44 protein-coding genes are annotated in these 54509 nt (G+C 70.2%); 18 read left to right on the top strand and 26 right to left on the bottom strand.

Features of this window, described 5'->3' with window-relative positions:
* Positions 1–487: 487 nt before the first annotated feature.
* The 3 genes from AMK26_RS13155 to thyX all read right to left on the bottom strand — a co-directional run bounded on the left by AMK26_RS13155 (position 488) and on the right by thyX (position 4124).
* Entirely contained in the window at positions 488–2173 is a 1686-nt protein-coding gene (locus AMK26_RS13155; protein ID WP_073754685.1) for a ribonuclease J, read from the bottom strand.
* A gap of 111 nt (positions 2174–2284) precedes the next feature.
* A complete protein-coding gene (dapA, locus tag AMK26_RS13150; protein WP_073754684.1) occupies positions 2285–3184 on the bottom strand; it encodes a 4-hydroxy-tetrahydrodipicolinate synthase in 900 nt (299 codons plus the stop codon).
* Between the two features lie 199 nt (positions 3185–3383).
* Positions 3384–4124 carry an FAD-dependent thymidylate synthase gene (gene thyX, locus AMK26_RS13145; protein ID WP_073754683.1) on the bottom strand — a complete coding sequence of 247 codons (741 nt, stop codon included), beginning with the start codon at positions 4122–4124 and terminating at the stop codon, positions 3384–3386.
* A 170-nt stretch (positions 4125–4294) separates the two neighbouring features.
* On the opposite strand from thyX, the gene AMK26_RS13140 reads away from it, so the two are divergent.
* Both AMK26_RS13140 and AMK26_RS13135 read left to right on the top strand, forming a co-directional pair.
* Positions 4295–4537, top strand: a complete 243-nt coding sequence (locus AMK26_RS13140; protein WP_073754682.1) for a hypothetical protein — start codon at positions 4295–4297, stop codon at positions 4535–4537.
* Positions 4538–4644: 107 nt separating this feature from the next.
* On the top strand, positions 4645–5190 hold the full coding sequence (locus AMK26_RS13135; protein ID WP_073754681.1) for a hypothetical protein: 546 nt from the start codon (positions 4645–4647) through the stop codon (positions 5188–5190).
* 66 nt (positions 5191–5256) lie between these two features.
* Here AMK26_RS13135 and AMK26_RS13130 read toward each other — a convergent pair whose 3' ends face one another.
* The 7 genes from AMK26_RS13130 to eccD form a co-directional block, all read right to left on the bottom strand.
* On the bottom strand, positions 5257–5661 hold the full coding sequence (locus tag AMK26_RS13130; RefSeq protein ID WP_079277557.1) for a hypothetical protein: 405 nt from the start codon (positions 5659–5661) through the stop codon (positions 5257–5259).
* 109 nt (positions 5662–5770) lie between these two features.
* Positions 5771–6223: a hypothetical protein gene (locus AMK26_RS13125; protein ID WP_073754680.1), complete on the bottom strand. Its 453-nt coding sequence runs from the start codon at positions 6221–6223 to the stop codon at positions 5771–5773.
* Positions 6224–6231: 8 nt separating this feature from the next.
* Positions 6232–6987 carry a 4-hydroxy-tetrahydrodipicolinate reductase gene (gene dapB, locus AMK26_RS13120; protein WP_073754679.1) on the bottom strand — a complete coding sequence of 252 codons (756 nt, stop codon included), beginning with the start codon at positions 6985–6987 and terminating at the stop codon, positions 6232–6234.
* A 37-nt stretch (positions 6988–7024) separates the two neighbouring features.
* Positions 7025–8404 (bottom strand): M16 family metallopeptidase, encoded by a 1380-nt coding sequence (locus AMK26_RS13115; RefSeq protein ID WP_073754678.1) that lies wholly within the window; start codon positions 8402–8404, stop codon positions 7025–7027.
* Entirely contained in the window at positions 8401–10623 is a 2223-nt protein-coding gene (locus AMK26_RS13110) for a polyribonucleotide nucleotidyltransferase (RefSeq protein WP_073754677.1), read from the bottom strand. Before AMK26_RS13110 ends, AMK26_RS13115 begins: the two co-directional genes overlap by 4 nt.
* Before the next feature lie 291 nt (positions 10624–10914).
* Positions 10915–11205, bottom strand: coding sequence for a 30S ribosomal protein S15 (gene rpsO, locus AMK26_RS13105; RefSeq protein ID WP_003958228.1), 291 nt, complete (start codon positions 11203–11205; stop codon positions 10915–10917).
* A gap of 193 nt (positions 11206–11398) precedes the next feature.
* The gene (gene eccD, locus AMK26_RS13100; RefSeq protein WP_073754676.1) at positions 11399–12877 is read right to left on the bottom strand and encodes a type VII secretion integral membrane protein EccD; all 1479 of its coding nucleotides are present in this window, start codon (positions 12875–12877) and stop codon (positions 11399–11401) included.
* 173 nt (positions 12878–13050) lie between these two features.
* On the opposite strand from eccD, the gene eccCa reads away from it, so the two are divergent.
* The 8 genes from eccCa (at position 13051) to AMK26_RS13060 (ending at position 24174) form a co-directional block, all read left to right on the top strand.
* On the top strand, positions 13051–17001 hold the full coding sequence (gene eccCa / locus AMK26_RS13095; RefSeq protein WP_073754675.1) for a type VII secretion protein EccCa: 3951 nt from the start codon (positions 13051–13053) through the stop codon (positions 16999–17001).
* A 94-nt stretch (positions 17002–17095) separates the two neighbouring features.
* Positions 17096–17542 carry a hypothetical protein gene (locus AMK26_RS13090; RefSeq protein ID WP_073754806.1) on the top strand — a complete coding sequence of 149 codons (447 nt, stop codon included), beginning with the start codon at positions 17096–17098 and terminating at the stop codon, positions 17540–17542.
* A 135-nt stretch (positions 17543–17677) separates the two neighbouring features.
* Entirely contained in the window at positions 17678–19966 is a 2289-nt protein-coding gene (locus tag AMK26_RS13085) for a hypothetical protein (protein ID WP_073754674.1), read from the top strand.
* 8 nt (positions 19967–19974) lie between these two features.
* A complete protein-coding gene (locus tag AMK26_RS13080) occupies positions 19975–21039 on the top strand; it encodes a hypothetical protein (RefSeq protein WP_073754673.1) in 1065 nt (354 codons plus the stop codon).
* Positions 21040–21185: 146 nt separating this feature from the next.
* A complete protein-coding gene (locus AMK26_RS13075; protein WP_143608511.1) occupies positions 21186–22109 on the top strand; it encodes a hypothetical protein in 924 nt (307 codons plus the stop codon).
* A gap of 687 nt (positions 22110–22796) precedes the next feature.
* Positions 22797–23219, top strand: coding sequence for a hypothetical protein (locus tag AMK26_RS13070; RefSeq protein ID WP_073754671.1), 423 nt, complete (start codon positions 22797–22799; stop codon positions 23217–23219).
* Between the two features lie 63 nt (positions 23220–23282).
* The gene (locus AMK26_RS13065; protein ID WP_143608509.1) at positions 23283–23735 is read left to right on the top strand and encodes a hypothetical protein; all 453 of its coding nucleotides are present in this window, start codon (positions 23283–23285) and stop codon (positions 23733–23735) included.
* 205 nt (positions 23736–23940) lie between these two features.
* Positions 23941–24174, top strand: coding sequence for a DUF397 domain-containing protein (locus tag AMK26_RS13060; RefSeq protein ID WP_073754669.1), 234 nt, complete (start codon positions 23941–23943; stop codon positions 24172–24174).
* A gap of 81 nt (positions 24175–24255) precedes the next feature.
* Here the strand turns inward: AMK26_RS13060 and AMK26_RS13055 are convergent, their stop codons facing one another.
* From AMK26_RS13055 to eccB, 7 genes are all read right to left on the bottom strand, one after another.
* Positions 24256–24561: a WXG100 family type VII secretion target gene (locus AMK26_RS13055; RefSeq protein ID WP_073754668.1), complete on the bottom strand. Its 306-nt coding sequence runs from the start codon at positions 24559–24561 to the stop codon at positions 24256–24258.
* 49 nt (positions 24562–24610) lie between these two features.
* The gene (locus tag AMK26_RS13050; RefSeq protein WP_073754667.1) at positions 24611–24937 is read right to left on the bottom strand and encodes a hypothetical protein; all 327 of its coding nucleotides are present in this window, start codon (positions 24935–24937) and stop codon (positions 24611–24613) included.
* Between the two features lie 70 nt (positions 24938–25007).
* A complete protein-coding gene (locus tag AMK26_RS13045) occupies positions 25008–26180 on the bottom strand; it encodes a S8 family serine peptidase (RefSeq protein ID WP_107420941.1) in 1173 nt (390 codons plus the stop codon).
* Between the two features lie 64 nt (positions 26181–26244).
* Positions 26245–27582 (bottom strand): hypothetical protein, encoded by a 1338-nt coding sequence (locus AMK26_RS13040; protein WP_143608507.1) that lies wholly within the window; start codon positions 27580–27582, stop codon positions 26245–26247.
* A 62-nt stretch (positions 27583–27644) separates the two neighbouring features.
* Positions 27645–28085 carry a hypothetical protein gene (locus AMK26_RS13035; protein WP_073754665.1) on the bottom strand — a complete coding sequence of 147 codons (441 nt, stop codon included), beginning with the start codon at positions 28083–28085 and terminating at the stop codon, positions 27645–27647.
* A gap of 107 nt (positions 28086–28192) precedes the next feature.
* A complete protein-coding gene (mycP, locus tag AMK26_RS13030) occupies positions 28193–29407 on the bottom strand; it encodes a type VII secretion-associated serine protease mycosin (protein ID WP_073754804.1) in 1215 nt (404 codons plus the stop codon).
* Positions 29408–29418: 11 nt separating this feature from the next.
* Positions 29419–30966, bottom strand: coding sequence for a type VII secretion protein EccB (gene eccB / locus AMK26_RS13025; RefSeq protein WP_073754664.1), 1548 nt, complete (start codon positions 30964–30966; stop codon positions 29419–29421).
* Positions 30967–31156: 190 nt separating this feature from the next.
* Between eccB and eccE the strand changes: the two genes are divergently transcribed.
* From eccE to AMK26_RS12985, 8 genes are all read left to right on the top strand, one after another.
* Complete coding sequence (gene eccE, locus AMK26_RS13020; protein WP_073754663.1) at positions 31157–32440, top strand: type VII secretion protein EccE; 1284 nt, start codon at positions 31157–31159, stop codon at positions 32438–32440.
* Complete coding sequence (locus tag AMK26_RS13015) at positions 32440–33180, top strand: hypothetical protein (protein ID WP_073754662.1); 741 nt, start codon at positions 32440–32442, stop codon at positions 33178–33180. The genes eccE and AMK26_RS13015 overlap by 1 nt, the downstream gene beginning before the upstream one ends.
* Before the next feature lie 302 nt (positions 33181–33482).
* Positions 33483–36017 carry an SCO5717 family growth-regulating ATPase gene (locus AMK26_RS13010; RefSeq protein WP_079277555.1) on the top strand — a complete coding sequence of 845 codons (2535 nt, stop codon included), beginning with the start codon at positions 33483–33485 and terminating at the stop codon, positions 36015–36017.
* 169 nt (positions 36018–36186) lie between these two features.
* Complete coding sequence (locus AMK26_RS13005; protein WP_073754660.1) at positions 36187–38013, top strand: ABC transporter substrate-binding protein; 1827 nt, start codon at positions 36187–36189, stop codon at positions 38011–38013.
* Between the two features lie 3 nt (positions 38014–38016).
* A complete protein-coding gene (locus AMK26_RS13000) occupies positions 38017–39045 on the top strand; it encodes an ABC transporter permease (RefSeq protein WP_073754659.1) in 1029 nt (342 codons plus the stop codon).
* Entirely contained in the window at positions 39042–39926 is an 885-nt protein-coding gene (locus tag AMK26_RS12995; RefSeq protein WP_073754658.1) for an ABC transporter permease, read from the top strand. The genes AMK26_RS13000 and AMK26_RS12995 overlap by 4 nt, the downstream gene beginning before the upstream one ends.
* A complete protein-coding gene (locus AMK26_RS12990; protein WP_079277554.1) occupies positions 39923–40879 on the top strand; it encodes an ABC transporter ATP-binding protein in 957 nt (318 codons plus the stop codon). Before AMK26_RS12995 ends, AMK26_RS12990 begins: the two co-directional genes overlap by 4 nt.
* A complete protein-coding gene (locus tag AMK26_RS12985; protein WP_073754656.1) occupies positions 40876–41847 on the top strand; it encodes an ABC transporter ATP-binding protein in 972 nt (323 codons plus the stop codon). Before AMK26_RS12990 ends, AMK26_RS12985 begins: the two co-directional genes overlap by 4 nt.
* Before the next feature lie 787 nt (positions 41848–42634).
* Here the strand turns inward: AMK26_RS12985 and AMK26_RS12980 are convergent.
* The 9 genes from AMK26_RS12980 to rimP form a co-directional block, all read right to left on the bottom strand.
* Positions 42635–43579 carry a bifunctional riboflavin kinase/FAD synthetase gene (locus AMK26_RS12980; protein WP_073754655.1) on the bottom strand — a complete coding sequence of 315 codons (945 nt, stop codon included), beginning with the start codon at positions 43577–43579 and terminating at the stop codon, positions 42635–42637.
* Positions 43580–43621: 42 nt separating this feature from the next.
* Entirely contained in the window at positions 43622–47266 is a 3645-nt protein-coding gene (locus AMK26_RS12975) for a S1 family peptidase (RefSeq protein ID WP_073754654.1), read from the bottom strand.
* A gap of 196 nt (positions 47267–47462) precedes the next feature.
* Positions 47463–48362, bottom strand: coding sequence for a tRNA pseudouridine(55) synthase TruB (gene truB / locus AMK26_RS12970; RefSeq protein ID WP_073754653.1), 900 nt, complete (start codon positions 48360–48362; stop codon positions 47463–47465).
* Positions 48359–48811, bottom strand: coding sequence for a 30S ribosome-binding factor RbfA (gene rbfA, locus AMK26_RS12965; RefSeq protein WP_073754652.1), 453 nt, complete (start codon positions 48809–48811; stop codon positions 48359–48361). Before rbfA ends, truB begins: the two co-directional genes overlap by 4 nt.
* Before the next feature lie 51 nt (positions 48812–48862).
* Complete coding sequence (locus AMK26_RS12960; protein WP_073754651.1) at positions 48863–49156, bottom strand: DUF503 domain-containing protein; 294 nt, start codon at positions 49154–49156, stop codon at positions 48863–48865.
* A 139-nt stretch (positions 49157–49295) separates the two neighbouring features.
* The gene (gene infB, locus AMK26_RS12955; protein WP_073754650.1) at positions 49296–52388 is read right to left on the bottom strand and encodes a translation initiation factor IF-2; all 3093 of its coding nucleotides are present in this window, start codon (positions 52386–52388) and stop codon (positions 49296–49298) included.
* 162 nt (positions 52389–52550) lie between these two features.
* Positions 52551–52844: a YlxR family protein gene (locus AMK26_RS12950; protein WP_073754649.1), complete on the bottom strand. Its 294-nt coding sequence runs from the start codon at positions 52842–52844 to the stop codon at positions 52551–52553.
* Between the two features lie 118 nt (positions 52845–52962).
* Complete coding sequence (gene nusA, locus AMK26_RS12945) at positions 52963–53970, bottom strand: transcription termination factor NusA (protein ID WP_073754648.1); 1008 nt, start codon at positions 53968–53970, stop codon at positions 52963–52965.
* A 2-nt stretch (positions 53971–53972) separates the two neighbouring features.
* The gene (rimP, locus tag AMK26_RS12940) at positions 53973–54470 is read right to left on the bottom strand and encodes a ribosome maturation factor RimP (protein WP_073754647.1); all 498 of its coding nucleotides are present in this window, start codon (positions 54468–54470) and stop codon (positions 53973–53975) included.
* Positions 54471–54509: the final 39 nt, after the last annotated feature.

Genomic DNA, 54509 nt, shown 5'->3' with positions numbered 1-54509 from the left:
GTAATCGGGATGAACACCACGAGAGCGGTGCGACCAGGAGGAATAATCCCGGTCGCACACAGCGTCCTCGCTGTGTTTTCTTCAAAGGAACCTCGACCATCCGAAGATGGACGGGGTATCAACTAATCTGGCGTTGATTTTTGGCACGCTGTTGAGTTCTCAAGGAACGGACGCTTCCTTCGTACTCACCCTCTCGGGCTTTCCTCCGGGCGCTTCCCTTCGGTATTTCGTGTTTCCAACCTTACCAGATCGTTTTTCCGTTCCGTTTCCGGTTCGGATTCAGTTTCCGGCGGCCGTTGGAGGGCCTTTGCCTTTCGGCTGGACCGACTTTATCAGAGATTCTGAGTCGGAATTCCGGCCCCTCCTGGGCACCCTGTCAGGCACACAGGTGTGCCGGGTTCCCGATCAGGCGGAGCCGTAAACGTACTGGAGCGGGGCGCCCCGATGCAAATCGGGGGCCCCGCTCCGCAAGCGAGCTGGTGGGGCGTCAGACCTCGACGACCACCGGGAGGATCATCGGGCGCCGGCGGTAGGTGTCGGAGACCCACTTGCCGATCGTGCGGCGGATCAGCTGCTGGAGCTGGTGCGGCTCCGCTACTCCGTCGGCGGCCGACCTGGCGATGGCGTCCTGGACCTTCGGGATGACCGCGTCGAACGCGTTGTCCTCGATGCCGGAGCCGCGGGCGTGGATGTGCGGCCCGCCGGTGATCTTGCCGGTCGTGGAGTCGACCACCACGAAGACCGAGATGATGCCCTCCTCGCCGAGGATGCGGCGGTCCTTCAGGTGCACCTCGGTGACGTCGCCGACCGAGAGGCCGTCGACGTACACGTACCCCGCCTGGACCTTGCCGACGATCTTGGCCTTGCCGTCGACGAGGTCGACCACGACGCCGTCCTCGGCGATGACGATGCGGTCCTTGGGGACGCCCGTCAGGGCGCCGAGCTCGGCGTTGGCACGGAGGTGGCGCCATTCGCCGTGGACCGGCATCAGGTTCTTCGGCCTGCAGATGTTGTAGAAGTACAGCAGCTCGCCGGCCGAGGCGTGGCCCGAGACGTGGACCTTGGCGTTGCCCTTGTGGACGACGTTGGCGCCCCAGCGGGTCAGGCCGTTGATCACGCGGTAGACCGCGTTCTCGTTGCCCGGGATCAGGGAGGACGCCAGGATCACGGTGTCGCCCTGGACGATGCGGATCTGGTGGTCCCGGTTGGCCATGCGGGACAGGGCCGCCATCGGTTCGCCCTGCGAGCCCGTGCAGACGAGCACGATCTCGTGGTCCGGGAGGTCGTCGAGGGTCTTGACGTCGACGACCAGGCCGGCCGGGACGCGGAGGTAGCCCAGGTCACGGGCGATACCCATGTTCCGGACCATCGAACGCCCGACGAAGGCGACTCGTCTGCCGTACTCGTGGGCCGCGTCGAGGATCTGCTGGATGCGGTGCACGTGGCTGGCGAAGCTGGCCACGATGATGCGCTTCTGGGCGCCCGCGAAGACCGAGCGCATGACATTGGAGATGTCGCGCTCGGGCGGGACGAAGCCCGGGACCTCGGCGTTCGTGGAGTCCGAGAGGAGGAGGTCGATGCCCTCCTCGCTGAGGCGCGCGAAGGCGTGCAGGTCGGTGAGACGGCCGTCCAGCGGGAGCTGATCCATCTTGAAGTCACCGGTGTGGACGACCATGCCCGCGGGGGTGCGGATGGCAACGGCCAGCGCATCCGGGATGGAGTGGTTGACCGCCACGAACTCGCAGTCGAAGGGGCCCAGACGCTCGCGGTCGCCCTCCGAGACCTCCAGGGTGTACGGACGGATCCGGTGTTCCTGGAGCTTGGCCTCGATGAGCGCGAGCGTCAGCTTGGAGCCGATGAGCGGGATGTCCGGCTTGAGCCGGAGCAGGAAGGGGACGCCACCGATGTGGTCCTCGTGACCGTGCGTGAGCACGATGCCCTCGATGTCGTCGAGGCGGTCCTTGATGCTGGTGAAGTCCGGAAGGATCAGGTCGATGCCGGGCTGCTCCTCCTCGGGGAAGAGCACGCCGCAGTCGACGATCAGCAGGCGGCCGTCGAACTCGAAGACGGTCATGTTCCGGCCGATCTCGCCGAGACCGCCGAGCGGGGTGACGCGCAGGCCGCCCTTGGGCAGCTTCGGGGGCGCGCCCAGTTCAGGATGCGGATGACTCAAAAGACTCTCCTCACCACACGCGCCACGTACCAGTGAGGCACGTGGCGCGTGTGACATTCGTGCACTTGCTGTTGTCAGGTGATTGTTCGTATTCAGTTATGAAGTCTGTGGCTACAGCTGTACCCCGCCGGCGGCGAGGTCGATCTTGAGCTGAGCGGTTTCCTCCGGGGAGAGCTCCACCAGCGGCAGGCGCAGCGGCCCGGCGGGGAGGCCCTGGAGGGTGAGGGCGGCCTTGGTGGTGATCACGCCCTGCGTACGGAACATGCCGGTGAAGACCGGGAGCAGCTGCTGGTGGATCTCGGTGGCCTTCTGGACGTCACCGGTGAGGTGGGCGTCGAGGAGGGCGCGGAGCTCCGGGGTGACGACGTGGCTGACGACGGAGACGAAGCCGCAGGCGCCGACGGAGAGCAGCGGGAGGTTGAGCATGTCGTCGCCGGAGTACCAGGCGAGGCCGCTGCGGGCGATGGCCCAGCTGGCGCGGCCCAGGTCGCCCTTGGCGTCCTTGTTGGCGACGATGCGGGGGTGGTCGGCGAGGCGGACGATCGTCTCGGTGTCGATCGGGACGCCGCTGCGGCCGGGGATGTCGTACAGCATCACGGGGAGGCCGGTGGCGTCCGCGATGGCGGTGAAGTGGCGGAAGAGGCCCTCTTGCGGGGGCTTGTTGTAGTACGGGGTGACGGCGAGCAGGCCGTGTACGCCGGCGCGTTCGGCGGCGCGGGCGAGCTCGATGGAGTGGTGGGTGTCGTTGGTGCCGATGCCGGCGACGACGTGGGCACGGTCGCCGACCGCCTCGAGGACCGCTCGTACGAGCTGGTCTTTCTCCGCGTCGCTGGTGGTCGGGGACTCGCCGGTGGTGCCGCTGATGACCAGGCCGTCGTTGCCTGCGTCCACCAGGTGGGTGGCGAGCCGCTGAGCGCCTTCGAGGTCGAGTGCGCCGTCCGCCGTGAAGGGCGTGACCATAGCGGTGAGGACCCGCCCGAAGGGGGTCTGCGGAGTCGAGATCGGAGCCATGGGTAACACGCTACTCGCTGCTCTGCCCGCCGGGTCCCCTCGGGGGACGTGAGGGAGGTGGAGCCCGGCACTGCCTGCTCGGGGGTTCAAGCAGTGCCGGGTCCGTTTGATCAGCCTAGATGAACTTCTCGAAACGCCGCAATACGGACACTTCAGGCGGATGATCCGTACATCTGTGCCGTGCCGTGACCTGGGACGACTACGGAGCGACGCGGCCGTTGGCGTTGAAGGCGGCGTACGTGAGCGGCATCAGCCGCGCCCACTCCTGCTCCATCTTCTCCCCCACCATCTCGATCTCCCGCTGCGGGAAGGACGGGACCTTGGCCAGCTCGTGCTGCGTACGCAGGCCGAGGAAGTGCATCAGCGAGCGGGCGTTGCACGTGGCGTACATCGAGGAGAACAGGCCGACCGGGAGGACCGAGCGGGCGACCTCGCGGGCGACGCCGGCGGCGAGCATCTCCTGGTACGCCTCGTACGCCTGGACGTAGGAGGTCTCCATCGTGCGCTCCACGAGGGCCTGCTGCTCCTCGGTGCCCTCGACGAAGACGTACTTGCCGGGGCGGCCCTGCTGGACGAGCTTGCGGGAGGCGTCCGGGACGTAGAAGACCGGCTGGAGCTCCCGGTAGCGGCCGGATTCCTCGTTGTAGGACCAGCCCACGCGGTGCCGCATGAACTCGCGGAAGACGAAGATCGGGGCGCTGATGAAGAACGTCATCGAATTGTGCTCGAAGGGGCTGCCGTGCCGGTCCCGCATCAGGTAGTTGATCAGACCCTTGGAGCGCTCGGGGTCCTTCGTGAGCTCCTCGAGGGACTGCTCGCCTGCCGTGGAGACGCGGGCCGCCCACAGGACGTCGGAGTCGGCGGCGCTGTGCTTGACCAGCTCGACGGTCACATCGCTGCGGAAGCTGGGCTTGAGGTCTTCGGCGGGGGTGTCGGTCACCGGCGGGGTCCTTCCAATTGCATCGCTCGGGCGGCGCCCACTCTACGGCCCGGCACTGACAGCACATGAATCCCTTGAATTCGGGCACCGAGAGGGGCACCAAACCGCTGCTTCGCGCGTCTGTTCCTGTAGCAGCGTCCATCACGAGTTTTCAAGGAGGGTTCTCACACATGTTCCGCCGGCGTGAGGCAGTCCCGTTCGCGTTCGTCGCCGAGGCCGACCGCTTCCGCAGTAACGTCACTCCCCCGGCTCGGCAGCGTCCCAGCCTTTCGGAGGTCGCCGGCCGTACGCTGATCGGGCTGACCGTCGTGGCCGGTCTGGTCGGGTCGCTGCTCTTCGGCCTTCCGGCGATGGAGTCCGGCCCCGCCAGCACCGGTCACAGTCAGCAGTCCGAGGCATCCCACGGACGTTGACGCGGGGACTGCCCCGTACGGCCACCCTGGGGTGGCCGGGCGTCGGACCGCTGGGTAGCCTCACCCGGCACAGCCCCATCGAGCGTGCGTATGAGTGAGGATCAGCCGTGCCCCTGCCCTTCCTGACGGCCGACCGTGGTTTCGACACCGACGAGGACGTCGCGCTGCCGTTCGACGACCACGATCAGTGGCGCCGTCCGTACCGCCCGGGGCCCTGGCGGGTCGCCGCGGCGGCGGTGGCACTGCTGCTCGCCTCGTTCATGCTGCTGGCCACCATGATCATCGCCTTCGCGGGGGCGCCGTCGGCCGCGATCGTGTGCTTCGGGCTGGCGGCCCTGGTGGTCGTCTGCGCACTGCGCATGCTGCGCGTGGGGACCTGGGTGAGCCGGCACGGTCTGCGGCGCGTCGCGTTCTTCCGGACCACGACACTGGCCTGGGCGCAGACCACCGACGTACGCACCGTCCAGCAGCCCGTGCGGTGGCTCGGGCTGCCGCGCACGGTGCAGGGGCAGGCTCTCGTCGCCGTACGCAAGGGTGGTGAGCAGCTGGCGCTGCTCACCGACCACAACGCGGACTTCCTGGCGCGGGTCGAGGCGTTCGACCGGGCGGCCGACACGGTCGAGGCCTGGAGCGCGGAGTACGGGCGGTCCTAGACACCGTACGGCTTGTCGCTCTCGACCGGGCTCCGGTCCTCCTCGGAGGGCCGGAGCCCGGTCGTCTCAGCGGGTGAACCAGGCCTTGCCCTCGGCCGAGGCGAACGACGCGATGACGACGGCGGCCAGCACGAGACCGGCGATCACCGGTCCCCCTCCGCCGGAGAACAGGGTGAACACCGCGCCGGCCATCAGGATCGCCTCGATGACGATAACGGCGATCCGGACCCAGTTCAGGCGGCGCAACGCCAGGACCGCCGCGGCGATGAGCGCCGCGGCGGCCAGCAGCGACACATACGCCATGGCACGCAGGACACCGGCGTCCTCGTCCTGTCCGTGGTCCACTCTGTCGCTCACCAGGGAGAAGATGAGGACGGCGGACACGACGTTCATCAGGCCCTGGAACCACACGAACGCCAGGGCGAACTTGAGCTTGGTGGGCATCCGTTCGGGCGCCGCTTGCTGGGACATGACAGGCTCCCCCCTCATCGGTAGGGAGAGCATGGACGGCGGCGTACCGGCTGTCCATACGCCGCGGAAGCGTAGATGTGCCGACTGTGGCCGTCTGTCGCCGCCTCGGTCAGGCCCGGGTCGGGCGGCCCTCGTGGAGGGCGATCGCGTGCTGCATCGCCTTGCGGGCGCGCGGGGTGTCGCGGGCGTCGTGGTAGGCGACCGCGAGCCGGAACCAGCAGCGCCAGTCGTCCGGTGAGTCCTCGGTCTCCTCGCGCCGCTTGGCGAAGACGGCGTCGGCGGAGTCCCGGTCGATGCGGCCGCCGGGCGTGCGCTTCAACTCGTCGACGGGCAGGCCGCCTTCGGCTTCCAGTTCGGCGGCCAGGCGGTTGGCCTTGGTGACGAACTGGGTGTTCTTCCATAGGAACCAGACGCCGATGACCGGCAGGATCAGCACCGCGCAGCCGAAGGTGACGGTGAGCGCGGTGCCCTGCTGGATCAGCATCACGCCCCGGCTGCCGACCAGGACGAAGTAGACGACCAGGACGGCAGCCGTGACGAGATACGTGAGCTTCGCGCGCATGACGGCGATCAGCCCAGGTCCAAGAAGTGTTCCAGGCCGAAGGTGAGGCCCGGGGTCGTCACCACACGGCGCGCGCCGAGCAGGATGCCCGGCATGAAGCTGCTGTGGTGCAGCGAGTCGTGGCGGACCGTCAGGGTCTCGCCCTCGCCGCCCAGCAGCACCTCCTGGTGGGCCAGCAGGCCCCTGAGGCGTACGGCGTGGACCGGGACGCCCTCCACGTTCGCGCCCCGGGCGCCGTCCAGGGCCGTCGTCGTGGCGTCCGGCTGCGGGGCGCAGCCGGCCTCCGCGCGGGCGGCGGCGATCAGCTGAGCGGTGCGGGTGGCGGTGCCGGAGGGGGCGTCCACCTTGTTGGGGTGGTGCAGCTCGACGACCTCGACCGACTCGAAGTAGGGCGCCGCGATCTGCGCGAACTTCATGGTGAGGACCGCGCCGATGGAGAAGTTCGGCGCGATCAGGACACCCGTGTCGGGCGAGGCCTCCAGCCAGCCGTTCAGCTGGGTGAGACGCTCCTCGGTCCAGCCGGTCGTGCCCACCACGGCGTGGATGCCATGGCGTACGCAGAAGTCGAGGTTGCCCATGACGGAGGCGGGGGTGGTCAGCTCCACCACGACCTGGGTGCCGGTCTCGGCGAGCGTCTCGAGCTTGTCGCCCCGGCCGAGGGCCGCGACCAGTTCCATGTCGTCGGCGGCCTCGACGGCGCGTACGGCTTCGGAGCCGATGCGTCCCTTGGCGCCGATGACCGCGACCCGCAGCTTGCTGCTCATGCTCGTGCTTCTTCCTTCGGTTCCGTCAGGGGGTTCGTTACGCCACCGCTTCGTGGAGGCGGTCCGCCTGCTTGTCCTTCAGGGGGCCGATCACCGACAGCGACGGGCGCTGTCCGAGGAGCTCGGCGGCCACCTCTCGTACATCATCGGGGGTGACGGCCGCCATGTGGGCGAGCATGTCGTCGACCGACATCTGGTCGCCCCAGCACAGCTCGCTCTTGCCGATCCGGTTCATCAGCGCGCCGGTGTCCTCCAGGCCGAGGACGGTGGAGCCCTTGAGCTGGCCGATGGCCCGCTCGATCTCGTCGTCGGTCAGGCCGTCCGCCGCGACCCGGTCCAGCTCGTCCCGGCAGATCTTCAGGACGTCGTGGACCTGGCTGGGGCGGCAGCCCGCGTACACACCGAACAGGCCGCAGTCGGCGAAGCCCGACGTGTACGAGTAGACGCTGTAGGCCAGGCCGCGCTTCTCGCGGACCTCCTGGAACAGGCGCGAGGACATGCCACCGCCCAGGGCCGTGTTCAGTACGCCCAGGGCCCAGCGGCGGTCGTCGGTGCGGGCGAAGCCCGGCACGCCGAGGACGACGTGGGCCTGCTCGGTGCGGCGGCTGAGCACCTCCACGCGGCCCGCCGTGCGGATGGTGCGCCGGCCGTCGCGCGGGGCGACCGGGACCGCGTCCGTACGGGTGAGGGCGCCGGCCTTCTCGAAGGCGCGGCGGACCTGGCGTACGACCGTGGCGTGGTCGATGTTGCCGGCGGCGGCGACGACCAGGTGCGTGGGGTCGTAGTGCTTCTTGTAGAAGCGGCGGATGCGGTCGGCGGTGAGCGCCTCGACGGTGTCGACGGTGCCGAGGACCGGGCGGCCCAGCGGCGTGTCGCCGAACATCGTCTTGGCGAACAGGTCGTGGACGACGTCGCCCGGGTCGTCCTCGGTCATCGCGATCTCTTCGAGGATCACGCCGCGCTCGGCGTCGACGTCCTCCTGGAGGATCAGCGAGCCGGTGAGCATGTCGCAGACGATGTCGATGGCGAGCGGCAGGTCGGTGTCCAGCACGCGCGCGTAGTAGCAGGTGTACTCCTTCGCCGTGAAGGCGTTCATCTCGCCGCCGACCGCGTCGATGGCGGAGGAGATGTCGAGGGCGCTGCGCCTGTGCGTGCCCTTGAAGAGGAGGTGCTCCAGGTAGTGCGTGGCGCCGCCCAGGGTGGGCGTCTCGTCGCGGGAGCCGACGTGCGCCCAGATGCCGAAGGTGGCGGAGCGGACCGAGGGCAGGGTCTCGGTGACGATACGGAGGCCGCCGGGCAGGGTGGTGCGGCGGACCGTGCCGATGCCGTCCCTGCCCTTGAGAAGCGTTTGGGTACGGGCGACGGCCCGCGCCTCCGGGGAGGTGCGGGCCGTCGCCTTCGAACTACGGGACGTCACTGGTCGGTGTCGTCCTTCGTCTCGCCCTCGGCAGCGTCCTCGTCCGCCATCACGGGGACCAGGGAGAGCTTGCCGCGCTGGTCGATCTCGGCGATCTCGACCTGGACCTTGGCGCCGACCGCGAGCACGTCCTCGACGTTCTCCACGCGCTTGCCACCGGCGAGCTTGCGGATCTGCGAGATGTGCAGCAGGCCGTCCTTGCCCGGCATCAGGGACACGAACGCACCGAAGGTGGTGGTCTTGACGACCGTACCCAGGTAGCGCTCGCCGACCTCCGGCATGGTCGGGTTGGCGATGCCGTTGATCGTGGCGCGGGCGGCCTCGGCCTGCGAGCCGACCTGGGCACCGATGTAGATGGTGCCGTCGTCCTCGATCGTGATCTCGGCGCCGGTGTCCTCCTGGATCTGGTTGATCATCTTGCCCTTGGGGCCGATGACCTCACCGATCTTGTCCACGGGGATCTTGACGGTGATGATCCGCGGGGCGTTGGGGGACATCTCGTCCGGCGTGTCGATCGCTTCCATCATCACGTCGAGGATGTGGAGGCGGGCGTCCCGGGCCTGCTTGAGGGCCGCGGCCAGGACGGAGGCCGGGATGCCGTCCAGCTTGGTGTCGAGCTGGAGGGCGGTGACGAACTCCTTCGTACCGGCGACCTTGAAGTCCATGTCGCCGAAGGCGTCCTCCGCGCCGAGGATGTCGGTCAGCGCGACGTAGTGCGTCTTGCCGTCGACCTCCTCGGAGATCAGGCCCATGGCGATACCGGCGACGGGGGCCTTGAGCGGCACACCGGCGTTCAGCAGCGACATGGTGGAGGCGCAGACCGAGCCCATGGACGTCGAGCCGTTGGAGCCGAGGGCCTCGGACACCTGGCGGATCGCGTACGGGAACTCCTCGCGCGTCGGCAGGACCGGCACGATCGCGCGCTCGGCGAGCGCGCCGTGGCCGATCTCGCGGCGCTTGGGCGAACCGACGCGGCCGGTCTCACCGACGGAGTACGGCGGGAAGTTGTAGTTGTGCATGTAGCGCTTGCGGGTCACCGGGGAGAGGGTGTCCAGCTGCTGCTCCATACGGAGCATGTTGAGGGTGGTGACGCCCAGGATCTGGGTCTCGCCACGCTCGAACAGCGCCGAGCCGTGCACGCGCGGGATGGCCTCGACCTCGGCCGCGAGCGTACGGATGTCGGTCAGGCCACGGCCGTCGATGCGGACCTTGTCCTTGATGACGCGCTCGCGGACCAGCTTCTTGGTCAGCGCGCGGTACGCGGCGGAGATCTCCTTCTCGCGGCCCTCGAACTGCGGGAGCAGCTTCTCGGCGGCGATCTCCTTGACGCGGTCCAGCTCGGTCTCGCGCTCCTGCTTGCCGGCGATGGTGAGCGCCTGGGAGAGCTCGGTCTTGACCGCGGCGGTCAGCGCCTCCAGGACGTCGTCCTGGTAGTCGAGGAAGACCGGGAACTCGCCGACCGGCTTGGCGGCCTTGGCGGCGAGGTCCGACTGGGCCTTGCACAGCACCTTGATGAAGGGCTTGGCAGCCTCCAGACCGGCGGCGACGACCTCCTCGGTGGGGGCCTCGGCGCCGTCCTTGACGAGCTGGATGGTCTTCTCGGTGGCCTCGGCCTCGACCATCATGATCGCGACGTCGCCGTCCTCCAGGACGCGGCCGGCGACGACCATGTCGAAGACGGCGTCCTCGAGCTCGGTGTGCGTCGGGAACGCGACCCACTGGCCCTTGATCAGGGCGACACGGGTGCCGCCGATCGGGCCGGAGAAGGGCAGGCCGGCCAGCTGCGTGGAGCAGGAGGCGGCGTTGATCGCGACCACGTCGTACAGGTGGTCGGGGTTGAGCGCCATGATCGTCTCGACGATCTGGATCTCGTTGCGCAGGCCCTTCTTGAAGGAGGGGCGCAGCGGCCGGTCGATCAGGCGGCAGGTGAGGACGGCGTCCTCGGAGGGACGGCCCTCACGGCGGAAGAAGGAGCCGGGGATCTTGCCGGCCGCGTACATCCGCTCCTCGACGTCCACCGTCAGGGGGAAGAAGTCGAGCTGGTCCTTGGGCTTCTTGGAGGCGGTGGTGGCCGACAGCACCATGGTGTCGTCGTCCAGGTACGCCACGGCGGAGCCGGCGGCCTGCTTGGCCAGGCGGCCCGTCTCGAAGCGGATGGTGCGGGTGCCGAAGGAGCCGTTGTCGATGACGGCCTCGGCGTAGTGGGTCTCGTTCTCCACTAGCGGTTTCTCCATTACTTGTCGTCTTTGGTCCCGTGCGCCCGTGTGGCGGAGGGACGGGGCGGAGAAGCGCGCCTTGTGTGCGGGCCGGTCTTCGATCGAAGCACCCGGGGTGTGTCTCCCGGGGGCCACTACCGAGGACCGGCGGCGGCGAGGGCGCCTCTCCTGTGCGTACTTATGGAATTTTCGTTATGGCGTTGTGCGACCAGCCTACAAAGGGGTGGTGACACTCCGCACGTACAGCAAAGGGAGCGGCCCCCTGATCGTGGGAACCGCTCCCTTCACGGCGTCTTACTTGGCGCCGCCGGCCGCACCGCGGCGGATGCCGAGGCGGTCGACCAGCGCGCGGAAGCGCTGGATGTCCTTCTTGGCCAGGTACTGCAGCAGACGGCGACGCTGGCCGACCAGGATCAGCAGACCACGACGGGAGTGGTGGTCGTGCTTGTGGGTCTTGAGGTGCTCGGTGAGGTCCGAGATGCGGCGGGAGAGCATGGCGACCTGGACCTCGGGGGAGCCGGTGTCGCCCTCCTTGGTGCCGAACTCGGCCATGATCTGCTTCTTCGTAGCGGCGTCGAGAGACACTCGGTACTCCTCTTGGTGTTCGATGCGCCCGCGAGTGCCCCTGGTCTTGGTCTCAGGGGAGCTTCCGTGACTCGGAGGCGAAGGTCCGATGAGCGCAGCTTCCAGATGATCCGGGAGCGCGTACACGAACGGCCGCTACACAGCGTACCAGCCTGCTGGTGCGGGCCTTGCGCTGGGTCGCGGGGCGGGCGTGCTAGCTCGTCAGCGAGCGGGCCGCCATGAAGACGTCCAGGACGGCGAGGCACAGCGGGACCAGGGAGAGCAGGACCGCGCCCTCGGCGAGGTCGAGCAGGCGCCCCCAGAAGGGGGACAGGCCCTTCTTCGGGATGACCAGGCCGATCGCGGTGATCAGGGCGGCTCCGGCCGCGACCGAGGCGGTGAGCCAGATGGTACGGATGTCCAGGGCGCCCCGGTCCCCGTACCGGACCAGCTCGTACACCAGGTCGGCCGGCGGGTTCAGGGACAGGCCCAGCACCAGCAGGGCGATGGCGGCGATCCCGGCCACCAGGACGCAGGCGACCTGCGAGGTGTAGCGGAAGAGACGGGCGCGCAGCAGCATCGCGAGGCCGGACGCGAGCGCCAGGAGCTCGCCCCAGACGTTGCCGGCGAAGCCCAGGACGGCGGCGGAGCCGACGACGACGGCCGCGCAGCCGCCGACCAGGCCCAGCAGCATCTCGTGACCGCGGCGGGCCTGGAGCGCGATCCGCTCGGCGTCGACGGGCTGGGCGTCGGGGGCCTCGTTCGGGTCGGCGAACGTGTCGTCGTCGTAGCCGCCGGTGGCGCCGCGCGGCGCGGCGTACCCGATGGGGAGGCGGGCGAAGCGGGCGGACAGGCCCGGCAGGAAGGCGACCAGGCCGATGGCGACCGGTGCGCAGACGGCGGCGGTCCCGGTGGCGGAGGCCTCGGTGAGGATGGCCGCGAAGGTGGCGAGGGTGCCGACGGTCGACAGGAAGGTGGCCGCCACGAAGGGGGCGTCTCCGCTCGGGGTGAGCGCGACCAGGGCGACGGAGGCGACCAGCACGGCGACGCAGCCGAGCAGGAACTGCAGCCGTCCCGGCCCGTGGCCGGCGGCCGGGCCGATGACGCCGGAGCCGGCGATCAGCAGCAGCGGCAGCGCGCCGAGGCCGAGGGCGACGGCGGTGGCGCGGTCGCCGTAGACCCTGGCGTGTACGCCGGCGAAGGCGGTCAGCAGCAGTCCGACGGCGCCCGCGATGATGCCCGGCAGGCCGTGCATGTCGTGGCGGACGGGGTCGGCGAACCAGAGCACGAAGCCCATGAGGACCAGCAGCAGGACGCCACCGACGAGACCCGCCGCGCGCAGCAGGTCGTCGCTCCACAGATGACGGTCGCGGGTGACGGCGGAGGCGACGGCGTCGGAGACGTCGTCGAAGACGGCCGGCGGGAGCGATTCGGCGAACGGGCGCAGCGAGAGGACCTCGCCGTCGAGCACCTGCTGGGCGGCGAGAGTGCGGGCGCCGTCCAGGACGGTGCCGTCACGGCGGACGAGGTGGTAGCCGGTGGGGGTGCCGGGCGCCTGGGTCTGGCCGGTGAGCCGGAGGATCTCCGGGTAGACGTCGGCGACGGCGATGTCCTCGGGGAGAGCGACATCGATCCGGCTGTCCGGCGCCACGACGGTGACGCGGCAGAAGCCGGTCGCTGCGGTCGTACTCACGTGTGTGGACCCCCTGATTCGCGGTTGCGCACGGTGCGCGCGCCACCCTACCGGGCAGCCGTGTCAGTGGCTGCAAGTAGGATCGCCTGTCGCGGGAGGAGGCCGTCGCCACGGGGGCGCCGGTGCGGAACCGCCTTCCGACTTCCGTCCGTACCCGAGGGATTGATGCTCCGGTGAGCCAGATCGTCGTCAAACGCCCGCCGCGGTCTCTTCCGCCGGAAGTGCCCACGGAAGAGCTGACTCTGGAGGCTCCGCCGGAACTGCCGCGGGGGCAGCAGGAGGGCATGCTGATGCAGATCCTGCCGGTCCTCGGCATGGGCTCGTCGGTGGTCTTCTTCTTCATGACGCCGTCTCCGATGATGCGCATCATGGGCGTTCTGATGCTGGCGTCGACGGTCGCGATGGTCGTCGCGCAGATCGTCAGATACCGGCGTGGTACGCAGGGGCAAATTGCCGATGGGCGGCGCGACTACCTCAAATACCTCGCACAGACGCGGCGTACGGTCCGCAAGACCGCCCGTGCCCAGCGCGACGCCCAGTTGTATCTGCACCCCTCCCCCGAGCAGCTGTGGTCGGTGGTGGCCGAGGGCTCGCGGGTGTGGGAACGGCGCGTGGGCGACAAGGACTTCGGGCAGGTACGGGTCGGGCTCGGCGCGCAGCAGCTGTCGACGCCGCTGGTGGCGCCCGAGACGGCGCCGGTCGACGAGCTGGAGCCGCTGTGCGCGGGGGCGATGCAGCAGTTCCTGGCCGTGCACGGCTCGTTGGACGGGCTGCCGATGGCCGTGTCGATGCGGGCGTTCTACCACGTGACGGTGTCCGGCGAGCCGGAGGCGGCGCAGGGGGCGGCGCGGGCCCTGGTTTCGCAGTTGGTGACGCTGCACTCCCCCGAGGACCTGATGGTCGCGGTGGTCGCCGCGCCCGGTGCCGTACCGCGCTGGGACTGGACGAAGTGGCTGCCGCACACCCAGGTGCCGGGTCAGCTCGACGGGGCCGGTACGAGGCGGCTGTTCGGGGACGACCTGGGTGAGCTGGAGCAGTTGCTGCACAGCCGGCTCGACGGGCGGCCCCGGTTCAGCCGGGACAATCAGCCGGTGCTGGACCAGCCGCACATCGTGGTGGTGCTCGACGGCGGGATGGTGCCGCCGGACTCGCTGTTCGCGGCGGCCGAGGGCCTGCAGGGCGTGACCATCGTCGAGGTGGTCTCGGGTGACCTGGACGAGCCGCGCGGTGGGCTCTCCGTGGTGGTGCGGCCGGGACGGCTGCGGCTGGAGTCGGGGGCGGGCTTCGCGTACGAAGGGGTGCCGGACACCATCTCCCTGGAAGCGGCCGAGGCGCTGGCGCGGCAGCTGGCGCCGCTGCGGACGGGCGGGGGCGACGACGACGAACCGCTGCTGGCCAACCTGGACTTCACCGACCTGCTGAACCTGGGTGACGCGGCCGCGGTGGACGTGGCGCGGACGTGGCGGCCCCGGTCGACGGCCGAGCGGCTGCGCGTACCGATCGGTGTCGGCGAGGACGGCCAGCCGGTGATGCTGGACCTGAAGGAGGCCGCGCAGGAGGGCATGGGCCCGCACGGGCTGTGCGTGGGCGCGACCGGTTCCGGCAAGTCGGAGCTGCTGCGCACCCTGGTGCTCGGTCTGGCGGTGACGCACTCCTCCGAGACGCTGAACTTCGTGCTCGCGGACTTCAAGGGTGGCGCGACGTTCGCGGGCATGTCGCAGATGCCGCACGTGGCCGCCGTCATCACCAACCTGGCCGACGACCTGACGCTCGTCGACCGCATGGGTGACGCGATCCGCGGTGAACTGCAGCGCCGGCAGGAGCTGCTGCGGTCGGCCGGCAACTACGCCAACATCCACGACTACGAGAAGGCGCGGGCGGCGGGTGCCGCGCTGGAGCCGCTGGCGTCACTCGTCCTGGTGATCGACGAGTTCTCCGAACTCCTCACCGCCAAGCCCGACTTCATCGACATGTTCATCCAGATCGGCCGTATCGGCCGGTCCCTGGGCGTACACCTGCTGCTCGCCTCGCAGCGCCTGGAGGAAGGCAAGCTGCGCGGCCTGGACACCTACCTCTCGTACCGGATCGGTCTGCGGACCTTCTCGGCGGCCGAGTCGCGTACGGCGATCGGTGTGCCGGACGCGTACCACCTGCCGTCGGTGCCCGGTTCGGGCTACCTCAAGTTCGGTACGGACGAGATGACGCGCTTCAAGGCGGCGTACGTCTCGGGTACGTACCGCACGGGCGGGCCGCAGTTGTCGGCCGGCCAGCTGCCGATCGAGCGGCGCCCGGCCGTCTTCACCGCGCCCCCGGTGCCGGTGGTGTACGCGGCGCCGGATCCGGCGCACCTCGGCCCCTCGCGGAGCGAGGAGGACGACGCGCTCGCCGACACCGTCCTCGACGTCATCGTGCGCCGGCTGGAGGGCCAGGGCGTCCCCGCCCACCAGGTGTGGCTGCCGCCGCTGGACCAGGCGCCGTCGCTCGACCAGCTGCTGCCCGGTCTCGCGCCGACGGCGGAGCGGGGCCTCACGGCGACGGAGTACACCCGTCCGGGCGGTCTGACCGTGCCGCTGGGCCTGATCGACAAGCCGTTCGAGCAGCGCCGTGAGGTGCTGTACCGGGACTTCTCGGGCGCGGCGGGCCACATGATGGTCGTGGGCGGGCCGCAGTCGGGCAAGTCGACCCTGATGCGGACGCTGATCTCGTCGTTCGCGCTCACGCACACGCCGTACGAGGTGCAGTTCTACGCCCTGGACTTCGGCGGCGGCGGTATGTCCTCGCTGGCGGACCTGCCGCATGTGGGCGGCGTCGCGTCCCGCCTGGACCCGGAGCGGGTGCGGCGTACAGTCGCGGAGGTCGTGGGCGTGCTGAACCGGCGGGAGGAGTTCTTCCGCTCCCAGGGCATCGACTCCATCGCCACCTACCGGCGCAAGCGCGCGGCGGGTGAACTGCCGGGCGAGGCGTGGGGCGACGTGTTCCTGGTGATCGACGGCTGGGGCGGCTTCAAGGCCGAGTACGAGATGCTGGAGCCGGTCGTCGCCGACCTCGCGGCACGCGGTCTCGGCTACGGCATCCACGTCATCATCACCGCCGCCCGGTACATGGAGGTGCGGGCGGCGCTCAAGGACCAGATGCTCGGGCGTCTGGAGCTGCGGCTCGGTGACGTCATGGACTCGGAGTTCGACCGGAAGGTCGCGGCGAACGTCCCGGCGGGTGTGCCGGGGCGCGGCCAGGTACCGGAGAAGCTGCACTTCATGGGTGGGCTGCCGCGCATCGACGGCTCCAGCAGCGCGGCTGACCTGGCGGACGGCACGGCCGCGTTCGTGCAGGCTGTCAAGGGCAGCTGGGGCGGGCCTCCGGCGCCGGGCGTGCGGCTTCTGCCGCGCAAGATCCTGGCCGACCACCTGCCGAAGGGCTTCGAGTTCCCGCAGCGCGGTGTGGCGATCGGCATCGACGAGGCCAATCTGGAGCCGGTGTTCGTCAACTTCGAGACCGATCCGTTCTTCCTGATCTTCGGCGAGAGCGAGACCGGCAAGACGAACCTGCTGCGGCTGATCGCCAAGCAGATCGCCGAGCGGTACTCCGCGGACGAGGCGAAGCTCGTCGTCGGTGACTACCGGCGGGCGCTGCTCGGTGCCCTGCCCGAGGAGCACCTGCTCGAGTACGCGCCGATGGCCAGCTCGATGCAGATGCACATGGAGGCCCTGGCGGGCCTGTTCGCGCGGCGGCAGCCGCCGGCCGATGTCACACCCCAGCAGCTGCGTGACCGCAGCTGGTGGTCGGGCCCGCAGATCTTCATCATCGTGGACGACTACGACCTGGTCGCCGCCGGCTCCGGAAACCCTCTGGCACCGCTCACGGACTTCCTGCCCTTCGCCCGCGACACGGGCGTCCGCTTCATCATCGCCCGCAACTCCGCCGGGGCGTCGCGGTCGATGTACGAGAGCTTCATGCAGCGCATCAAGGAGCTGGGCGCACAGGGCGTGGTCCTGTCCGGCGACCCCTCCGAGGGCGACCTGATCGGCAACGTCCGCCCGCGACCGCTGCCTCCGGGACGCGGCTTCTTCGCGGCGCGGAAGGGCGGGGCGTCGCTGGTGCAGCTGGGGAAGATGCCGGAGCTGTGATCCGCTGCGGCGCATCGTGACCAGGCGTGAACCGCACGACAGCTTCATGGAAATCGACGGAGTCCAGATCCGGACCAATCCACGGGAGGAAGACATGGGATTCGATCAGGAATGGAGCCGGCTGCGCTCCGCGGCTGCCGAGTCCGCCGGCCAGGAGTCCGCGAGTACGCGGCTGAACGGCACGGGTGGTGGCGGCGGTACGGGGCCGGGGGGCACCGGCACCCTGGCGTCCTCACCGGCGCAGAAGCGGGCCGCCGCGGACGCCATCGCGGGCGAGATCACCACGCAGACGAACTTCGCGGCCACCCGTCCGAACGAGGCGATGGGCGCCGCCATCGCGGCCTTCGGCGGCTGGGACACCTGCGCCGGTCTGAAGAAGGTGAAGGAGACCTGGGAGAGCCAGGTCAAAACGCTCAAGGGACGGCTGTCAACGGAGGAAGCCAGGCTCCGGCAGACCCGGACGTCCTTCATGAGCACCGACGTCGGAACGTACAACGAGTTCGGCCTGATCCCGCCCAAGACCGGTGGCCAAGGGCAGTAGACCTCCAGCCCTTGGGCGGAACGAACGGTCACGCGGGCGGTACGCCGGGTCGCCACCACAAACCGCCCGGCCGCACATTGCACGCAATGTGGTCTGCCACCAGATCACCGATACAACACCAACGGGGAGTAGGACGTGCTCACGTACAAGGAAGTCACGACGACCAACTTCGGTCACCTGACGACGACCGCCGACAAGTGGGACGAATCAGCCCGCGAGTTCAAGAAGGCGGAAACTGCGTACGGCGAGCGCGTACAGAAGATCACGCTCGGTCCGGACATGAGCGGTCTCTACGTGATCGCCGCGCACACGAACTTCACCGCCACCCGCTACGAGTACGCGGCGGCCCAGACACAGGCGCAGGCGATAGCCAAGCTCCTGCGGGACGCCCATGAGCAGTTCACGGAACTCAAGGGGCGGTTGAACAACGTCGTGCAGGCCGCCCGCGAGGACGACATGCTGATCGACGAGAACGGCAAGGCCACCCGTGATCCCAAGACCATCACCCGTGGGGAACAGAACGAGTTGTCCCACCTCCCCGAGGCACAGGCAGCGAAGCGGCAGCGGGAAGAGAACTGGACCAAACGCATCCAGGACGTCGTGAAGGCGTTCGACGACGCCGACCAGGGCGTCAAGCTGGCCCTGGAAGCGGTCGTCGTCGACAGCAACAAGGACGCCTTCGGCAAGGGCAACGACGAGACGCTGAACGGCTTCAACGCGGGCGCCAAGGGCGACATCGAAGCGTACGAGGCCATCAACGCCACGGACATCGCCACCCGGATCAACAACGGCGAGAAGGTCTCGGCCGCGGAGTACGCGGAGTTCAACCGCGCGTTCCGCGACAACAACAAGGACAAGACCTTCACCCACACCTTCCTCAGCGGCATGGGGGCGGAGGGGACGCTGAAGCTCGCCAATCGAATCGACTCACTCGCCTACGTCAAGGACAAGGAGAACAAAGGCACATACGAGTCGATCAAGGGCGGCATCGCCAACTCCATTGCCACTGCCGCCACAGACCCCAAGTTCCAGGCGAAGTGGCGCGCTGACATGCGGAGCATCGGTGTCAAGGACTTCGAAGGTCCGACCGGCCCCGGCACTCCGGCCAAGGGGTCGGACGGGAAGGTTCTGGGCTACCAGGTCCTCATGGGCCTCATGGAGCGCGGCGACACAGGGAAGTACGCCCCGGACTTCGTCAAGGGCCTGGCCCAGGACATTTATGCCGCGGAGAAGGGCAGCAAGGGCAACATCTGGGACATCAATCAGGCATACAACGAGAAGAATTCCCCTTGGTTTGTCAACGATCCGCTGGACAGCGCACTCGGCCTGCTGAGCAAGCATCCTGACGCTTCAACCGACTTCCTGACCCCAGGCACCGACCCAAAGAATTCGGCCCTCAACTATCTGCTCCGGGAACGCGACTGGAATGGAATCGTGCCGGAGCATTCCGAATGGGGCGCCAACACCGAAACATCACGAATCACTTATGGCGCTCCCACGGAGGACGGCGACGCTCGAGTCGGCTTCGCGGCAGCCCTGGAAGCGGCCACCACCGGCCACCAGCCGGGAGCACCCGTAGGTGCTCCCGGCCCGCACAGCGAAATGCAAGCCAGCATCATGCACGAGACCATCAAGCTCTTGGACCAGGACAGCAAGGGCGACTCCATTCCAGAAGGTCTGAAGGTACCCCTCGGACGCGCCATGACCGATTACTCCGAAGATCTTTTCTCTATTCTGAGTGGGCAACCGTCCCACAGCCCGGGAGGCCTGCCCACAATCGAGCGCGATGGTGATCAGTCTCGGATTGCCAACGGCGAGCAAAGCCTGATCCGCGTTATGCGCGGGGTTTCGGACGGCGTGCTTGGAAAGACCTCTGACGGGGATCCCATCCTCGTGTTCGATGCTCTTTACGAGGCCGAGAAGCGGATCGCAGCCGAGCACCTGGCATCCGCCAGGAATGCCCCGGAGCATCAGGTCAACAACGTCGTCGGCGACTGGAACACCAAGTCCCGCGAGGTCGCTTCGGTGATGGGCACCTTGACCGGGATCGGCTCGGACATGACGCTGGATGTTCGCGACGCACAGGTCGGCAAGATCAACGACGACGCCCGTTACAGCTACCACGTGGTCGGCGGTGTCTTCAATACGATTCCGGTGGTCGGTGACGCGGCGCAGCGGATGGTGGACGCCGTGACGTACGAGTGGTCCAAGGACGTCATCGCCGAGAAGAACGACATCGCCAGGGCGAAGGACAGTTCGGATTCCGCCAGCGGCCTGACCGGTACGAACATGCTCCTCCAAGGCTGGGCGGAGCAGCGCGGAGTGGAAAATTCCGAAGCCTTCAAGAATGCCAGGGGAGAAGCAGACCAGAGTTACAAGAGCGGCCGTGAGGATGCTTACACGGCTCTGCGTACCAGGAGCTGAAACGAGCCATGCCAAAGAAGATCATACGTGGCTGGAAGACCATCGCACTGCTTTCCGCGCTTGCTGTGAGCCTGGCCGGCCTGCACATCGCCCTGAACACCAACCTGCTGGGACGGGATCAGCTCTGCGATAGACGAGTCTCTGCGAAGTTCGTTGAAGCGGCTTTCGCAAAGACGGGCAGTCTTTCCGACGAGGAAGGCCCGACGAGCTCAGACGGAGACCCTCTGCTGTTCGACTGCACCATTGTGAGCAAGTCGGTGGTTCCGGGCTCTGATGACCAGGAGCTGTTCATCTCCGTAACCAGGGAGCGGGCAGACTTCCCGTTCACGGACAATGGCGGGCCCGACCCTGCCAACATCGCGTTCTTCTCGGGCAACGCGACAGGCGCGGTCGTGGATGACGACCGTGCCTGGGTGTGGCTGCCTGCCTCGTGTGCGACGGAACAGGCAGCCGTGGTGAGGGGAGACGTACGGAGAGGGCAGGTCACCCAGGAAAGCCGAATGGCACTCGTCCGACTCCTGGTGGATACGGCCAACAGGCTGGTCGAACGCACGGGGTGCAGCGACACGAACTTGAAGGCGCCGACCAAGCTCGCACCCACACCCAGGCCGCGGACTGCCGACCCACAAAAGCTCTGCGGCATCACGGGGCTGTCGCTGCCCACCTCTGTGGCCGGCCCGAATGCAAAGGTCCAGGAGACCCTACCTGAGGCTCTGAGCCGGATCTGGTCGTGTTCCGTGACGCTGGAGGACAGTGAGGCTTCTGTGCGCGAGTCCGGCTATCTCACCTTCTCCGTAGTGCAGGACCCCGTCGTCTTGGCAAGCCTCAAGAAGTATCCCGAGTATTCCGAAGCGTCTCCCATTCCGGGATGGAAGGTTTCCGGAGTGGATGACACGCACGTAGTCGCCGATTGTGCGGGCAAGGCAACGTACTTCTCCATGCGCCTCGGTCAGCAATACTTCCGGTCCACGGAGCAATCTGATTCTCCCAAGTCAGCGTCACTCTTCAAGGCCTTCACCTCCAAAATTGGTACGGCGCTCGGCTGCCCAGCTATCACTGGCCCATCAGAATGAGGCGGAACGGCGCGTATGCCGGGAGCGACCGTGCCAGGGCGACGCGCACTCAGCTGCCCTGCTCGATCCAGAGTCGGCTCGTTGCCGTCAGCAGCAAGGCCACCAAGACGAAGTTCTGGCCCCCGGCGACAAAGAACGCACGCGCAATGGGCGTCCTGGCCGGCATCACCGCCGCCGTCACCCACCACAAGAGCAAGGGAGCCCCATACCTGGCACACCGCAGTCATCGAACGCCCGCTGCGCGAGCCAGCCCCGAGCACCGTTACAGACAACTCCTAGCGGCCACCGGCCGCTTGGAGAAAATCGTGCAGGCCGCCTGCCATGACAAGAGAGCGATCCTGCTGCCGCAGGTCGTCCAGATATCGAAGACAGGAGTGATGTTCGCCTTGCGTACCGCACTGCGTTCCCTGGCCGTCCTGGCCGTCGTGATCGGGGTGATGACTGGTTGCGCCGCCAAGGACGCCGACAAGAGCAGCGGTGGAGGTGACACGGAGACAGAGGTCATCCAGGACGCCAATACCACGATGAACACGACGTCGTTCCACGCCACCGGCACGACTACCGCGTTCAGTGGCGGGAAACAGGAGATCTGGTCGGACCCCGACAAGGGCTTTCACCTGCGGGCGACAGGCGAAGGCTCGACAGGGGACCTTTACTGCAAGGACGGCACGACGTATACCAGTGCCCCGCTCCTCGCCGACATGCTGAAGCAGCGGGGGCAGGCGATAACCGTGCCCGATCGCCTCAAGGACGTGTACGTGACCACGGAGACCGGTCAGGGCTGCGACACCTACTACAAGATCTCCGAGAGTGGCCAGCACACGCCTGCCAAGGACCGGAACATAGGCGGTCGGCCGACCATGGCCATTCAGGTCTTCAGCGGTAACGCGTCCGACACCTACTTCATCGAGAAGGGCACGTCCCGACTGCTCGTGCTGGAGTCGTTCCGGGACGGACGGACGAGCACCACAACGTACGACTCCTTCGGCGACAAGTTCACGATGGACCTGCCGGCGAAGGACAGGACCATGCCCCTGGACGAGTTCCGCACGCAGGTGACCGGTGGGTGATTTTCACCGGTTCCTGTGACACCCGGGAGGCGTCGACGGATAATCGAGCCGCAACGCCGATCCAACGCCTCACGATGGACAGCGCCTGATGGACACTCAGCGGCGAGCAAACGGCACATGGAGGAAATCGTCTCAACGCGAGAAAAAGTGCTACAAGGTGAGCGGGAGAGGGCTGCGGCGACGGGCACGCGATGCTTCCTAGACGCCCCCTGTGCATGTCCGGTCAAGCCCGAGTGCCGCCCCGACCGGCTCACCGCTCAGGCAGTCGACATACGCGGTAGATGGCGCCAGGCAAGGAACAGGAGCGAGTCGACCCGGCAGGAACTGCTGAGCGAGATGGATCAGTGACGGCTCAGCGCCCAGCAGGAGATCGACCTTTGACGCCTCCATCGCGGGCTTCGCCGGCTGGGACACCTGTGCCGGTCTGAAAAAGCTGAAGGAGACCTGGGAGAGCCAGGTCAAAACAGACGACTGTCGACGGAGGAAGCCAGGCTGCGGCAGACCCGAAGCGCGTTCATGAGCACCGACGTCGGGACGTACGCCGAGTTCGGTCTCGTCCCGCCCAGAACCGGCGGCCAAGGGCGGTAGACCTCCGCCCCTCGGGCGGAACAAAGGCTCACGCGGGCGTAAGCCGGGTCGCCAACCTGGCGGCTACGGCACAGAACGTGATCTCCCGCCAGGCCACCGATGACACAACGGGGAGTAGGACGTGCTCACGTACAAGGAAGTCACGACGACCAACTCCGGGAAGCCGCGTACGGGGAACACATACAGAAGATCACGCGCGGCCCGGACATTAGCGGTCTCTACGCGATCGCCGCCCACACGAACTTCACCGCCACCCGCTACGAGTACGCGGCGGCCCAGACACAGGCGCAGGCGATAGCCAAGCTCCTGCGGGACGCCCATGAGCAGTTCACGGAACTCAAGAGCCGTCTGGAGTCCGTCGTTCAGGACGCGCGCAACGCCGACATGCTGGTCGATGCGGACGGCAACGTGAAGTACAACGAATCGAAGCTCACCGCCCACGAGCGCATCTACCTGCGAGACCACCCAGAAGCGGTGACCGACCTCAACAACAAGGTCGTCGGACGGGCCCAGAAGAGGTGATTGGCGATGAGAATAGCGCTATCCCGGCAAGGGCTGTTGCGCGCGGCCCATCCACTGGGCGGCATGCTCCTGATCACGCTGCTGCTCGGCGCCGCTGGGTGCACCTCCTCCGAAGCGGATCCGGGGCGACTGCACCCGTCGCCAAGCGCGGCGCACGACGGCTGGGACCGCACGATTCCGCAAGCCGAAGTCGAGGCCTACGCACGGGTGACCGTACCCGCAGTTGCTCGTGACATCCGTTGGGGTTACAAGCACGGGTTCCAGGACGACGCGGCGGCGCTCACTTTCGTGATGCCTTCTGCCGAAGTGGGAATTTTCCTCCGGTCCATCGATGGAGAGCACGAGGAGTTCTTCGCGAAGATCGACGCTCCCGGCCCCGAAGAGTTCCAGAAGTCAGTCTCCCGCGGCGTGCGCTTCACTCAACCGACCGCCGGAACAGCTGAGGACCTCAACATCTGGACCGCGAAGGTTGCCGAGGCCGAGGCACGTGTATGGATTGAGGCATTCGACCTATGACCCAGGAGGAGATGTTCGCCCGCCCTGCCGCAGAGCCGAACGAGGCGCGCGCGGCGAGCCCGCTCGTCGAGAGCGGGCGGCCGGCGGGGCCAGCCGAGAGGTGGCGTCGGGTGATTCCGTACGTTCCCTGTGACACCCCGGGCCCGGTCGACAGATAATCGAGCCGCAACGCCGTTCCAGCACCTCGCGAAGGGAAGCACGCCTGATGGGCACTCAGCAGGAGAAGGACGAGCTGTACGCGCTCGACATCAGTGGTGTGAAGTGGCAGGGCGCGCCCGGTACCAGCCCTGACGAGGAGCGGGTGGAGATCGCGCATCTGCCGGGGGGCGCCGTCGCGATGCGGTCGTCCCTGGATCCCGACACCGTTCTGCGGTACACGGAGGCGGAGTGGACCGCGTTCGTGCTCGGGGCGAAGGATGGCGAGTTCGACCTTCAGTGAGCGTACGAAAACGTAAGGAGGGGCCTGCTCCGGCCGGAGCAGGCCCCTCCTTGGTACGCGCCGCCGCGGGGCGGCCGGCCGTCAGTAGGCCTCGGTGAACAGCTGCGACGCCTTGACGTCGGTCGACCGGTAGTTCTCCTTGCCTGCCTCGATCGCCTTGGCGACGAGCTCCAGGCGGTTCTTCATGTCGTCGGCCAGGTCGCGGTACTTCTTCTGAAGGGCGGTGTACTGGGCGAAGGCCTCACCGTCCCAGGTACCGGTCACCACCTTGACGGCCGCGTCCATCTCCGCGAGGTCGTTGATGATGCCCTGGGAAACGACGCGGATGCGGTTGGCCATCTCCTGGACGCTCGCATACTGGACCTTGGTGCCGAGGTCTTCAGCCATGCTGGACTCCTTGCTTGTCAGTCGGTCTGGGGAAGAGTGACGGTGCCGCTTACAAGAAGTTCAGCTGGGAGTTCGCGGCCTTGAAGGAGTTCTGAACCTCCACGTCGTTGGCGTTGCTCAGGTTCTTGGTTTCACCGACCGCGTTGAGCAGCACGCCCAGGAGCCGACGAATCCTGTCGTGGTCCTCGTTGAGCTGGATCTGGGCCTTCTTGAAGCCCGCCGCACCGACACCGGTCCAGCCGGCGCTGGCCGTCTCGATGATGTTGGCCAGCTCCCGAGCCTGCCTGCTCACCTCATTGCCGGTCTCCATGATCTTGTTTTTCGCCTGGATGACCGGATCGTCGGCAAGTCCGAACCCGCCTGTAGGGCTGGTCATGTGAGTCTCCTCAAATCGGTTCCGATGCCGAGCTGTTGGCGTTCGCCCGGCCTGATGGTGACGCGTACAGCTACGCTCTCCTGCTGCGTACACCCACCGCCACGACGGCGCCGATGGCGACGACCGCGACGGCACTCGCGACAATGCCCCAGAGCGGGAAGCCCCCCTCGTCGGGCCTGGCCGCTGCCACAGGCTCCTTGGATGCCTGGTCAGAGCCCTTGCCGCTTGCCCCCGTGCCCTCAGGAGAGGGGGAAGTCCCTGGTCCCGGCGACTTCTTCGCCTGCGCGGCGAGAAGCGGGTTCACATCGGGCGCGCCGGGGTCGCCCTTGCCCTCCAGCAGTACCTGCGCGGGGCGGACCGAGCCGTAACCGATGTACTTGCTCGGTACGGGGCCGACATGGCCGGCGGTCTGCATCATGACGCGCAGGACCTGGTTGGCGGTCCAGTCGGGGTGGGCGGACCAGATGAGTGCGGCGGAGGCGGAGGCGATTGCGGTGGCTTGGCTGGTGCCGCCGGTCTCGCAATAGCGGCTCCCGTCGTCCGTGCAGCGGCCGGGCACCGACACTCCAGGCGCGGCAAGCGTAAGGTGGTCACCATAGTTGGAGAACTTCGCCACTTTGCCCTTGCTGTCGAGTGCTCCGATCGCAATGACACCGGGGATGGCCGCTGGGTAGGAACGCTTTGCCTCGCCTTCGTTGCCGGAGCCGGCAAAAATCAGCGCCCCCTTCTTCAGGGCGTAGTCGACCGCACTACGCCACTGCGGGACTTCCTCCACCTCTTCCGGCCCGCCCATGGAGATGTTGATAACGCGCGCCCCATGGTCCACCGCGTATCGGATTCCCTTGGCGGACGACTGCAGGATGCTGAAGTTTCCCCTATAAAGCCCTACTTTTACGGGAAGGATCTTCACTCCTGGGGCCAGCCCTTTGATGCCACCGTCGGAGCCGTTGCCCGCGATAGCGATGGCCATGTTGGTACCGTGTCGCTCTGTGTCCCTGCCATCGACGCGCCCGGTGCCCCCCTCCGGATCGTAGAAGTTCCGGCCTGGCAACACCTTCCCGTGCAGCTCCGGCACTGTTGAGTCCACCCCCGAGTCGAGTACAGCGACCGTGACCCCCTTGCCCGTCGACACCTTCCACAGCTCGTCGGCTTTCATGGCGTCGAGGTACCACTGGCGCGAGCGCATATCGTCTGCTTGCGCCGCCGGAACCGCGATGGTCCAAGTGGCGAGGAGCGCGGACATAGCTCCGAGCAAACCGACCGCGCGGGTGCGGAACGATCCGGTGTGGGGGGACATCGTGGAGCTCCTAGTCAATGACGGGGGGGACGATCTTGCGTTGCCCCATGGACCACGTCTCCTCGTCCTCCGCCAGGTAGTCGGGGCGCGCAGCTGTCTGACGGCGCTCTTCCTGGCCCGACGCTGTCGTGACGGGGGGCCTTACAAGACCCGTGCCGCCCGGCGTGAACGTGCGTCCACTGGCACCGGACGCCGCCGGTGTGCCTACGCTTCCACCAGGCTGCGTCGCGAGCCGACGGCCGGCGCCCGTGCCCGTTGCCGCTCCCGGTGCGCCGGGCATGCCGCCATAGCCCGGCATGCCCGGAGTGCCACGACCGTAGGCCCCACGCTCCTCGCCGATGACGGTGCCCATGGGCATCCTGGGACCACCCGTGGTGGGGCCGGAACGGCCCGGCATGGGCTTGCCTCCGACAATGCCGTCCTGAGAGCCCGGTCGGGCGACCCCCAACGGTCCGGGAGTGCCCAGGGGGCCCCGCGCTGAGCCTGGTCCACCCACTGGACCAGGACCTGGGGCAGAAGGCATGCGGGCGGTACGACCCTGTTGGGGACCGACCACCGGAGCAATGGGAGGAAGCAGCGGAGCTGCCGTCCCAGGTCCCGTCGTGGGCGGAACGTTCGTCGTTTGCGGAGCCGGGCGGGTTACGGTCTCCGGAGGCAGCGTCGACACGGAATCCAGGTTCGTACCCACGGTCCCCTCCGGCGGCAGGACCGGCGGCGGCCCAGGGCGCACGGCGGCCTGGTCCGGCGCTGCGGCCCGGCCGGCCGGGGCAGTGGAGGAGGAAGCCTGCACGGTCGAATATTCGGCTCCCGCCCCTCCGGACGCCGTCCTGCTCGAAGTGGCCGACGACGCCACACCCGTTCCGCTCCCCATGTCGTAAGGCCGCTCCACTTCGCCGCCGCCGATACCGTCGACGAGCGGCTTGAACTCCGGCTGCCGCTGCGCCCTCATCCGCTCCTGCGTGTTGTCGTAGTACGACGACAGCCGCTCCAGCTGGTGGATGGCCTCCTGGAGCTTCGGGCCCTTCTCCTCCGCGATGCGGGCCTTCTCCTTCTCCGGGTCCGCGAAGCACTGGCCGGCCGGCTTCGGCACCGCCGCCTTCGCTTCGCGGAGCGCCTGGCCCGCTCGGAGCATCTCCTGGCTGACGACCTCGGTGAAGTCGCCGAGTACCAGCGTCTCCGAGACCATGTCGGCACCCCACTTGCGGAACGCCTCACCGCCCTCGCCCTCCCACTGGACGCGGCTGATGTAGTGCCGCAGGTCCCGGGCGATGGCGAGGATCTTCGGCGCCGCGGCGGCCAAAGCGTCGCCGGCGCCGGAGAGTTCTTCCGGCCTGGCGGACGCGATCATCGCGTACAGGGCGTCAAGGGACTTTCCCTCGAACTCACCTGCCATGTGTCTGCTCTCCCCCGTTAGCTGAATCCGCCGGAGTCACCGGTGTTCGTGTGCGTGGACGGCTGAGTCTTGGCCCCGTCCTTGCTGTAGGCGGCCCCGTGCTCCTCGACGCGCTTCTGGATCGCTTCGAAGCGTTCCTTCTCTTCGATGTCGACGTTCGCGTAACCCTTGTCGGCGAAGTGGACGGCGATGCCCATGCCCTCGATCGTCTCGCCGAACACCCTGGTCAGTTCCTCGAGGCGGCTGCGAACCTGCTCGTACGCCCCGTGGAGGGCGGTGGCCGCTCCGAAGCCCTGGCCGTAGGCGTCTGCCGTGATCTTCTGTTCGCCGATCTTGCGGTGCTGCGCGGGCGATGCGTCCAGCTCCGTCAGCAGCTCCTGCATACGTGTCCTGAAGTCCTGGAGGGTGACTCCTCCGACTTCGAGATCCTTCTTGCCGCCCCCGTCCGACCCGGCCACGTCAGCGTCCCCCTCGTCACACTCGTGAATCCTTCGTTCACTCTAGTCAATTCGAGTCTCTGTCCCAACACGAGTTCCTGCGTTGGGACTCATCAGTGACGTGTACCTCACCGCATCTGCCGCCTGCGTCCCCGTGCGTCCCGTACGACGGTCGCCGTGCCCGCGACCACGGCGACGAGGATGCCCGCGATGCCCAGGGCGTACGTCGCGTACCGCTCGTCGCGTTCCTGGGGGGTCTCCGACATGGCCAGGTGGGCCGGTTCGGGGGCGGGGGGTTTCGGGGGGCCCGGGTCGGGGGTGGGGGCTTCCGGGGGGCCCGCGTCGCCGTCGAGGGCGCGCAGGGGGTCGACGACGCCCCAACCGACGTGGTTGTCCCGGCCGTTGATGGAGCGTTCGGCGGTCTGCTCGATCTGGGCGACGATCTGGTGGTTCTTCCAGTCCGGGTACTTGGCGCGCAGCAGGGCGGCGACGCCGGCGACGTACGGGGCGGAGAAGCTGGTGCCGTTGTCGACGCACTGGCCGCCGCCCGGGACGGTCGAGACGACGTCCACGCCGGGGGCGGCGACGCCGACGAAGGTGCCGGACTGGGAGAAGACCGCGCGCTCGTTGTTGCGGTCGGAGGAGGCGACGGCGAGGACACCGGGGAAGGCCGCGGGGTAGGTGTTCTTGAGCTTGCCGTCGAGGCCGTCGTTGCCGGCCGAGGCGACCACCACGATGTCCTGGTCGAGGGCCCGCTGGACCGCCCGGCCGAGCGACGACTGGGGGCCCAGCGCCTGGGTGGTGTCCTGCGAGATGTTGATGACGTCGGCCTTCTTCGCGATCGCGTGGTCGATCGCCTCCGCCATCGTGTCGGACTTGCCGCTGTTCTTCTCGTCATTCTGCCGTATCGGGATGATCGTCGCCTCGGGGGCCAGCCCCACGAAACCCGTGCCCTTGCGGGGGCGTGCCGCGATGATGCCGGCGACCTTCGTGCCGTGGCCGACCTCGTCGACGGTGCCGTCGGTCTTACCGCGCTTGCTGTCCTTGTCGCCCTTCTCGGGCTTGAGGAAGTCGGCGCCCGCGGAGGCGTCGACGGCGTCCTTCAACTGCGGGTTGACGTCGTCGACACCGGTGTCGATGACGGCGACGCGTACGTCCTTGCCCTTGGTGTCCTGCCACAGCTCGTCCAGCAGCACGCGCTGGAGCGGCCACGGCGTACCGGCGATCTGCTTCTTCATCGGGAAGGTGCACTCGCCGCTGCCGGCGTACGCGGGCGTCGACAGCGTTGTGAGGGCGGTGAGGGTGGCGGCTGCGGTCAGCAGGCTTGTTCTGCGGTACGGCATCGGCATCCCCGTCAGGAACCCTGCGGCTGGCGCGCGCTGTTGGTGTCGAGCCGGGGACCCTTGGACAGGAACTCCGACCAGGTGATGGGTACGAGGGCGGGGGTGACCTTCTCGTAGCCGAGCCGGATCTGCGCCTGGCTGGGCTCGGGGCGGCCGTCCTGCTGGTTCTGCCGGCCGCCGGTGCCGATGTCGGAGCGCTCGCTGTCACTGTCGCCGTTCGCCTGGACGGCGTACCGGAGCCCGGTGTCGGTGACGAGGAACAGCGAGCCGTCGGGCTTGGTCTGCTTGCCCTGGACCTGGGTGTACAGCAGACCGCTGCCGGGGGTGACGTAGGTGCTGCTGCCGCCCGCGGTGATGTCGGCGGGGTACCGGGGGCCCGCCCAGGTGGACAGGGTGGTGCGGCCCTTGTCGTCGACCTTGCGCAGCACGCTGCACACGGTGTCGCGGGCGCCCTCGCCGCCGGTGGAGTTGGCCTGCTGGGCCTTGCGCGCCGGCCAGCGGTACTGGGACCCGAAGGTCGTCGAGTCGTACGTGAACGACTGGACGCCGACGGCGGCCGCCTCGCCGTTCATGTTGAGGTCCTTGGTCTTCGGGTGGTTGATCAGCAGCCAGGCGGTGAAGTCGGAGACCGGCTGCACCTTGCCGGGCAGGACGACGAAGTGCTGCGGACCGGAACCGGTCTTGGCCAGCAGGACCATGCCGACTCGGTTCTCGTTCGTCCCGAGTCCCTCTATACCGGCGGGCTCGCCGACCGTGCCGGGGATCTCGGGGAAGTCGATGGGGCTGCCGTCGTGGAGGGTGGCCAGCCAGTCGTCCGTGACGGCCTGCGGCTCCTTGTTCAGGCCGACCAGCGCCGTGGTCAGGACGGCGGCATCCGTGGGGGTGCCGCGCACCAGGTACTTGGTGCCGGACGCGTCGACGAGATAGCGGGCGCCCTTCTGGCCCTTGACGTACAGCACCTGGCCGTCCTTGAGCCGCTCCTTCCCGTCGGTGCGGGAGAAGTCACGTTCGGCGAGGACGAAGGTGGCCTTCTGCACACTGGCGCCCTTGCCGCCGCCGGGCTGTTCGCACACGGCCCAGCGCTTGGCCTTGGCGGCCTCGGTGTCGCTGGGCAGCCGGTCCGGTGCGTACGGGATGCCGAGGATGGGGCCCCGCGGCGGCTTGCCCGCGTCGAGGATGTCGTCACTGACCTGGACGACCCCGAACTTCTGCGGGTCCAGCAGCAGTCGCGCGGAGGCGAGGTTCAGCACCGGGTGCAGCAGGGTCTTGCCGTCCTTGCCCTTGCCGGTGGTGAGGACGACGTAGCGGGTGGTCGACTGCTTGCCGACGATCACCTTGGCACCGGCTTCGTCCCAGCCCTTGGGGGCCTTCGGACGGAACATGCCCCAGGCGCCGAAACCGGCCAGCACGAGCGCCGCCACGATCAGGCCGGGCACGATGGCGCGCAGCGGGCGCGGCGCCCCCTCCTCCGTGACCGTGGGCGAAGGTTGGAGGAAAGCGGCCACCGTGCGCTTCTTCGCAAAGGTGTACGCGTTGAGCTCATCCCGCCGTGATGCCATGAGTCCCCATCTTCGAAAGGCACAGTCACTTGCGAGCGCCCGGGGGAGCATGGCACCCGGGGCCTCGTTGTCGGACCGGCCCCCTACTATGCCTGTTGTCCGAGGGTGCTTGTGGGGCGGGTAGGGTGATCCAGCCGCCAAAGCCCTGGCAGGCCAGGGTGATCGGGACGAAGTGGGGGGAATCTCCAGCATGGCTTCCGCGACGCAGACGCGGCCCGCCGCGGCCGCGCCGGCCAGGGTGCCGGACCGGTCGGCGGCGGCACCCCGTCTCAAGGGTCGTCCCGGCCAGTTCGGGTCGTTCCGATTGCAACAGTTCGTGCTGATCGAGGTGGCCGCGGCACTGCTGCTGGTGGCCTGGGTCGTCGATCCGCTGCTGCTGGTCCTCGCCGGTGTGGTCGCCGCGCTGCTGGTGCTGCTCGCCGTTGTGCGCCGCCACCGCCGCTCGCTGCCCGAGTGGCTCTCTACGGCGCTCGCGCTGCGGGCACGCACGCGCAGGGCTGCCTCACTGACGGTGCCTCCGGGTACGGAGCCGGGGCTGGCACCCGTCGTCGAGTGCGACCCCGCCCTGCGGACGTACGCCTACAGCGACCGCGACCGGCGGCCGGTCGGCATGATCGGCGACGGTACGTTCCTGACGGCCGTCCTCCAGGTCGAGTCGGACGCCACCGCCCTGCGCCCGGACCGCTCCGCGCGGCCGCTGCCACTCGGCCTCGTACGGGACGTACTGGATGTCGACGGCATCCGGCTGGAGTCGGCGCAGATAGTGCAGCACACCCAGCCCGCGCCCGCCCCGCACCTGCCGCAGCAGTCGGTGGCCGCGCGCAACTACGCGCCGCTCCAGGCGCAGACCGGTTCGCCGGCCTTGCGGATCACCTGGATCGCGCTGAAGCTCGACCCGGAGCTGTGCCCGGAGGCCGTGGCCGCGCGCGGCGGTGGCCTGGAGGGCGCGCAGAAGTGCGTGGTGCGGGCGGCGGATCAGTTGGCGAGCCGCCTGGCCGGGGCCGGGTTCCGGGCGACCGTGCTGACCGAGCAGGAGCTGACCGCGGCGCTCGCCACCTCCACGTGCGCCAACCCACTCGCCATCGCACAGGCGGGCCGGGCCCAGACGCCGGGGCGGCGTACGCAGGAGACGTCGCGGACCTGGCGCTGCGACGACCGGCGGCACACCACCTACTGGGTGGCGCGCTGGCCCCAGTTCGGCCCCGGGGGCGCCTCCATGCCGCAACTGGTGGCACTGCTCACCTCCATCCCCGCGCTGGCCAGCACGTTCAGCCTGACCGTGAGCGGCGGCGACCGGCAGGGGGCGACGGTGACCGGTCATGTGCGGATCACCGGGCGCAGCGACGAGGAACTCGTGGCGGCGCGGCACGAACTGGAACGGGCGGCGCGCGGGGTGAGGACCGGGCTCGTCCGGCTCGACCGGGAGCAGGTTCCCGGGATGCTCGCCTCTCTTCCGCTCGGAGGTGCCCGCTGATGTCTTCCCCATCCGTTGTACGTACGGGACGCGGCGGCCGGCCGCGCATCGGGTTCGGGCTGATCGGGCCGCGCCGTGAGCGCCACTCGGTCCCGCTGGAGCAACTGGAGTCGCTGGGCGTGCCGGTCGGTGACGACGGGATGGTCATTGGTGTCGACGCCGAGGGCCGCCCGGCGGTGCTGGGCATCAACCGGCCGACACCGTACGACGTCACGCTGATCGGCGGCCTGTGGACCGCGCAGGTCATGGCGCTGCGGGCGGCCGCGACCGGGGCGCGCGTCGCCGTGGAGACGGGCCGCGCGCCGGCCTGGACCGCGCTCGCGCAGGCCGCGGGCGGCGGGCAGCCCTGCATCACGCTGCACGACGTGGGGCGCGTACCGCCGCAGGGTGCCTCGGCCGGCAGTCCGGTCGTCGTCGTACGTGACTGCGGAATGCGGCCGCCGCGGGGACGGGTCGTCTCCGGGCCATGGCAGTCGGTGGTGACGCTGCTGCCCTATCTGAGCCCGGTCGCACCCCGGTTGATGGAGAAGTCGGGGCTCGTGGGGGTGCAGCGCGTGTCGCCGGACGAGGCCACGCAGATCGGCCGGATCATGAACCTGCCGAGGGGCGAGGCGGAGGCCCTGTCCACGCTCGCCGACGGGGTCACCCTCTGGTGCACAGGCCGCGATCGCCAGTTCGTCATGACGCAGGCCACGGATGCCGAGACCGGATTGTTGGGCAGCGCCCGCCGGATGGACTGAGGCGTATCCCCGGCCTTGAATCCGCACCCGTATGTACCTTTTTGAGGGGAAACTTCTTCACGCTGTGGCGCACGCACGTCACTTGGCGGCAGCGGGTGGGGTACGTGACCGTCGATGGCGGGCCGACGGGCCTGACGTATGGAGACTGTTGACGATTAGGGTGGGAAGAGCGCGGCACGAATCTGCCCGCGGGTGCGCGGCGCCCCCAGGGGGAGAGCCGGGCGGACGGACGACGACGACGACAGGAACGGTCGCCCCCACCCACAACGGCACAAGGGTGCTCGACCACACCAGGAGGCAAAGTGAACGGCGATCGGGACGAGATCCGCGGGGGCGGCTGGAACGCGCCGCCCGTCGATGATCAGTCCGACGCGGATCCCGCCGAGATGACGGGTGAGTTCACCATCGACTACACCCCGCCTGCCTGGTACACGCAGAACGCGGGCGACACGTCCTCGGGCGGCGGGGCGGCGGTCACGCCTCCCCCGCCGCCGAGCGGGGCGACTCCGGTGGCTGTGCCTGGGCTGCCGGCGCCGCAGAGCGGCGGTTTCGAGCCGAACTGGGCCCCGGGTGCGCCGGAAGCGCCTGCTGCGGCGCCCGTTCCTCCGGCGCCTTCGGCTGCCGATGAGCCCGCGCCCGCGCCTGCGCCTGATCCGGTGCCCGCGCCTTCGGCCGAACCGGGTTCCGGCGAGGCGCCGCAGCCGTTCGGGGGCGGTGATGTGGAGAGCGGTGCCACCATGCGCTTCTCTCCCGCCGCGTTGAAGCGTGAGATGGCCGAGATCGCGGAGCGCGAGGCCGCCACGTCGGCGGAGGCTCCCGAGGGCTCCTCCGCTCCCGAGGGCTCCTCCGGGGACTCGGAGGAGGGCGGGGCCAAGGCCGCCGAGGCCGCCGAGGCTGGCGCTCCCGCGGACGACGCCGTCGAGAGCGGCGCGGACAGCGACGAGCGCTCCGAAGCCGCGGCGGACGGCGGCGGCGGCGAGGGGGCGCAGCAGGCGGAGGCCGAGGCCGCCGAGGCGGTGGATGACGCCGTGCCGCAGGACGTTGCCCCGCAGGACGCCGCGCCGCAGGACGTTGCCCCGCCCGCGCCCGAGCCGGTGCAGCCGTGGTCTCCCCCGCCGGGCCCGCAGGGCGCGGCGCTGCCGCCGCTGCCGCCCGCGTTCCAGCCGGCCGCGCCGACGGGTGCGCCGCAGTGGCCCGTACCGCCGGCCCCGACCCAGGAACAATCGGCTCCGCCCGCACCGGCGCCCGCCGCGCCGCTGCCGCCGCAGGCCGCACCCCAGGGCGGCTACGGCTTCCCACACCCCGGCCAGCCCCAGGCCACCCCGCAGGCGGCACCCCAGGGCTACGGTTTCCCCCACCCGGGCCAGCCGCCCCAGCCGCAGCCCGCCCCCCAGGGCGGATACGGCTTCCCGCACCCCGGCCAGCCCCAGCCCCAGCCGCACCCGGCCCCCCAGGGCGGATACGGCCAGCAGGCGCAGCCGCCGCAGGTGCAGCCGCCGCAGGGTGGGTACGGGTTCCCTCAGCAGCCCCAGCAGCCCCAACCGCCCCAGCAGCCGCCCGTCGACCCGCGGACCGGGGGCGCCTGGCCCACGTCCGTCACGCACGACCAGCGCGAGCGGTCCGTGCCGGGGGCGCCGCTCGGGTACACCGCGGCCGTCGAGCTGTCCTCCGACCGCCTGCTGCGCAACAACAAGCAGAAGGCCAAGTCCAGCCGTAACCCCTCCGCCGCCGCCCGATTCAAGCTCGGCGGCAAGAAGGAGGAGGCCGAGCGGCAGCGCAAGCTGGAGCTGATCCGTACGCCGGTGCTGTCCTGCTACCGGATCGCGGTCATCTCCCTCAAGGGCGGCGTCGGCAAGACCACGACGACCACCGCCCTCGGCGCCACCCTGGCGACCGAGCGGCAGGACAAGATCCTGGCGATCGACGCCAACCCGGACGCCGGTACGCTCGGCCGCCGCGTGCGCCGCGAGACCGGGGCAACCATCCGTGACCTCGTCCAGGCGATCCCGTACCTCAACTCGTACATGGACATCCGCCGCTTCACCTCGCAGGCGCCCTCCGGTCTGGAGATCATCGCCAACGACGTGGACCCGGCCGTCTCGACGACGTTCAACGACGAGGACTACCGGCGGGCGATCGACGTCCTGGGCAAGCAGTATCCGATCATCCTCACCGACTCCGGCACGGGTCTGCTCTACAGCGCGATGCGCGGCGTCCTCGACCTCGCCGACCAGTTGATCATCATCTCGACCCCTTCCGTCGACGGTGCGTCCAGTGCGTCGACCACGCTCGACTGGCTGTCCGCGCACGGGTACGCCGAGCTGGTGCAGCGCTCGCTCACGGTGATCTCGGGGGTCCGCGAGACCGGCAAGATGATCAAGGTCGACGACATCGTGCAGCACTTCGAGACGCGCTGCCGCGGGGTGATCGTGGTGCCGTTCGACGAGCACCTGGCAGCAGGCGCCGAGGTGGACCTCGACATGATGCGGCCGAAGACGCGTGAGGCGTACTTCAACCTCTCCGCGATGGTCGCCGAGGACTTCGTACGGGCGCAGCAGGCGCAGGGCCTGTGGACAGGTGCCGGCCAGGGCTCCATGCCGCCGCAGATGGCCCCGCCGGTGCCGGGTCAGCCCATGCCGGGTCAGCCCATGCCGGGTCACGGCCAGCCCATGCCCGGGCAGCCGTACCCGCCCCAGCAGCAGCCCGGCGTACCCCCGCAGGGCTGGCAGCCGTACCAGCAGCCGGGTCAGCCCGGCCAGTCCGGCCAGTCCGTGCCCCCGGCGCAGCAGCCCACCCCCGGGTGGCCTCCGCAGGCGCCGCCAGCCCCTCAGCAGTAGCGCGACAGAGGACTGGACCAATGAGGGCCCGCACCGTCAGCACGGTGCGGGCCCTCGCCGTATTCCCGCAGTACACAACGGGTTTGACGCATCGTTGACTCGGTCCTCCCCCGCTGATAGACCTTCGCTTCACCAGCCGGCGCCCCGAGATCGACGCGAGGTCAACCTCATGGTCACCAAGGCTCCACACCGCTCCCTCCGCCTGCTTCTCACCTCAGGCATCGCCTCAGTCATCGCCGCCACCACCGTCACCGCCGGCCAGCCGGCACGGGCGGACGAGGGCGGCGGCGACAAGACCGTCCTCACCGTCGCCGTCTCACAGAGCGTGGACTCCCTCAGCCCCTTCCTCGCCCAGCGGCTGGTCTCCACCAGCATCCACCGGCTCACCTACGAGTACCTGACCAACTACGACGCCAAGGACGCGCGCACCATCCCCGGCCTCGCCACCGCCTGGAAGCCGTCGCCGGACAAGCTGACGTGGACGTACACCATCCGCTCCGACTCCACCTGGTCCGACGGCAAGAAGGCCACCGCCGAGGACGCGGCCTGGACCTTCACCAAGATGATGACGGACGAGAACGCCGCCACCGCCAACGGCAGCTTCACCGCCAACTTCGAGAAGGTCACCGCGCCCGACCCCCGGACGCTGGTCATCAAGCTGAAGAAGCCGCAGGCCACCATGACGGCCCTCGACGTCCCGATCGTGCCCAAGCACGTCTGGGAGAAGGTCGGGGACTTCTCGAAGTTCAACAACGACAAGCAGTTCCCGATCGTCGGCAACGGGCCGTTCGTCATCACCGACTATCAGGTCGACCAGTACGTGAAGCTCAAGCCGAACAAGACTTTCTGGCGCGGGGCGCCGAAGTTCGACGAGCTGGTACTGCGCTACTACAAGGACGGTGACGCCGCCGTCGCCGCGCTGCGCAAGGGCGAGGTGTCCTTCGTACCGAACCTCACCCCCGCCCAGGCCGCGTCCCTCAAGTCCGCCGAGAACATCAAGGTGAACGACGCGCCCGGCCGCCGTTTCTTCGCCCTCGCCACCAACCCGGGGGCGCGGTCGAAGGACGGCAAGAAGTTCGGCAGCGGCCACCCGGCGCTGCTCGACCCGGCGGTCCGCAAGGCGCTGTTCCACGCCGTCGACCGCAGGACGATCGTCGACAAGGTCTTCCAGGGCCACGCCGTGGAGGGCGAGGGCTACATCCCGCCGCGCTTCGGCACGTACTTCTGGAAGCCGGAAGGTGCCCAGAAGATCGACTACGACCCCGCCAAGGCCGAACAGATCCTCCAGCAGGCCGGATACAGGAAGAACAGCAGCGGCAAACGCGTCGGCAAGGACGGCAGGCCGCTGGACTTCCGCATCCTGTGCCACGCCACCGACCCCAACGACAAGGCGGTCGGCAAGTACCTCCAGGAGTGGTGGGGCAAGCTCGGCATCGGGCTGAAGGTCGAGTGCCTCGACAACGTCTCCGACCCCTGGCTCAAGGGCGACTACGACCTCGCCTTCGACGGCTGGTCGGTCAACCCCGACCCCGACTTCGTCCTGTCCATCCACACCTGCGCCGCGCTGCCCGCCACTCCCAAGGACACCGGCGCGACCGACAACTTCATCTGCGACAAGAAGTACGACGAGCTGTACGCCAAGCAGTCCGTCGAGTACGACCCCGCCGAACGAGCCGATCTGGTCAAGCAGTTGCAATCGCGGCTGTACGACACGGGGTACATGAATGTCATGGCGTATCCCAACGCGGTCGAGGCGTACCGCACGGACCACATCAAGTCCATCACCACGATGCCGGCGGACGGCGGCAACATCTACGGCCAGGACGGCTACTGGAGCTGGTGGTCCGCGGAGCCGGCCGCGGCGGCGAGCGAGAACAAGGGCTCCGGTTCTTCGACAGGCCTGTGGCTGGTGCTCGGTCCCGCCGCCGTCGTCCTCCTCGCCGCGGGCGTCTGGGCCGCCGTACGCCGCCGCTCCACCGCCGACGACCGCGAGTAGCCGATGACGACGGTCAGCTCGCCCGCCGATGTGGTGCGGCGCCCGGGCACGACGACGAGCGCCTATCCGCGCTACCTGGCGGGCAAGCTGGGCGGCGCGGCCGTCTCCCTCTTCGCCGTGCTCGTCACCAGCTTCTTCCTCTTCCGCATCATCCCCGGCGACCCGGTCAAGGCCATGACCCACGGCGTACCGACGTCCGCCGAGCAAATGGCCACGCTACGGCGGCAGTTCGGCCTCGACCTGCCGCTGTGGCAGCAGTTCACCGACTACTGCGCGAAGGCGCTGACCGGCGATCTCGGCATGTCGTACCAGTTCCGCGCGCCGGTCGGTGAACTGATCGCGAACAAGCTCCCCGCGACCCTCCTCCTCACCGGAGTCGCCGTCGTCGTCTACTCGGCCATCGGACTGTGGCTCGGCACCCGCTCCGCCTGGCGCCACGGCGGCGTCGGCGACCGTCTCCACACGGGCGTCGCGCTGACCCTCTGGTCGGTGCCGTCGTTCTGGCTCGGGCTGCTGCTCATCATCGTCTTCTCGGTGGGCATCGGCCCGATCCCCGGCATGTTCCCGACGGGCGGCATGGAGTCCGGGGACGAGACGGGCTTCGCGTACGTCCTCGACGTCGCCCACCACATGGTGCTGCCCGTCCTCACCCTGGTGGCGGTCGGGTACGCGCAGACGCTGCTGGTGATGCGTGCCTCGCTGCTCGACGAGATGGGCAGCGACTACCTGACGACCGCGCGGGCGAAGGGCCTGCGCGACGATGCCGTACGCCGCAGGCACGCCGTACCGAACGCGTTGCTCCCCACCATCACCATGATCTTCATCAACCTGGGGCATGTGGCCGCCGGGTCGATCCTCGTCGAGACGGTGTTCTCCTGGCCGGGGCTCGGCGGGCTCTTCTATCAGGCCCTGTCCGTACCCGATCTCCCCCTGGTCCAAGGGCTGTTCGTGGTCTTCGCCGGCGCGATGATCCTGATGAACCTCCTCGCGGACCTGCTGTACCCGCTGCTCGACCCCCGGGTGGGCCGATGACCTCCTTGACGTGGACCAGGCGACGCGCGTCCGTGGCACGCTTCTGGCGCCAGTACCGCGGACAGCGGGCCGGGCTGTACGGGCTCGGCGCCCTCGCCCTCATCGCGCTCGTCGCGCTCACGGCGCCGCTGCTCGTCGGCGACGACGTACAGAGCGTGACCGACGCGCCCGGTGCGGCACTGGAGTCACCCAGCGGCCGATTCCCGCTGGGCACCGACCAGTTCGGGCGCTCCCTGCTGGGCCTCCTCGTCTGGGGCGCACGCGTCTCGCTCGCCGTCGGGCTGCTCGCGGCGGCGCTCTCCGTCGCCATCGGTACGCTCGTGGGGATCCTCGCGGGCCACTTCGGCGGCTGGTTCTCCACGGTCGTCATGCGCGTCACCGACTGGTTCCTGGTGATGCCGGCGCTGGTGCTGGCGATCGTGCTGGCCACGGTGATGTCGCGGAGCATGTGGACGGTGATCCTGGCCATCGGCGTCACCAGCTGGCCCACCACCGCCCGCCTCGTCCGCGCCCAGACCATCGCGGTGGAGTCCCGCCCGTACATCGAACGCGCCACGGCGCTCGGCGGCGGCCACGGCCACATCATGAGCCGCCACGTCCTGCCCAACGTCATGCCGCTGGTGCTGTCCCAGACCACCCTGTGCATCTCCGCCGCGATCCTCACCGAAGCCACCCTCGCCTTCCTCGGCCTGGGCGACCCGACGGTCGTCTCCTGGGGCGGCATGCTCCAGGACGCGCGCGAGGCGGGCGCGGTCTCGTCCGGGCACTGGTGGTATCTGGCGCCGCCCGGGATCGCCATCGCGGCCGTCGCACTCGCCTTCACCCTGTGCGGCCGGGCGATCGAGTCCGTGCTCAACCCGAAGCTGGGAGCGGGCCGTTGAGCGTCCTCACCATCAAGAACCTTCACGTCGCCTACGGAGGCACCGCCGCCGTACGCGGTGTCGACCTCACCGTGGAGGCCGGCCAGAAGCTGGGCATCGCCGGCGAGTCGGGGTGCGGCAAGTCGACCCTCGCGCTCGCCCTGCTGCGGCTGCTGCCCGCCACCGCCCGGCTGACCGGCGAGGTCCTGCTGGACGGCGAGGACGTCCTGACCATGAAGTGGGGGCGGTTGCGGGCCGTACGGTGGGCGGGCGCGTCGATCGTGTTCCAGGGCGCCATGCACTCGCTCAACGCGGTGCACCGGATCGGCGACCAGATCGCCGAGCCCCTCCTCGTCCACCGGCAGGCGACCCCGGGCGCGGCCCGCAAGCGGGTGGGCGCGCTGCTGGAGCAGGTGGGGCTGCCGGCCGCCCGGGCCGCCGCGTACCCCCATGAGCTGTCCGGCGGGCAGCGGCAGCGCGTGATGATCGCCATGGCACTGGCCTGCGAGCCCCGGCTGATCGTGGCGGACGAGCCGACCACCGCGCTCGATGTGATGATCCAGGCGCAGATCCTGCGGCTGCTGGAACATCTGGTCACCGAACAGGACATCAGCCTCGTCATGATCAGCCACGACCTCGCCGTACTGGCCGACACATGCGACCGGCTGGCCGTGATGTACGCGGGGCGCATCGTCGAGGAGGGCCCGGCGCGGCAGGTGTACGACGCGGCCCGGCACCCCTACGGGCGCGCCCTGGCCGCCGCCTTCCCCCGCATCGGCGACCCGGCCTCCCGGCTCGCCCCGCGCGGCCTGCCCGGCGACCCGCCGGACCCGGCCGCGCTGCCGTCCGGCTGTACGTTCCACCCGCGCTGCCCGGTCGCGCTGGACGTGTGCGCGTCCCAGGACCCGCCCCTCGTCCAGGCGGCGCCCGGGCACCGTTCGGCGTGCGTCCTGACGAACGGGAGCCCCGCATGAACCCCCTGCTGTCCGCCTCCGGCCTGCACATCAGCTTCCCGGGCCGACGCGGCGCGCCGCCCGCCCGCGCGGTGGACGGGGTCGACCTCGACATCGGCGCGGGCGAGATCGTCGCGCTCGTCGGCGAGTCGGGCTGCGGCAAGACGACCCTGGCGCGCTCGCTCCTGGGCCTGGTGCGCCCGACGTCCGGCTCGGTCACCTTCGACGGATCGCCGCTCTCGTACACCTCTCGCGGCCTGAAGGCCTACCGGCGGCGCGTCCAGCTCGTGCTCCAGGACCCGAGCGGCTCGCTCAACCCCCGGCACACCGTGTACGACGCGGTCGCCGAGGGCCTCCGCATCCATGGGTACGCCGGTGACGAGCACGCCGCCGTCGCCTCCGCCCTCTCCCGCGCCGGGCTGCGCCCCCCGGAACGCTTCTTCCTGCGCTACCCGCACGAACTGTCGGGCGGCCAGCGGCAGCGGGTCGTCATCGCCGGCGCCCTGGTCCTCGAACCCGAACTCATCGTCGCGGACGAGCCCGTCGCGTCCCTGGACGCCTCGGTACGCGGCGAGATCCTCGCGCTCCTTCTGCGCCTGCGCGACGAACTGGGCCTGTCCGCGCTGGTCGTGACGCACGACCTGGGCCTGGCCTGGAACATCGCCGACCGGGTGGCGGTGATGTACCTGGGGCGGATCGTCGAGACGGGCACGGTGGAGGAGGTCCTCTCGGCGCCGCGTCACCCGTACACGCAGGCCCTGCTCTCCGTCCTGCCGGAGTCCCCCACCGGCCCGGTGGTCCTCGCGGGCGAGCCCCCGGACCCGTCCCGCGTCCCGGCCGGGTGCCGCTTCCACGCGCGGTGCCAGGTCCTGGCGTCCGGGGAGGCGGACCGGGCGGGCCTGGCCTCCGCGTGCCGCACGCGTGACCTCCCGGTCCTGCACGGACGGGGCCGGGCGGCGGCGTGCCACGTACGCGGCGCGGCGCCCTGACGGGGGGGGGTGACCCCCTGTCGTATGCGAGGGCTGACGCCCCCACATCCCCACGCGGCAGCTTCGCGCCGCGGAGGACACCGGTACCCGTCCCTCCCCCCAGTTGGCCCGCAGTCGGCGTCCGGCCGGGCGGGGCCGTGCAGGGTCGTCCCCGCAGAGGTTGGCGGCGCCGTAGCGGCTCCCTTACCCGGCGCCCAAGGCCGCCGGCCTCGAGGAGACGAGCCCGGAGGGGCCACGCCCCCACCCACCGGCATGGCCGCCGCCCCGGCCGGGCACCGGGAACGGCACCGCACCAGGGCGAACCGGGAAAGGGCACCGCACGGGTCCCGTTGTGCCCACCCGTCCCTCCCCCTAGGGCTTCGCCCTAGGGGGACCCCCAGCGGGACGACAACAGGGGAGCAGACCCCAGCGGGACGACTGCCCACAACAGGGGCGGGCCCCAGCGGGACGACTCCCCACAACGGGGGGCGGGCCCCAGCAGGACGACTCCCCACAACGGGGGGCGGGCCCCAGCAGGACGACTCCCCACAACGGGGGGCGGGCCCCAGCAGGACGACTCCCCACAACGGGGGGCGGGCCCCAGCAGGACGACTCCCCACAACGGGGGGCGGGCCCCAGCAGGACGACTCCCCACAACGGGGGATGCGGGCCCCAGCGGAACGACTGCCCACAACGGCGCCACCAGGCGGGCACCACAACCGGGCCCGCACACCGCGGGGCGGCGCCGTGCCGCAGGGCGCCACGCCGGTGGGCAACGGGACAAGGGGCCGTCGCCCGGAGGGCGGGCCTACCGGCCGGAGGTGAGGTCGCGGCAGCGCTTCACGTCGTCCGCGATCGCTTCCAGCAGGTCCTCGATGGACGCGAACTTCGCCTGCCCCCGCACGTACGCCAGGAAGTCGACCGCCACGTGCAGCCCGTACAGGTCGAGGCCGACGCGGTCGATCGCGTACGCCTCGACCGTCCGCTCCGTGCCGTCGAACTGCGGGTTCGTGCCGACCGAGATCGCCGCCGGCATGCGCTCGCCCGCCGCCGTGAGCCAGCCGGCGTAGACGCCGTCAGCCGGGATGGCGGTGTGCGGCAGGGTCTCGACGTTCGCGGTCGGGTAGCCCAGCTCGCGGCCGCGCTGGGCGCCCTGTACGACCACGCCCTCCACACGGTGGGGCCGGCCCAGGATCTCGGCGGCGCCCTCGACGTCGCCCGCGGCGACCAGGCGCCGCGTCAGGGTGGACGAGAAGGGCTCGCCGCCACCCGCCTCTCCGCGCACGTACAGGTCGACGACCTCGACCTCGTAGTCGTACGTGGCGCCCATCTCGCGCAGGAAGTCCACGTTCCCGGCCGCCCGGTGCCCGAAACGGAAGTTCGGGCCCTCGATGACGGCGCGCGCGTGGAGCTTGTCGACGAGGACCTTCACGATGAAGTCGGCCGGCGACAGCTGGGAGAACTCGGCGGTGAAGGGCAGCACGAGCACCGCGTCGACGCCGAGCTCGGCCATCAGTTCGGCGCGCCGGTGGTGCGGGGCGAGCAGCGGCGGGTGGCTGCCGGGGCGGACGACCTCCGACGGATGCGGGTCGAAGGTCACGACGACCGACGGGATGCCGAGCTCACGCGCCCGCTCCACCGCCCGTCCGATGATCAGCTGGTGTCCGCGGTGCACCCCGTCGTAGGAGCCGATGGTGACGACGCTGCGCCCCCAGTCCTGGGGGATGTCCTCCAAGCCACGCCAGCGCTGCACTGTGACCGCTCCTCGCCCGAACCCGTGTACGTCATTGACCGCTTACGCAGGTCTAAGACTGCCATGCCCACGGCTTCCGGCCCGCATCGGCATCGGATGGGCCGGACCGGCCGGGGCGCCGCCCAGGCTCTCGACGGTCCGGCGGGCGCTGGGTCCGACCACGAACGCCCAGTCCCCCGGGGCCTGCCGCAGCCATCCGACCACCAGGGCGGCGAACCCGGGCACCTCCCTGGCCAGCTCCACGAGCCGCCGGTCGAAGCAGGTGGCGCCCTCCAGCGTACGGACGAGGAGCAGCCCGGTGCGGTGGACCAGCTCCCGGGTGCGTGCCTCCGGGCGCCGCGCGGCGCCGAGTGCGGCGGCCCGCAGCAGCGCGTCGAGCACGGCGAGGTCGCGCCCGTCGTGGCTCTCGTACCGCTCGTATTCCAGGAGTACGTCGAGGAGCTCGTCGCGCAGCGGTCGTGACGCGCGCGTGCCGGGCGCCGCGAGGACCGGGGCGAGCGCGCCGCGGACCTCCACGGGGCTGCCCCGCAGCACTCCGCTGACGAGCGGGAAGAGAACGGCCCGGGCGGCCGGGCCCTGCTCCAGGCGCCGGTCGACGTACGCGGCCGCGTGGGCGGCGCCCTCGGGGTGGCGGTCGACGTACGCCCGGACCAGGTCGGCGGCGCGGCGGGCGAGCGCGGGCGTGCGGACCTCGGCGAGCACCTCCAGTACGGCCCCGGGACCCGGGCCTCCATCGAGGAGCCGGCGACGGAACGCGGCGAGGACCTGCTCGGGGTGGGTGTGCAGCGCGGCGGCGAGCGCGCTCGCGGGCAGCCCGGGGGTACCGGCGCGGAAGGCGGCCAGGGCCTGGCGCAGGTACGGGGAGCGGCTGCGCGGGTCGCGTACGAGCAGGCCGAGCGCCGGTCCGTGCAGAGCCTGTTCCCCGGGGCGGGCGAGGAGCGCGAGGGCGGCGTACCGCAGCAGTTCCCGGTCCGCGTCGGCGGTGACGTGCGCGGCGAGCAGCTGCCCGTACGCGGCGGCGGCCACGCGGCGGCCGGGCCGGGTGTCGTCGTGGGCCCAGCGGTCGACGGCTCGGCACAGCGCGGCGGGCTCGTCCTCGGCGAGGGCGGCGAGCAGCTCGTCGGCGCGCGGGTGCGCGGTGGTCACGAGGGCCTCGCACAGGTCGTCGACGGCCAGGTCGCGGTGGGCGTACAGCAGTGCCTGCGCCGCCCCGGCGACGGTGGGCCGCACCCGGGCGCCCGGCTCGGCGGGCAGCGGCCGCTCGTCGGTGAACCAGCGGCACAGCAGGGGCTGTACGCCTCGCGGGTCGGCTGCCAGGCGTACGGCGACGGCGTCCAGGTAGCGCGGGGCGGCGCACCCCCCGGGCGGCCCGTCGGCGGGCACGAGCCGGCGCAGCAGGTCGAGGCGGTCGTCCTCGCCGAGGCGGAGCCGCTCCCAGAACCAGGGCCCGAACTCGCCGAACCCGCCCCGGCCGGAGCGTGCGGTGACGCGCTCGGCCAGCAGCCGCAGCACGCCCAGGTACGGCCGCAGGTCCGGCAACCTCAGCAGCGTCTCGCCCAGCAACCGGGCGCCCCACCACTCGGCGTCCTGAAGCCGCCCCTCCCTGGGCCGGTCCACACCCACGCCGCCCCGCTCCTCGCCCTCGTCCAAGGCGTCGACGGCGTCAACGGCGTCGATGGCGTCGATGGCGTCGATGAGGGCCTCGAGCCGCCGGGCCAGGGCGGTCGGGCCCTGGGTGCGGTCCAGGAGGAGGAGCGCCTGGAGGACCGGGCCGATCCGGTGGCGCGGGACGGGGAGAACGGGCGGGGCGGGCTGGACCCCCAAGGCACCCTCCAAGGCACCCTCCAAGGCCTCCTCCAAGGCACCCTCCACGGCGCCGTCGAAGGCCTCCTCCACGGCCTCCTCCCCAAGGTCCTCCCCGTGGACCAGCGCGTCCAGCGCCGCGTCGAGGTCCAGGTGAGTGCCCTGGATCCAGTCGCCGAACTCCTCGTGGGCGAACCGGTAGCCGGCCCCCGCCGGGACCAGGAGGCCCTCCGTCAGGACGGCGGGCGCCCAGCCGGTGGCCCAGGGGAACAGTTCCTCGAAGGCCTCGCGGGACAGTTCCCCCTGCCCGGGCCCCAGGCAGCGCCGCGCCGCCTCGTGGACGCGGCCCGCCACCCGCGTGGCCAGCCGCCGTACCGCGGCGCCGTGCAGCGCGGGCCGGGACGCGGCGGCGATCCGGACGGCGACGCGCAGGCACATCAGGTCCAGGTACGCGGCGAAGATCTCCGCCCGGCCGGGCCGCCCCGGTACGTCCCCGGGCAGGGCCTCCCGTACCTCCGCGAGGAGCCGCAGCGCCAGCGGGTGCCGGGCGTCGTCCGCCGCGAGGGCGTCGCCGGGCAGCCCGTACCGTTCCCGCGCCCGCTTCGCCTCGCGCCCGGCGAGGTCGCCGATCCGCAGCGCGTCCGGCAGCCGCCACGCGGGCCGCCCGGGCCGGTGCAGCGCCCCGGAGGGGTACAGCGCGCCCGCCTGTTCCCAGTGCTCGGGGCGGCAGGCGACGACGAGCCGGGCGCGGTGCGCGCGCAGCCACGACACGGTCCCGGCGGTCCAGGCGGCCGGCCGGTGCGCGAGGGCGGGCGGCATCTCCTCCGGCCCGTCGAGGAGTACGAGGAGGGGGCGCCCCCAGTCGAGGGCGAGCCGCGCCACCCGTTCGGGGGTGGCGGTGCCCATGTCGCCGGGCGCGCCCGAGCAGGCCACGATCCGGCCGGCCGCCCGCAGTGCCCGCGCGACGCCGTCGGCCAGGGACGTGTCGTCGGCGCGCAGGTCGGCGCCGCGCAGCCAGAGGGTGGGGGCGGGTGCGTCGCCCCGTGCGCGCCGGGCGGCGAGGGCGCGCAGTTCGGCGGTCCGGCCGGTTCCCGGGTCGCCGACGAGGGCGAACGCCACGGCGTCGGACGCCTCGAAGGCCGTCAACTCGTCGGCGACGGCGCGCCGTTCCACCGGGTCGGGCCAGGCGCTGGGCCCACCGGCGGGCCGGCCCGTCGTGGCGGCGAGCCGGAGGACACCCGCGAGGTTCAGGTCGGCGCCGTACGCGGGGACGGTGGCGGCGTTGCGCCGCAGCAGCGCGGCCAGTGGGCCCTCGGGCGCCGCCGCGGCGACCCGTGCGAGCGGGACGGCGAGCCCGGCCGCCCGGTGCCCGGCGTGCAGCGCCGTCCCGAGCACGCCCAGTACCGCGCCGGTGGCGGCGTCCAGGACGGGGCCGCCCGCGGCCTCGCCGCCCCGCCGCAGCGCCTCGCTGCCCTCGGTCCCGATGGCGAGCTCCAGCACGTCACCGAGCAGGTGGAACCGGTCGGCGGCCGTGTAGGTCACCCGGGCGGTGCCGAGCACGCGCGCCTCGCGCCAGCCGTGCGCGGCGATCCGTACGTACGTCCCCGCCTCGACGCGCCCCCGGGCGGCCACCGGCAGCGGGCTCACGCCGAGCCCTTCGGTGCGCACGAGCGCCAGGTCGGCCTCGGGCAGTGGAGTGATGGCATCGGACCCGGCCACGTACGTGCGGCCGCCGGGCGCGCGCACCTCGATCCGGTCGAGCCCGTCCACGGCTTCGTGGCTGGTCACGACCGTGCCCTCGTCGTCGGCGACAAAGCCGGCCCCCCGGGTCCGGCCGGCCGGATCGCAGATCCGCACCAGCGTCGCCCGTTCCCCGCGTTCCATGGTTCGACGGTAGGGCGGCGTTGATCACCGGGAGAAGGACGTGGTTCGAAAGCGCCCCCGAGTGCCCCCGTCATTCACTCCGAGCGCCTGCCCAAGTGGGTGAATCCGCGGTGCCGGGCGGACAGACCCTCTGGGAGGGGGGTCGTGGAGCGGGCCTGTTGCCCGCTCCACGGTGCGAGCGATCGCCGGAGCGCGGTCAGCCGAAGACCGCCAGGCTCTTCGCCTTGCCCTTCTTCTCCTCCACCAGCGCCAGGAAGCGGCCCTCCGGCCCGAAGACCGCCACGGGGGCCGTGTCGTAGGCGGGCATGTCCAGCCGTACGCCGTTGAGCAGCAGCTTCGCCCGCCGCTCGTCCACGTCCCAGCGGGGGAACGCGGCCGCCGCGGCCTCGGCGATCGGCATGACGGTGAGCTCCTCCTGGAGCTGGTCCAGGGTGCGGGCCGCGTCCAGCTTGTACGGGCCGACCCGGGTGCGCCGCAGCGCCGTGAGGTGGCCGCCGACGCCTAGCCCGGCGCCCAGGTCGCGGGCGAGGGCGCGGATGTACGTACCGGAGGAGCAGACCACCGACACGACCAGGTCGACGACGGGGGTGCCGTCCTCCGCGACGGCGTCACGCATGTCGTACACCTGGAACGACGACACCGTCACCGGGCGGGCCGGGATGTCGAACTCCTCGCCGCCCCGCACGCGCGCGTACGACCGCTTGCCGTCGATCTTGATGGCGCTGACCTTGGACGGCACCTGCATGATGGCGCCGGTCAGTTTGGCGACCTCCCCGTCGACGGCCTCACGGGTGACCCGGGAGGCGTCGGCGGACGAGGTGATCTCGCCCTCCGCGTCGTCGGTGATGGTGTTCTGCCCGAGGCGGATGGTGCCCAGGTACTCCTTCTCGGTCAGCGCGAGGTGACCGAGGAGCTTGGTGGCCTTCTCGACGCCGAGGACCAGCACACCGGTCGCCATCGGGTCGAGCGTCCCCGCGTGTCCGACGCGGCGGGTCCTGGCGATCCCGCGCATCTTGGCGACGACGTCGTGCGAAGTGAAGCCCGACGGCTTGTCGACGATGACAAGCCCGTCGGGCGTCCTGTTGTGCTGTGTCATTCCGAGGCTTCGCCCTCGTCCTCGTCCTCGTCCTCCGGCTTGCGGTACGGGTCGGCCTCGCCGGCGTACGTCTTGCCGGTCGACACCTCGCGCACCTCCGCGTCCTTGGCCCGCGCCTTGTGGAGGAGGTCCTCGATGGTGCGGGCGTTGTCCGGCAGGGCGTCCGGTACGAAGGTCAGGGTCGGCGTGAAGCGGACGCCGGTCTGCTTGCCCACCTCGGAGCGCAGGATGCCCTTCGCGGACTCCAGGGCCGCCGCCGACGCCGCCCGCTCCTCCTCGTCGCCGTAGACCGTGTAGAAGACCGTGGCCTCCCGCAGGTCACCGGTGACCCGGGCGTCCGTGATGGTCACGAAGCCCAGTCGCGGATCCTTGATACGCCGGTCCAGGGTCTCCGCGACCACGACCTGGATGCGATCGGCCAGCTTGCGGGCCCGCGCGTTGTCGGCCACCGGTCCTTCTCCTCTTTCGTCCTACGTTCGTCGTGCCACAGTGCGGCACGTTCAGTCTTCATCGGTGTGCATCCGCCGGCGTACCGACAGCAGCTCCACCTCGGGCCGGCCGGCGACCATGCGCTCGCACCGGTCCAGCACGTCCGTCAGGTGCCCGACGTCCCCCGACACCATCGCGAGACCGATGTGGGCCCTGCGATGGAGGTTCTGGGAGCCGGTCTCCGCCACGCTCACCGCGAATTTGCGTTGCAGTTCCGCGATGATCGGGCGGACGACGGAGCGCTTCTCCTTCAACGACCGTACGTCGCCGAGGAGCAGGTCGAAGGACAGAGTCCCCACATACATGTGTGCCCGGATGTCCCGCCGGTTCGGGTTCAGGGCCCTGCCAACCACTTGGCAGGGACACCAAGAACCGTACACGCAACGGCCGGGGCCGATCGACGGAAATACTTCCGCCGACCGGCCCCGGCTGCCGTGGCTGGGATCAGCCGCGCGGCTTCTCGCGCATCTCGTACGTCGCGATGACGTCGTCGACCTTGATGTCGTTGAAGTTTCCGAGGTTGATACCACCCTCGAAGCCTTCGCGGATCTCGGTGACGTCGTCCTTGAAGCGACGCAGACCCTCGATGTTGAGGTTCTCCGCGATGACCTTGCCGTCGCGGATGAGGCGCGCCTTGGTGTTGCGTCGCACCTCGCCGGAGCGGATGAGGACACCGGCGATGTTGCCCAGCTTGGACGAGCGGAAGACCTCGCGGATCTCCGCCGTACCGAGCTCGACCTCTTCGTACTCCGGCTTGAGCATGCCCTTGAGGGCCGCCTCGATCTCCTCGATGGCCTGGTAGATCACCGAGTAGTACCGGACGTCGACGCCCTCGCGCTCCGCCATCTGCGCGGCACGGCCGGCCGCGCGGACGTTGAAGCCGATGACGATGGCGTCGGAGCCCATCGCCAGGTCGATGTCCGACTCCGTGACCGCACCGACACCGCGGTGCAGGACCCGGATGTCGACCTCTTCGCCGACGTCGAGCTGGAGCAGCGACGACTCGAGCGCCTCGACGGAACCGGAAGCGTCACCCTTGATGATGAGGTTGAGCTGCTGGATCTCGCCGGCCTTGAGCACCTTGTCCAGGTCCTCGAGGGAGACGCGGCGCACGCGCTTGGCGAACGCGGCGTTGCGCTCACGGGCGGCACGCTTCTCGGCGATCTGACGGGCCGTACGGTCCTCGTCGACCACCAGGAAGTTGTCGCCGGCGCCCGGGACGTTGGTGAGACCGAGGACGAGGACCGGGGTCGAGGGACCCGCCTCTTCCACGTTCTCGCCCTTGTCGTCGAGCATGGCGCGCACTCGGCCGTAGGCGTCGCCCGCGACCATCGTGTCGCCGACCCGCAGCGTGCCTCGCTGGACCAGGACGGTCGCGACGGCGCCGCGGCCCTTGTCCAGGTGGGCCTCGATGGCAATACCCTGCGCGTCCTGCTCCGGGTTGGCCCGGAGGTCGAGCGACGCGTCGGCCGTGAGGATCACGGCCTCCAGCAGCTCGTCGATGTGCAGGCCCTGCTTGGCGGAGATGTCGACGAACATGGTGTCGCCGCCGTACTCCTCGGCCACCAGGCCGTACTCGGTCAGCTGACCGCGCACCTTGACCGGGTCCGCACCCTCGACGTCGATCTTGTTGACCGCGACCACGATCGGCACGTCGGCCGCCTTGGCGTGGTTCAGCGCCTCGATCGTCTGGGGCATCACACCGTCATTGGCCGCGACCACGAGGATCGCGATGTCGGTGGACTTCGCACCACGGGCACGCATGGCGGTGAACGCCTCGTGACCCGGGGTGTCGATGAAGGTGATCTTGCGGTCCTCGCCGTTGACCTCGGTGGCGACCTGGTACGCACCGATGTGCTGCGTAATACCGCCGGCCTCGCCCGCGACGACGTTCGTCTTGCGGATCGCGTCCAGCAGTCGGGTCTTACCGTGGTCGACGTGACCCATGACGGTCACGACCGGCGGACGCGGTGCGAGGTACTCCTCGCCGCCCTCGTCCTCGCCCCACTCGAGGTCGAAGGACTCGAGCAGCTCGCGGTCCTCCTCCTCGGGGCTGACGATCTGAACCGTGTAGTTCATCTCGTCGCCGAGCAGCTGCAGCGTCTCGTCGGAGACGGACTGCGTGGCGGTGACCATCTCGCCGAGGTTCATCATGACCGCGACGAGGGACGCCGGGTTGGCGTTGATCTTCTCCGCGAAGTCGGTGAGGGACGCACCGCGCGACAGGCGAACGGTCTCGCCGTTGCCGCGAGGCAGCATCACGCCGCCGACCGACGGGGCCTGCATGGCCTCGTACTCCTGGCGCCTCTGCCGCTTCGACTTACGGCCACGACGCGCCGGACCGCCGGGACGGCCGAACGCACCCTGCGTGCCACCACGGCCACCGGGACCGCCGGGACGGCCACCGAAGCCGGGACGACCGCCGAAGCCGCCGCCACCGCCACCGGGACCACCGGGACGACCGCCGCCGCCACCGCCGCCACCGGGACGGCCGGCGAAGCCGCCGCCACCGCCGCCGGGACCGGCCGGACGACCGGCGAAGCCGCCACCGGGACGACCGGCGCCGCCGCCGGGACGACCGGCACCGCCACCGGGACCGCGGCCACCGCCACCGGGTCCACCGCCGGGGCGGGGACCGGCAGCCGGACGCTGCGGCATCATGCCCGGGTTCGGGCGGTTACCGGCGGGGCCGCCACCCGGGCGCGGGGCCTGGGGACGGGGCATGCCGCCGGGAGTGGGACGCGGGCCACCGGGACCGGCCTGGGGACGGGGACCGCCCTGACCGGCGCCCTGCGGACGCGGACCGCCCGGGGCACCACCGGGGCCACCGGGACGCGGGGCGCCGCCCGGACGGGGCGCCTGCGGGCGCGCCATGCCGGTGGAGCCACCAGAGGTGAACGGGTTGTTGCCCGGACGCGGACCCGCGGGACGCGGGGCACCCGGACGGGGGGCCTGACGCTCGCCACCGGGGCGCGGGGCGCCGCCGGGACGGCCACCGCGCTCGCCGCCCTGACCGCGCTCGCCCTGCGGGCGGCCGGCGGGACGGGGACCGGGGGTGGCACCGGGCCGGGGACCGGCGGCCGGGGCCGACGGGGGCGCGGTGAACTCCGGGGCGGTGGGAGCCGGGGAGGCGGGCGCCGGCTTGGGCGCCGCCGCGGGCTTCGGACCCGGGGTGGGACGCGGGCCGGGGGCCGGCGTCGCGGGCTTCTCCGCCACCGCGGGCTTCTCGGCCGCCGCGGGCTTCGGCGCGGGGGCGCCGGGCTTCGGGGCGGCGGGACGTGCCGCCTGCGCCGGGGAGGGCGCGGCGGGGGAAGGCTTGGCAGGCGCGGCCTTGCGAGGCGCGCCCGGCTTGGCTGCGGACTTGCCGGCGTTGCCGCCGGGCCCCTGCAGCGCGTCAGTCAGTTTACGTACAACCGGCGCTTCGATGGTCGAAGACGCCGAACGGACGAATTCACCGAGTTCCTGGAGCTTGGCCATGACGACCTTGCTCTCTACACCGAACTCCTTGGCGAGTTCGTATACCCGGACCTTAGCCACTTCGCTCCTTTTAGGTCCGGGTTACCGCCGGACCGTCGCTACTTCATGGGCGTACTCATCGCGTACTCATCGAGTGCTCATCGCAATCTCGACCTACTTCCAACTCGCGAGGTACCTGACCGCACGGTGTTCCGTGCCGTACTTCTTCTTACGGTGCCGAACTTACGGTGCCGAACTTACGGGTGCCGACTGCTCGACGTACTGGCGGACGTCCGCGACTTCGAGCGGCCCCTGGACCCTGAAGGCCCTGGGGAACGCCCTGCGGCGGACCGCCAGGTCGAGACAGACCGAGGCGGGATGCACATAAGCACCCCGGCCGGGCAGCGTACCGCGTGGATCGGGGGCGCAGCCGCCCTTGATCAACACGATGCGCAGCAGATCGCGCTTGGCCGCTCGCTCCCGGCATCCCACACAGGTTCGCTCAGGGCAGGCGCGGGCGTGCGTCCGGCCAGACACGGTTAAGTCTACCTCCCCGCACCGACCTCACCCCTTTGGGGCAAGAATCGAACGGTTGTTGTCGTGATCTCGCCATCGCACAACGTGACCATGGCGGGTTCTATTCCCCGGAGCGGGTTCAGTCCTGCTCGGAGCCCTGCTCGGAGGTCTGCTCGGTGTCCGGGCGGATGTCGATGCGCCAGCCGGTCAGGCGGGCGGCCAGGCGGGCGTTCTGCCCCTCCTTGCCGATCGCCAGCGACAGCTGGTAGTCCGGCACGGTCACCCGGGCGGACCGGGCAGCGAGGTCGACGACCTCCACCTTGGAGACGCGGGCCGGGGACAGGGCGTTCGCCACCATCTCGGCCGGGTCGTCCGACCAGTCGACGATGTCGATCTTCTCGCCGTGCAGCTCGGCCATGACATTGCGCACACGGCTGCCCATCGGGCCGATGCAGGCGCCCTTGGCGTTCAGTCCCGAACGGGTGGACCGTACCGCGATCTTGGTGCGGTGGCCGGCCTCACGGGCGATCGCCGCGATCTCGACCGAACCGTCCGCGATCTCGGGGACCTCCAGCGCGAACAGCTTCTTCACCAGATTGGGATGTGTACGCGACAGGGTGACGGACGGGCCGCGCACGCCCCTGGCGACGCGGACGACGTACGTCCGCAGCCGCAGCCCGTGCGTGTACTCCTCGCCCGGCACCTGCTCCTGCACCGGAAGGATCGCTTCCAGCTTGTCGTCCAGCTTGACCAGGACGTTCTTGGGGTCCTTGCCCTGCTGCACCATGCCGGCCACGATGTCGCCCTCGCGGCGGGCGTACTCGCCGAACGTCACGTCGTTCTCGGCGTCCCGCAGCCGCTGCTGGATGACCTGACGGGCGGTGCTCGCCGCGATGCGGCCGAAGTCCGACGGCGTGTCGTCGAACTCCTTGGGCTCCTGCCCCTCCTCCAGGTCGGCCGGGTCCTCCTTCGCCCACACCGTCACATGACCGGTCTGCCGGTCCAGCACGACACGGGCGTGACGGCGGGCTCCCTCGGTGCGGTGGTAGGCGATGAGGAGGGCCGACTCGATCGCCTCGACCAGCAGGTCGAAGGGAATCTCCTTCTCCTGCGCCAAGCCCCTCAGGAGCTTCACGTCGATGTCCACGGCTACGCCTCCTCTTCCTTCTTGTCCTTGCGGTTGAACTCGATCTCCACGCGCGCCTTCGCGATGTCCCCGAACGTCACGCGGCGGGCGGTGGGCTTGCGCCCCTTCACGCCCGGCACCTCGAGATCGAGGCCGTCGTCGTCCACGGAGAGGATGCGGGCCACCAGCTCGGCGCCCTCGTGCAGCTGGAGCTTCACGAGGCGGCCGGTGGCGCGTACGTAGTGGCGGTGCTCGGTCAGCGGGCGGTCGGCGCCCGGCGAGCTGACTTCGAGGACGTACTCCTCGTCGCCCATCGCGTCCGTCTCGTCGAGCTTGTCGGAGATGGCGCAGCTCAGCTCGGCACAGGCGTCGAGTTCCACGCCCTCGTCCGAGTCGACGATGATCCTCAGCATCCGCCGCCGGCCCGCCCGGGACACCTCGATCTCCTCGAGGTCCAGGTCCCTCTCGCTGACCAGCGGTTCCAGCAGCCCGCGCAGCCTTTCGCTCTGGGTGGTGCTCATCCGGGTGACTCCTCGGCCGCGTGTGCTGTTGTGTGGATC

Origin of the sequence: Streptomyces sp. CB03234 (assembly GCF_001905885.1) — a bacterium.
GTDB lineage: Bacteria > Actinomycetota > Actinomycetes > Streptomycetales > Streptomycetaceae > Streptomyces.
The sequence above is the reverse complement of the archived record's forward strand: the minus strand, read 5'-3'. Positions and strand labels throughout refer to the sequence as shown.

Coding starts and splice junctions, on each gene's coding strand:
- AMK26_RS12975 (WP_073754654.1), bottom strand. CDS start 47,266: ATGGAACGCGGGGAACGGGCGACGCTGGTGCGGATCTGCGATCCGGCC.
- eccB (WP_073754664.1), bottom strand. CDS start 30,966: ATGGCATCACGGCGGGATGAGCTCAACGCGTACACCTTTGCGAAGAAG.
- dapB (WP_073754679.1), bottom strand. CDS start 6,987: ATGAGCAGCAAGCTGCGGGTCGCGGTCATCGGCGCCAAGGGACGCATC.
- AMK26_RS13140 (WP_073754682.1), top strand. CDS start 4,295: ATGTTCCGCCGGCGTGAGGCAGTCCCGTTCGCGTTCGTCGCCGAGGCC.
- truB (WP_073754653.1), bottom strand. CDS start 48,362: ATGACACAGCACAACAGGACGCCCGACGGGCTTGTCATCGTCGACAAG.
- mycP (WP_073754804.1), bottom strand. CDS start 29,407: ATGCCGTACCGCAGAACAAGCCTGCTGACCGCAGCCGCCACCCTCACC.
- AMK26_RS13045 (WP_107420941.1), bottom strand. CDS start 26,180: ATGTCCGCGCTCCTCGCCACTTGGACCATCGCGGTTCCGGCGGCGCAA.
- AMK26_RS13005 (WP_073754660.1), top strand. CDS start 36,187: ATGGTCACCAAGGCTCCACACCGCTCCCTCCGCCTGCTTCTCACCTCA.
- AMK26_RS13075 (WP_143608511.1), top strand. CDS start 21,186: ATGGGCGTCCTGGCCGGCATCACCGCCGCCGTCACCCACCACAAGAGC.
- AMK26_RS13090 (WP_073754806.1), top strand. CDS start 17,096: ATGGGATTCGATCAGGAATGGAGCCGGCTGCGCTCCGCGGCTGCCGAG.
- AMK26_RS12960 (WP_073754651.1), bottom strand. CDS start 49,156: ATGTATGTGGGGACTCTGTCCTTCGACCTGCTCCTCGGCGACGTACGG.
- AMK26_RS12995 (WP_073754658.1), top strand. CDS start 39,042: ATGACCTCCTTGACGTGGACCAGGCGACGCGCGTCCGTGGCACGCTTC.
- AMK26_RS13000 (WP_073754659.1), top strand. CDS start 38,017: ATGACGACGGTCAGCTCGCCCGCCGATGTGGTGCGGCGCCCGGGCACG.
- AMK26_RS13040 (WP_143608507.1), bottom strand. CDS start 27,582: ATGATCGCGTCCGCCAGGCCGGAAGAACTCTCCGGCGCCGGCGACGCT.
- AMK26_RS13060 (WP_073754669.1), top strand. CDS start 23,941: ATGGGCACTCAGCAGGAGAAGGACGAGCTGTACGCGCTCGACATCAGT.
- AMK26_RS13125 (WP_073754680.1), bottom strand. CDS start 6,223: ATGCGCGCGAAGCTCACGTATCTCGTCACGGCTGCCGTCCTGGTCGTC.
- rimP (WP_073754647.1), bottom strand. CDS start 54,470: ATGAGCACCACCCAGAGCGAAAGGCTGCGCGGGCTGCTGGAACCGCTG.
- dapA (WP_073754684.1), bottom strand. CDS start 3,184: ATGGCTCCGATCTCGACTCCGCAGACCCCCTTCGGGCGGGTCCTCACC.
- AMK26_RS12985 (WP_073754656.1), top strand. CDS start 40,876: ATGAACCCCCTGCTGTCCGCCTCCGGCCTGCACATCAGCTTCCCGGGC.
- eccE (WP_073754663.1), top strand. CDS start 31,157: ATGGCTTCCGCGACGCAGACGCGGCCCGCCGCGGCCGCGCCGGCCAGG.
- AMK26_RS13055 (WP_073754668.1), bottom strand. CDS start 24,561: ATGGCTGAAGACCTCGGCACCAAGGTCCAGTATGCGAGCGTCCAGGAG.
- AMK26_RS13080 (WP_073754673.1), top strand. CDS start 19,975: ATGCCAAAGAAGATCATACGTGGCTGGAAGACCATCGCACTGCTTTCC.
- AMK26_RS13065 (WP_143608509.1), top strand. CDS start 23,283: ATGCTCCTGATCACGCTGCTGCTCGGCGCCGCTGGGTGCACCTCCTCC.
- AMK26_RS13015 (WP_073754662.1), top strand. CDS start 32,440: ATGTCTTCCCCATCCGTTGTACGTACGGGACGCGGCGGCCGGCCGCGC.
- AMK26_RS13050 (WP_073754667.1), bottom strand. CDS start 24,937: ATGACCAGCCCTACAGGCGGGTTCGGACTTGCCGACGATCCGGTCATC.
- AMK26_RS13130 (WP_079277557.1), bottom strand. CDS start 5,661: ATGTCCCAGCAAGCGGCGCCCGAACGGATGCCCACCAAGCTCAAGTTC.
- AMK26_RS13070 (WP_073754671.1), top strand. CDS start 22,797: ATGACACAACGGGGAGTAGGACGTGCTCACGTACAAGGAAGTCACGAC.